The sequence below is a fragment of the Empedobacter sp. UBA2044 genome (assembly GCF_002333005.1).
GTDB lineage: Bacteria > Bacteroidota > Bacteroidia > Flavobacteriales > Weeksellaceae > Empedobacter > Empedobacter falsenii_B.
On record NZ_DDBA01000032.1, the window covers coordinates 1 to 44,961 of the forward strand.

Here is a 44,961-nt window from a genome sequence, read left to right on the forward strand (position 1 = left end):
CAGTTTTTTGGATATTGCCTATAAAAAGGATTTTGTTTTAAAAATCCTTTTTTTATATCTATCAAATTGATAAAATTAGTTTATTAATCGACCCTATTACGTGTTGAATAAAAGTATTGGCAACTGTGTTCGTTTGTCAATTCATTCTTCTTCCATCATTTGTTTCATCTTGATTTGGAAATCCTAAAAAAAATACAGTATAAGAAAAGGTATAAGACTTATTTATCTTAACATGATGAAAGGAATAAGAAATCATTTTTCAAATAGAAAATAAACAATATTTACATTATTAAGGTCTATTAAACATAATCATTATTATACACCAAAGATTTTTAGGTTAAAACACTGATTGCGTGAGAGTGCAGTTTTGAATAAACAAATTTGTAATTTAAAATGCTCTGAAAGACGCATTTTATCGTTGAGTGAAGGTATTCATATCAGACAAAATTATTTTTCTTTCGTACTAATTTTTTACTGCAACATTATTATTTTTTTTTATAAATCTCTACAGAGTTTATTCGTGTTTTCTTCGACCGTTCTTCGACCATTGTCCTCGCAAAGGTGCATTTTTCCGCAAGTTTGTCGAACGATGGTCGAACAAGAGTAAAATGAGCTATTTTTCGAGATGATGTGAAACATAGATATACAGAGGTTTGTATAGGAGTTTCAATTAACTAAAACATATTGTTGATAAAAATACTGGAGGACAGAAGTGGACAAAACCGGACATTTGTGGTCACTTTTTGTAAAAAATGTAATTTGTATTGTTTAAATGATTAAATTACAAATATTTGATTAATTTAAGTATTTTTTTTTGAATAAAAAATATTTTTGATAAGAATGATGAAATACGATTATCTGTAAATTGTTTAAAATATAAAATAGTGAAGAGTTTTTCGTTTATATGAACGATTATAATGGATTATTCGAGGAAATGTGTTATTTGAGAAAATAGAATTGTTTATATTTGATTGTTTGAACTCACATGATTAGAAAATTAATATGAAAAAATTTATTTTAAGTTTGGCTGTCCTTGCGATGGGCGCTTATTCTTATGCACAACAAATAACCATTGAAGGGATATATGGCGGAAAATACCGCGAAAATTCATTGTACGGTGTGAACTCATTGAACGATGGAGAAAATTATACTATTCTGACAAAAGACGGATTGGTAAAACGTTCGTACGAATCGACATTGAAAAAAGGTCAGACTTCTGATATTGTTGTCGTTCCAGGAAAGTTTGAAGGTTATGAATTTAGTTCTGATGAGCGTTACGTTTTATTGCAAACTAATCCGCACCAAATTTATCGTCATTCGTTTACAGCAAAGTTTGAGGTGTATGATACGCAAACAAAATCGAAAGTATTGTTATTTGATGGAAAAGGAATTCAAGAGCCTTTGTTTTCGCCAGATGCTTCTAAGGTAGCTTTTGCTTTTGAGAATAATTTATACATTCAAGACTTAAAATCGAACAAGGTAACGCAAGTTACGACTGATGGTAAAAAGAATAATATTATCAACGGGATTAATGATTGGGTTTATGAAGAAGAATTTGGTTTCGTAAGAAATTTTGATTGGAATGCTGATGGAACATCTTTGGCTTATGTTCGTTTTGACGAATCGAAAGTGAAAGAAATTAATATTCCGATTTACCACAACAATCTTTATCCACAAGAATTACGTTACAAATATCCAAAGGCAGGGCAAGATAATTCGGAAGTTTCGTTACATGTTTTTGATACGAAGAATAACTCAACTGCAAATGTTAATTTAGGCGGAGTTCAGAATTATTATATTCCTAAAATTAAGTTCTCTACAAAAGCGAATTTATTAACGGTTGTAACGTCTAACCGTCATCAAAATAATGTAGATGTTTCGTTTTATGATATCAACACGAAAAAAGTAAATAAATTATTTACTGAAACAAATAAAGCGTGGATAGAAACGGATAATTTAACGTTAGAGTTTTTAGCAGATAATTCGTTCTTATGGACTTCTGAGCGCGATGGAAATAACCATATTTACCATTATGCAGATAACGGAAAGCTAATTAACCAAGTGACGAAAGGAGATTGGGAGGTAACGAATTACTATGGGTATAATCCTGGTAATAAAACACTTTATTATCAATCTAACTCGAATAATGGAAAACGTATTTCGACAGAAAGACAAATTTCTTCGGTTAGTTTAGATGGTAAGAAAACTACAATGTTGACGAAAAATAATGGAACAAATTCGGCTGCTTTCAGTAAGAATTTTACTTATTTCATTAATACTTTTTCGAATACAACGACTCCAAAAACAATTAGTTTAGTAGAATCTAAATCTGGTAAAGATTTGGGTGTTATTGTTGAGAATACTTCTTTAAAAGATAAATTGAATACAGATAATATTGGAACAAAAGAATTATTTGTGTTGAAAACTGCGGCTGGAAATGAGTTGAATGCTTATGTAATCAAACCAAAGAACTTTGATCCAACTAAAAAATACCCAGTTTTGATGTATCAATATTCTGGACCGGGTTCTCAGAATGTAAACAATGCGTATTTCAACTCGAATGATTATTGGCACATGATGTTGGCACAAGAAGGTTACATCGTTTTCTGTGTTGACGGTCGAGGAACGGGATATAAAGGAGAAGCTTTCAAGAAACAAACGTATTTGCAATTAGGGAAATATGAGGTAGAAGATCAAATTGCAGCAGCAAAAGAGATTGGTAATTTACCTTATGTGGACAAATCTCGTATCGGAATTTGGGGTTGGTCTTATGGAGGATTCATGGCTTCGAATGTATTATTCAAAGGGAATGATGTGTTCAAAGCGGCAATTGCAGTTGCTCCTGTAACGAATTGGCGTTATTATGATTCTGTTTATACAGAGCGTTTTATGCGTACACCAGAAGAGAATGCTGCTGGTTATGACGATAATTCACCGATTAATTATGCAAACGACTTGAAAGGTAATTTCTTATTAATTTCTGGTTCTGCTGATGATAATGTACATCCACAAAACACATTCGAATTGTCGGAAGCGTTGGTACAAGCGAACAAAGATTTTGATATGGCAATCTATACCGATAAAGATCACGGGATTTATGGTGGAAACACAAGAATTCAGTTATATCGTAAAATGACAAATTTTATCAAGAAGAATTTGTAAGAAAAAAGCTGTATTTATTAGAATACGCCAATGAATAAGATGAAACATTATTCAAATTGACAAAAATCATACATTAAACAAAAAAAACCTCTGCATTGTCGGAGGTTTTTTTTATTTTCGTTGATTGCTAATAAAATCTAAATGATATATTAGCGCTTAGTTAAAGAAATTATGAGTCAAAAATTAACTTTAGAGCAAATTCAAAACTTTGAAGGGAAATACCCAAAACAGCTTTGGCATTTGTTTATGGTAGAAATGTGGGAGCGTTTCTGCTTCTATGGAATGAGAGGAGTTCTTGCCATTTTTATGGTAGATATGTTGGGATTAACGGATGCAGAATCAAATTTAAAATATGGAGCAATCCAAGCTTTTGTTTATGCATTTACTTTTATTGGAGGTATTTTTGCAGATAGAATCTTAGGATTCAAAAAATCATTAATCTTCGGAGGGTTGGTAATGGTTGCAGGAAACTTATTAATTGCAACAGATCCTCATCAATTTTTCTATTACGGAATTACATTAAGTATTATTGGAACAGGTTTTTTCAAACCAAATATTTCTTCGATGGTTGGAGAACTGTACAAAGCAGATGATCCAAGACGTGATGCCGGATTCGGTTTATTTTATTCAGGGATTAATATAGGTGCATTTTTAGGAGGTATAGTTTGTGTTTATTTAGGTAAACAAGTTGGTTGGAATTATGCTTTCTTAGCGGCTGGTATCGTAATGATAATTGGAGTTGTTTTATTCTTATTTATCCGTAACGAGCTGGGACCAATTGGAGATTCTCCACTTGAAAAAATGGATCCTAAGATAAGATTAATTAGAGAAGTAGCCGTATATGTAGGAGCATTGGTTTGTATTCCTTTAATTTTTATCATGATTCATAATACAGCATACACAGATATGTTTATGTTTATTGTAGGACCATTGGCAATTATTTATTATTTAATTCAATTATATAAAATACCAAGTTCTAAAGAAAAAAGTAAGTTTATCGCTGCTTTTATCATGATTACGTTCTCTATTTTATTCTTTGCAATTTTTGAGCAAGCAGGAGGTTCTTTAGCTTTGTTTGCTAACAAAAACTTACATTCAACTTTATTTAGCGTTCCATTAGATCCAAACATTGTAAATAATAGTGCAAATTCATTGTATGTTATTATTTTCTCACCTTTATTAGGATTAGTTTGGTTATGGATGGCGAAAAAGAAAATTGAGCCAAACACAGTTGTAAAATTTGGTTTAGCCTTCTTGATGTTAGCAGGGGCTTATTATATCTTCTATTCATTAAGATTTTTTGCTGACGAAAATGGATTATCATCATTAGAAATATTTGCATTAGCATATTTTGCAGTTACAATTGCAGAGTTGTGTTTATCACCAATTGGATTATCAATGGTAACAAAATTATCTCCAAAACACTTAGGAGGAATGATGATGGGATTATGGTTCTTAGCATCTGCTTACGGGCAATATTTAGCAGGAATCTTAGGAGCTGGAATGTCAGATCCAAGTCCAACAGCATCTTTAACAGATAAATTAATGGCTTATACAGATGGTTATCAACAATTGGCAATTTACTCTTTAGTTGCAGGTGTTGTTGTCATCGTATTGTCTCCATTTATTCGTAAATTAATGCAAGACGTAAAATAACTTTTAAGATATACTTTTAACAAACAAACATGAGTTCAAAATCAGAAAATTTCTTTGATTCAAAAGTACTTGGGCATCCGTCAGGGTTGTTCGTGCTTTTCTTTACAGAGATGTGGGAGCGTTTTTCATTCTACGGAATGCGCGTTTTATTAATTCAGTTTTTAACAGCTGCAGTTATTGGGTTAAATCCAGGTTGGGAATGGTCTATAGAAAAAGCAACTGCTTTATATGGAACATACGCAATGTTATTATACATTACGCCCATCTTTGGAGGTATTATTGCCGATAAATACATAGGTTATAGATGGGCAGTTGTAATTGGTGCGATTATTATGACTCTTGGTCATGCATTCATGGCTTTTGATACACCTATCTTTTTATATTTAGGATTGGCGTGTTTGGTTATTGGAACAGGATTCTTTAAACCAAATATGACATCTATCTTATCAGAAATGTACAAAGACTTTCCTGAGAAAAAGGATGGTGCTTATACAATTTTCTACATGGGAGTTAACGCTGGTGCATTCTTCGGAATGATGTTGTGTGGATTCTTAGCAGAAAAAGTAGGATGGCACTGGGGATTTGGTTTAGCTGGAATCTTCATGTTATTAGGAACATTACAGTTCTGGTTAGCAAAACCATTATTTGGGTATATCGGTGAGGTTCCTTCAAAAACAGGAAATCAAATTACTGCTGATGATGATACACCAAAATACGAACCAGGAGAAAAACCAAATCCTTTTACAGTATTAGATCAAGTATTGATCGTTATTATGACGCTTTTAGGATTAGGATATGCGTTCAATGATCCGTTAAATGCAATTGGTGGAATTAACTTATTCCCATTCTCTATCGGAGGATTATCAGGACAAAATGTCGTTATTTTAGTAGCATTATTCTTGTTCTTCTTTGTGGTAATTCGTCGTTTGGCAAATTATACAAAAGTGGTTCGTGATCGTATGATTGCGGTAATTATTTTTGCTTTCTTCGTTATCTTCTTCTGGATGTCTTTCGAACAAGGAGCTACATCATTAGTAATCTTTGCGCGTGATAATACAGAACGTAACTTAATTGGAGGTGCTGCAATGGCATTCAACGTTTTCAATACATTATTAACAGTTGTTCCATTATTGTTCATCTCGTATGTATTGATTTTATTAGCAAAACAAACATTTAAAAAAGCGGCTTTATCTAATGTTGTTTTAGCGTTTACTTTCTTAGGAATTTGGGCTGCTGCAATTTGGATGTTAAACTATAACTGGACTTCTCACTCTTACGATGTTTCTTACCAAGCAATTGAAACGGCTAAATTAGACGACGCTGGTAAACAAGTGATGAACGAAGAAGGACAACCTGTTTTTGATAAAACACCAGTTACGGCTTCTTATGTGGCAAACTCTACAGATAAAATTGTAACTGAAACAATTAATTTAGCTTCTCAAGACGCTTTAACAAAAGGATCTGATATTAATATTCACAAAGAAGGAGATAAATTTGTATTAGTTTCTCCAGAAAGTTTAGTGAAATTAGATACTGAATATAAAAATCAAAACAAACCATCTGAAGTTGTTCCTGCGAAAGTAGCAGAGATTAAAGATTCTCAAGTAGAAATTACCGTTTCTTGGTTCTCTACATTAAACTCTTTCTTCATCATTGCATTAGCTTCATTAGTTTCTCGTGTTTGGGATTCTAAATACAACCCATCAGCTTCTGTAAAATATGGTTTAGGATTAATCATTATGGCAATCGGATTCGGATTCTTAGCTTTCGGTTCTTACGGAATTTCAGAAGGCGTTCGCGTTTCTATCATCTGGTTAGTATTAGCTTATTTGTTCCATACATTGGGCGAGCTCTGTTTATCTCCAGTTGGACTTTCGTACGTATCAAAATTAGTTCCAGCACGTATGATTGCATTTATGTTCGGAATGTGGTACCTTGCAATTGCAATTGGTAACAAATTGGCAGCCATTTTAGGAGGTCAAATCGAAAATATTACAAAAGAATATTCGTTATCAACTTTCTTCTTAATTTTTACAATTGTACCAATTGTAGCAGGTTTAATCGTTATCGCATTAAATCCAGTTATGAAGAAATTGATGCACGGAGTTAAATAATAAAGATTGAAATTTATGAAATCAAGCTTAGCAATCGCTGCCCTAATTTTATCATCATTTCTTTTCGGACAAGAAATTAAATGGTTATCATTAGACGAAGCAACAAAGGAAATAAAAGCACATCCAGAAAAACCTGTATTGATTAATTTTTATACAACTTGGTGTGGATTCTGTAAGCGTTTGGACAAAGAAACTTTTACAGATAATAAAGTCGCAGATTATGTAAACAAAAATTACATTGCGGTAAAATTTGATGCAGAAACAAAGGATATGGTAAAATTTATGGGAATTCAGTACACATATATTGCGCCTGCTAAAGCGAATTATATGGCATATGCCTTTACAAACGGACAATTGAGTTATCCTGCAACTGTTTTGATGAACGGAAAAGGAGATATCAACAAAGTCGTTTTGGGTTATCGTAGTTCAACAGATTTCATAAACGATATTAAAATTTAATCGAGAAATAACCTTGTTGAGAGGTTTTCCATAAAACAGAATCAGAAGTTTTTTCGAGTTCTGTAACAATAGAAGGGTAGTTGCTGGCATCAGCAATTACCCTTTTTAAATTTTCATTATTTTCGAAAGGATAAAGATTTGATTGATGAATTAACACATAAAAAGGAATATCAGAATGTTCTTCATTTAATAAGAGCTTAAATGACTTCGTTTCAATAGAATTTGGATGTTTGATAAAATGTTGATGTTTAAAGTCTGAATCATAAGTGTAGAAACTAACATCTTTTATTCTTTCGTGGATTTTATATGGTTTAATCGTAAAATTATATGTTTTTTCATCTAAAGGATTTTCACTTAAAATGCTTAAACTTCGTTGATTTCTTATGCCGATAATACTATTCTTGTATTGATTAAAAACGATTAATTCATTCGAATGATTGAGTTGATTAATTTGGTGAAATCGTTCCACTTGAATTAGAAATAAAGAAATTAAACAAACAAATAATGCTAGTTTAGATTTTTTTAGGAACAATGGTTTTGATGCATATAAAATAACGCCAATCAAAATTGCGGTAAATAAACTGATGTAAACATCTTTTGCAATAAACTTGAAGTTCGCTAACCAATAAATATATTGATTTGAATAATAAATAAAATGATTGAAAATCCACGTATAGATTGGAATATTAAGATCAAAAATGATGAGAAGAATGCTAATTATACCGCCACAAATCATAAAAAAGGAAGCAGGAATCAAGACTAAATTTCCAAATAAAAACAATCCTGAAAATTGATTAAAATACAAGACCGAAATTGGTAAAGTTCCTAATTGAGCAGATAAACTTGTTTCAATCATAATCTTGATTTTCTTCAGGAAACTATTTTTAACTTTCCAATAATACTCAAAAATTGGATTGAGCCAAACAATGAAAAAGACCGCTGAAAAACTCAATTGAAAGCCAACATCAAACAAATAATTAGGTTGAAAAACTAGAATGATAAAAGCAGAAAGTGAAAGTGTGTGAAAAATATTTTTTGGTCGGTTGAGTAATTCGCTAATATAATAAATGGTAATCATCAACGCAGAACGAAAAACTGGCGGTTGTAATTCGACATAAAAAGCAAAGATCCAGATAAATATTAAGCTAATAATTATTCTAATTTTTCGACCTTGTTTTAGCTTTAATAATGGTTGTAAAACGAATTGTAAAATCATGTAAATCATCATCACATGTAAACCAGAAATGGATAAAATATGCACAACTCCTGTTGCTACATAACTTTGATTGAGTTCTTGCGAAAGCTCTGTTCTATCACCCAAAAGCATAGACGAAATAATCGCTCTACTTTCAAGGGAATAACCTTGTTCTGTTAGTTCTTTTCGAATCTTGACTTTCGATTTGGCAACCCAATTTCGAAATCCATTTCCTTCTTTGTGAATAGAAATAATTTCATTTGTAAAGATTTGAGAATAAATTCGTTTTCTGTTTAAGAAACGTTTATAATCAAATTGATATGGATTTAACGGTTCTTGGATTTCTCTTTTTTCTCCTAAAATTATGATTTCATCATTGGGATATAAAATTTGTTGTTGAGGTTTGATATGAAGTAAAATTTGCTCATTCGTTTCAATATCTTTTACAACGTAATTGGTATATTTTTCGGTAGAATTAGAACTATAAACGACTTTTAGTAAATGAATTCTCGAAACAGATTCGAAATCAATTTTTGAATGTCTATTATAATTTTGATGAATATAATAGCCTAAAATCATCGAAATGCCTAAAAAAGTGATTATATTTTGACGATTATTATTTTTTAACAAAGAGATAAAAAGTAGAATAATTAATGAAAAAAATATAATTCGTAAATTTGTAGCAGGAATTAATAATTCGGATAAAATTATTCCGATTGAGAAACAAATTGTTAGGGTAAAAAAGAGATACTTTTTCATCCTAATAATTTATAAATTTTTTTACAAATAGTAGGTTTTAATTATTTGTAAATGAATTGATTAAAAAAATAAAAAAATGAAGAAGATTCTTATATTAATTGTGTTATTTTTTACTCAAATGGCAATGGCTCAAATTGATGTAAAACTATCAATCACAAACCTTAAGAAAATGAAAGGAAATTTGGCTATAGAGTTTTATAGAAATGTAGAAAATTATACAAAAGGTCAAAATGCATTCAAAAAATTGTACGTTCCAGTTGCTGATATAGACAAGTATGAAACGGTTTTTAAAGATATTGAGCCAACATTTTATGCGGTAAAAGTGTATTTGGATACGAACAATAATAAACAGCTTGATAAAAGTTTTTTGGGTGTGCGTAAAGAACCGTATGGTTTTTCTAAGAATTTAGATCCTATTTTGCGTGAGCCAACTTTTGAGGAAGCCAAAGTGGATATGACTGAAGAAAATAATACAATTGTAATCAAATTAAACAATAACAAAGGCGAAGAATAATCTTCGTCTTTTTTTGTTAAAATTTAATTGAAAAACCTATATTCAATCCTAATAAAGAAGGATTTTTAGCATCTACATTTTTCAATGGATTTAGCATATATCTATAATTTGGTTCCAAATTTATACTTGATTTATTTGATAAATTATACTCTAACTTAACTCCAGCGTTAGCGCTATAACTCGAATTATTTAAGTTATTTGCTTCGCCTAATTTATAATTTGATCTTGTATTAGTATCAGCTAATGAAATAGAATTTTTCGTTACAGCAAAATAACTTCCTCCCGCTATTGCTATAATATTGAATTTATCAAAACTTGCCAATTTATATTCAACTTCTAATGGAACTTCGATGTAATGAACTTTTTGTTCCATAGTATTGGTTTCAGAAGACAACATGGTCATTGTTGTATGTGATATATTATCACCTACAACTCGAATATTCGAATGATATGTGATATTGTTAGATGATTTTGGCATGCTTGCAGAAAGTGCATAAACACCTGTATTGATTCCCGAATTTATATTGGTTGTATTTTGTTCCAACTCAACTTTTGCAATTCCCGAACGAACATTTATCTTATCATTTAATCGAACAGAAACTTTTGCGCCATAAGCAACTGTAATGTTATTTTTGATGTTGTAATCATTAAATTCATTTGCTAAAATAGATTTTGATTCTAACACTTTTGTTGGATTGATGTACGAAGAAATCGTCAGAAGTGGAGATTTCTGTTTGATTTCTACTTTCTCTTTCTTTTTTTCCTCTTCTTGAAGAACTAATTCTAATGGTTTTTCTTCTAAAATTTTAGGATTAGTTTCTTTTTCAGAAACTTCATTTTTTGGATTGATTGAAGAATTATTTTGTACAAAATTATCTTTTTGAGTTGAATTCTTTTGAGATAATTCTAGTGTTTTATCTTCTTTTTGATTTGGAATTGTATTCGAAAATAAAGTTGATTCTCCAATTATATTTTCAAAATATGAACTTGAACTTTGAATTGTTTTTTGATTTGATTTAGAAGATTTTTTTACAGAAGAAACAATCTTATTATCAAAAGACTTTTCATTTGTATGTTCAATATTATTCCAATCTTTTTTGATAGATTCTTTAGAAGTCGATTTTGTTTTTACAACTTCATTAGTCGGCATATGATTAACGTTAATTGTATCATTTTGATTAAAATAATAGATAGAAATTCCCACAACTAAACATGCCGCAGTAGAACCAATCCAATAAAATAAAGGAATGATTCGTTTTTTCTTTTCTTTCTCGTCTAATTTCTCCTGAATATTTTTCCAAGCATCCAAAGGAGGAAGTTGTGGTTGCGAGAGTTTATCTTTAATATGTTGATCAAATTTGTTCATCTTCTGTGACAGTTTTTAATTGATTGAGTTTTTGTTTTAATAAATTTCGTGCTCTTGATAAGTTTGATTTTGAAGTTCCAACCGAAATGGTCAGCATTTCTGCAATTTCTTGGTGCGAATATTCTTCAAAAACGTAGAGGTTAAAAACTTGCCTATATTGTGGTGGAAGATTATGAACGGCTTCTAACAACTGTTGATAATCAAAATCTTCTTCAACTTCGTCGTCATCTTCCTGTGTGATAATGAGATTTTCGAAATCTTCAAAAGGTAAATTATTCTTCTTTTTTAGTTTTTCTAAATTAAGATTTACCATTATCCGTTTCATCCAACCTTCAAAAGATCCTTCGAATTTGAATTGATTTATTTTATTGAAGATATGAATAAAACCCTCTTGAAAAATATCTTGCGCATCTTCATAATTTTCGGCATAACGAAGACAGATCGAGAACAAAACAGGTGAAAACTCAACATAAATTTCTTCTTGAGCTTTTCTATTTTGTTCTTGACATTGCTTGATTAAAATTTCAAGAGAGTCACTATTCAAAACTTATTGGACTTTATTTTTCTTTGATATTTAACACAATTGAGTCATAAATTGGTTCAGTTGAATTTGGTTTATTTCCCGTCCAAAATCTTAATGTGTACTCACCAGCTTCTTTAGGTGTAAACTTCAAAGTTTTTGTTTCGTACGAAGTATTTTGCGTGCAGTTTCCATTACTTTGACTTGCATAAACACCAATGTTGTGTTTAAAAGTTGTACTTCCTTGTAAAGAGCTAAATTGAATAAAATTTTGACAAGAATTTGTTTTTTCGTACGTTACTCGAATATTTGTAGTTTTTCCTACTGGCTGAATAGAGTCTTCATGAACATTAATTGCCGTTGTTGCTAAAAAACCATAATTCATATAATCTGAGTCATCATTATTTAAACAACTAAATGTTGATAAACCTAAAATACCTACCAAAGCAAACATGCTTAATCTTTTCATTAATTTCATTGTATGAGTTTTAATCGTTATAAAAATAAGATATAGATTTTAGAAAAGGTTGCGTGAAAGAATAAGAAATTAATATATAGAATAAGAAAACCCCTTGAAAATCAAGAGGATTACTTTGTTAGAATAGGTGTAAACTTTAATTAAGTCAATCCTGAAACATTTTAATAATTAGATCTGAATGACATCTATAGCTTACAAGATTAAAAAAACAATAAAAGGTTGCGTCAAACTTTTACTTTTTTTTAATTATTTTTTTAAGTCCTCAGTAATTAGTGAAGCGGTTCTTTCTGAAGCGCCAATTCCACCAAGTTTATGATACAATTCTTCGTAGCTTTTCATGATTTTTTCACGTTTAGGAGAATTTAAAATTAAATCTAATTCTCGTTTGATATTTTCGTAAGTTAAATCATATTGAATTAACTCTTTCACTACTTCTTCGTCCATAATCAAGTTTACCAACGAAATAAAACGAATGTTTTTTACAACACGTTTTCCGATTTCGTACGAAATAGCATTTCCTTTGTAACAAACAACTTCTGGAACTTTCAGTAAAGCAGTTTCTAATGTTGCTGTTCCTGATGTAACCAAGGCTGCATGAGAAACTCGTAATAAATCATAGGTTCTATTCTCAACAATTTTCAAGTTGTTGCCTGCAATTTTTTTATAATTTTCGATTGGTTGAGATGGTGCACCAGCCACAACAAATTGATAATCGGGAAAATCTTTTTCCACTGAAAGCATCAAAGGTAATTTGACTTTAATTTCTTGTGTTCGACTTCCAGGAAGTAAAGCAATAATTGGTCTTTCGTCTAAATTATGATCTTTTCTAAATTGTTGTTCATCAATTGGCGGAAGATTATTCAACGAATCTAATAATGGATTTCCGACAAAATCTACTTTGTAATTGTAACGTTGATAAAATTCTTCTTCGAACGGAAGAATCACAAACATTTTGTCGACAACTTTTTTGATTTTATGAACTCGACCAGTTTTCCAAGCCCAAATTTGTGGCGAAATATAATAGTAAATTTTAATTCCAAGACTTTTTACAAATTCAGCAATTCTGAGATTAAAACCAGGATAATCAACTAAAATAACTGCATCTGGCTGATAAGCTTCGATGTCTTTTTTAGCAACCGAAATATTTCCTAAAATCGTTCTCAAATTCATTACAACTTCAGCAAAACCCATAAACGCCAAATCTCTGTAATGTTTGACTAAAGTTCCGCCTTGCGTTTGCATCAAATCTCCTCCCCAAAATCTGAATTCAGCTTGTGGATCTTTTAATTTTAATTCTTTCATTAAGTTCGATGCGTGCAAATCGCCCGAAGCTTCACCTGCAATGATATAGTATTTCAATGGAAATCATTTTTCTTCTTACAAAGATAGGAGAAATCTATAAGTGGAGTAGATTTCAATGTTTTTTATTGCGTAAATTTACTCTTTCAAACAAAGAAAAATGTCAGACGAAATTATAAATAAAGTTGCCAATAGTAGTTTAGTAACAATTGATTTACAGGATTATTATCCTGATGGAGATCGTGTTGTTTTTGACTTGAAAGATTGGTTATATGAAGAATTGATTCTTAGAGAAAAGGATTTTAGAGAAAATCTTAAAAATCATGATTGGACACAATATCAAGATAAATATGTAGCGTTAACGTGTACTGCGGATGCGATTGTTCCGTCTTGGGCTTATTTGTTGGTTGCAACCTATTTGTCGCCAATTGCGAAACGAATTGTACATGGAAGTTTGCAAGATTTGGATACGATTTTGTACACAGAAATTGTAGATCATTTGCCTTATGAAGATTATGTTGATGGAAAAATAATAGTGAAAGGTTGCTCTCACAAACCTGTGCCAGAATCGGCTTATATTCAGTTAATTGAACGTTTACAACCAATTGTAAGCTCGTTAATGTTTGGTGAAGCGTGTAGCACTGTTCCGCTTTATAAAAAGAAGAAATAAAAAAATCCGCTCAACGAGCGGATTTTTTACACATGAATAAAATCGTAAAATACTTATTGATTAGTTCTGAAAACTAATTTATTATCTCCAGGTTTTTCTTCGAAATAATCGATTAAAACCGCATCATTATCATTTATTGTTCCTTTTAAAATTTCTTTTGAAAGTTCATTTAATACATCTTGTTGAATAACTCGTTTCAATGGTCTTGCTCCGAATTGAGGATCGTAGCCTTTTCTTGCTAAATAATCGACAGCTTCTGGCGTAATATCTAATGTAATATCGCGTTGTGCTAATTTCTTCGCAACTCCGCTTAAATAGATATTCACGATTCCAGAAATTTGATTTTCACTCAATGGACGGAACAAAATAATTTCATCAATACGATTCAAAAATTCTGGTCTAAAGTTTTGTTTCAATTCCTCAAAAACGACATCTTTTGTTTCATCATAAACTTGTGCCACATTATTTTCGTCAATGTTTGAGAATTTATCCAAAATCGTATGAGAACCAAAATTCGATGTCATAATGATAATCGTATTTTTAAAGTTAACCACACGACCTTTGTTGTCTGTCAAACGTCCGTCATCCAAAACTTGTAACAAAATATTGAAAACATCTGGATGTGCCTTCTCAATTTCGTCCAACAAAATAACTGAATAAGGACGGCGACGAACCGCTTCTGTTAACTGACCACCTTCGTCGTAACCAACGTAACCCGGAGGTGCCCCAACCAAGCGAGAAACTGCATGACGCTCCTGATATTCGGACATGTCGATACGAGTCATTGCATTTTCATCATCGAATAAGAACTCGGCTAAGGCTTTTGCCAACTCAGTTTTCCCAACACCAGTTGAACCTAAGAATAAGAACGAACCGATTGGTTTTCCTTCGTCACTAAGACCTGCACGAGAACGACGAATGGCATCAGAAACTGCTATAATTGCTTCTTCTTGACCTAAAACACGTTTGTGTAATTCGTTTTCTAAATTCAATAATTTTTCGCGATCAGATTGCATCATTTTCTGAGCCGGAACTCCTGTCCATTTCGATACAACTTCTGCAATATCATCCGCATCAACAAACTCTTTTACCAGTTTATTTTGTTTATTTTCTTCTAGATTATGTTCAGCTTCTTCTAAATTATTTTTTGCATTAACTAAATCTTCAAACTCTAATTTGGAAGCTTTTGCATAGTCGTAATCTCGTTTTGCACGCTCAATTTCGAATTTGATATTTTCGATAGATTTTCTTAAATCTTGAACTTCATCGGCACGATTTCTTTCCGCTTCCCATTTCGAATTCAAATGATTTCTTTCATCTTGAAGATTAGATAATTCTTCTTTTAAAAGATTCAATTTTTTCTCGTCATTTTCGCGTTTTATCGCTTCAATTTCGATTTCTAATTGAATAATTCTACGATCTAATTTATCTAAATCTTCTGGTTTAGAATTCATTTCCATTCTCAACTTAGAAGCTGCTTCGTCCATCAAATCGATGGCTTTATCTGGTAAAAAACGATCTGTAATATAACGTGTTGATAATTTTACAGCCGCAATAATTGCTTCGTCTTTAATTCCAATTTTATGGTGTTGCTCGTATTTATCTTTGATTCCACGCAAAATAGAAATAGCCGATTCTTCATCTGGTTCTTCTACCATTACTTTCTGGAAACGACGTTCTAAAGCTTTATCTTTTTCAAAATATTTTTGATATTCATTCAAAGTTGTAGCACCAATCGAACGTAATTCGCCACGAGCCAAAGCAGGTTTCAAGATATTTGCAGCATCCATTGCACCTTCTCCGCCGCCGCCAGCACCAACAAGCGTGTGAATCTCATCGATGAACAAAATTATTTCTCCATTCGAAGCGGTTACTTCTTTCACAACGGCTTTCAAACGCTCTTCGAACTCACCTTTGTATTTTGCACCAGCAACCAAAGCTCCCATATCCAATGAAAAAATTTGTTTATTCAAAAGATTTTCAGGAACATCTCCATTGATGATACGATGTGCTAAACCTTCTGCTATAGCGGTTTTACCAACACCTGGTTCACCAATAAGGATTGGGTTATTTTTTGTACGACGTGATAGAATTTGTAAAACACGACGAATTTCTTCATCACGTCCAATTACAGGATCTAATTTTCCTTCTTTTGCTAAATCTGTTAAGTTTTTAGCGTATTTGTTTAATGAATTATATGTTCCTTCCGCGTTTTCAGAAGTTACTCTTTCTCCGTTTCTCAATTCTGTTACTAATTTTTTTGTGTTGTCGAATGTTACACCTCTATTTTTTAATAATTGACTTACAGGCGATACATTCTTGATTATACCTAATAATAAATGCTCTAAGGTGATAAAATCATCGTTCATCTCTTTTGCAATTTCTTGTGCAGATTGCAAAATTTGGTTAGATGAATTGGAAAGATGATTTCCTTGTTGACCTTCTATTTTTGGATATTTATTGATTTCTAAATCCAACTCAGGTTTCAACATATCCATTTTTACACCTTGTTTTTCTAAGATTAATGATAACACGTTTTCATCAACATCTATCATTCCACCTAAAATATGAGCTGGTTCTATTGCTTGATTTTTTTGTGCAACTGCAATTTGCTGCGCTGCTTGAATCGCTTCACGACCCTTTATTGTAAATTGATTAAAATCCATTGGTTTTTAGTTTTTTATATTGGTTTTGTTTGGTGTATTTCATCAAAAAAAATTCCAAAGTAGAAATAAAACCTAAAAACTGACTTTTTGACTTTGTTGAATAAAAAAAGGAGACATTTTGTCAATATCTCCTTTCGTTTAAAAATTTTTATAGTATTTAAAATAAACCTTCTACTGATAAATAGCGTTCGCCAGTATCGTAGTTGACAGTTAATATTTTCGTGTTTTTGTCTACTTCATTCAAAGTTTTAGCAACTGCAGCCAATGAAGCACCTGTAGAAATTCCGACAAATATACCTTCTACTTTAGCCACTTTTTTTGCAAATTCAAATGCTTCTTCTTTTGTAATCTGAGTAGAAGAATCAACGATTGAAGTATCTAAATTAGTAGGAATAAATCCTGCTCCAATTCCTTGAATCGCGTGTGGACCAGGATTTCCTCCTGAAATGACAGGAGAATCTGTTGGTTCTACAGCGATAACTTTTGTTGAAGAGTTAACTTCTTTTAATGCTTTTCCAATTCCAGAAAGATGTCCGCCTGTTCCAACTCCTGTAATTAAATAATCAACTCCTTGTGGAAAATCTTCAAGGATTTCTTTTGCTGTTGTATTGTAATGGACTGTCGGATTCGAATTATTCTCAAATTGTTGCGGAACCCAAGCGCCTTCTATTGTTTCGGCTAATTCTTGTGCTTTTGCAATAGCGCCTTTCATTCCTAATTCTTTTGGAGTTAAAACAAATTCAGCACCATAAGCTTCCATAATTTTACGACGTTCAATTGACATCGATTCTGGCATTGTGATAATCATTTTGTAACCTTTTACAGCCGCAACAAATGATAAGCCAATTCCTGTATTACCCGAAGTAGGTTCTATAATTGTTCCTCCAGGTTTTAAAATTCCAGCTTTTTCAGCATCTTCAATCATTGCCAAAGCAATACGATCTTTTATTGATCCACCCGGATTTTGTTTTTCTACTTTAATATAAACGTTATGGTTAGGAAATAATTTATTCAGTTTAATAATTGGTGTATTTCCTATGGTTTCTAATACATTATTGTAAATCATTGTTGTAAGGTTTTAGATGATATAATTGATATGTTGTTCTTTTTTTTGTTTTTTTATTTGTGGTTGATTCTCTTGATAGACAACAGAATCTTCTTCTATACTTTCTGTAATCCAAACATTTCCGCCGACTACAGAATTTTTTCCAATAATTGTTGTTCCTCCCAAAATAGTTGCTCCAGCATAAATTGTGACATTATTTTCTATTGTTGGATGACGTTTTTTATTAGCCAAATTCTTCGAAACATAAAACGCTCCTAATGTTACGCCTTGGTAAATTTTCACATTATCACCAATCAATGTTGTTTCTCCAATGACAATTCCTGTACCATGATCGATATAAAAGTTTTTTCCAATTGAAGCACCAGGATGAATATCAATTCCAGTTTTAGAATGTGCATATTCGGAAAAAAAACGAGGAAGAATAGGCGTATTTAAATTGTAGAGAATATGTGCTAAACGATGAATTGCAATTGCAAAAAAACCAGGATAGGCTAAAATGATTTCAATTTCCGATTTAGATGCAGGATCATTTGCATAAAAAACAAAAATTAGTTCCTCTAATTCTTGTCTAAGTTGTGCAAATTGTTCAAAAAAATATAAACTAATTTGATTCGATTTCTCCTCAGGAACAATTTTTAACAAAATAGAATTGAATTGATTGAGTAAATCTTCTTTCTTGTACAAAGGATTTGGTTGTTGAAAAATCTCATCATAAATAATGGATTCTATCAAAGGTTCTACTTCTTGTTTTCTAAATGGTAAACTGTATTTCGTAAGCTGATTCATTCTTCAATCTATAAACTCTATAAAAATAGTAGACAAATGTATTCATTTTTTTATTCTTGAAGAAGAAATTGTCATAAAAATGACAAAAACCATAAAAATGCCTTCGTTTTTATTATTGCTATGTAAGCATAATAATACACTATTTTGACTTTTATGAATAAAATTTATAATTATTTATTTAAAAATATTTATTGAATTAAATGATTGATAATTAATGTTATAAATGAATTTTTATGTTTAAAAGAGATTATTTTTATAAAAAATAAAGCGTAGTGTTTTATTTACACTAAAAAATAGTTATTTTAGTGAAATAAATTTTAAAGGATAAAAATATGAAAAAATCAATTTTATTCGGATTATTCTTTATGTTGACATCTTTAATGTATGCGCAATCACCAATAGGAACTTGGAAAACAATTGATGATGAGACAAAACAGGCGAAGTCTTACGTAGAGATTTTCGAGAAAGATGGAAAACTTTATGGTAAAGTCACTAAGATTTTAACGAAAGGAAAAGAAGATGCAAAATGTACAGATTGTTCAGGAGCATTAAAAAATAAACCAATTTTAGGAATGCAAATTCTTTCTGGTCTTAAAAAAGATGGAAAAGAATGGAATGGTGGAAAAATCATTGATCCTAATAGTGGAAAGGAATACAAAGCAAAAATGTCTCTTAACGGAAATGATAAATTAGACGTAAGAGGTTTTATCGGGATTTCTCTTGTAGGAAGAACGCAAACTTGGCAACGAGTTAAATAAAAATCAAAACAAAAACGAAAAGGTTACTCTGAGTAATCAAACCCACAAAATTTTACTCTATAATGACTATTTCTAAAAGAATAGTCATTATTTTTTTTACGTAAATTTGTAACTTCAAAACTAAGGTTTTGATTTTCTAAAATACATCAATGAGTTTAATTAAAAGAGCGTTCTCATACGCAAAACCATATAGAACTTCGTTTGTTACAGCGATTATATTCAATTTACTCTATGCACTTTTCAATGTAATTGCATTGGCTTTTATGATGCCAATTTTGAGTGTTTTGTTTGGTGAAAAAACAACTGGAGTTATCGCAAAACCTATTTATTCTGGTGATTTGGGTAATCTGAAACAATTTTTTTCAGATTATTCAGCTTATTATATGAATGAGCTTTCTCAAACTCAAGGACCAGTTTATGTGTTAGCGATTTCGTGTGTGATATTTATTATTGCATTTTTATTTCGAAATATTTTCAGTTTTCTTTCAGAAACTTGTTTGGTAGATTTACGTTCGGGTGTGACACGTGATTTACGTGTTGATATTCATAACAAAATTATTGATTTGCCAGTTGCTTATTTTACTGAAAAACGAAAAGGAGATATGTTAAATCGTATTTCTAGTGATGTAAATGAGGTTGAATCTAATATTTTAAATTCAGTCGTAGAAATCATACGTTCACCAATTATGATTATCTTTTTCGTTGTAGTATTATTTACAGTTAGCTATCAATTAACAATTTTCGCTATTTTGGTTTTTCCGATTATGGGAACAATTATTTCGTTGATTGGAAAAAGTCTGAAAAAAGCTGCTGCTCATGCGCAAGACGAATTATCTAACATTATTACTTATGTAGACGAAACACTTTCTTCGCTTAAGATTATCAAAATTTTTAACGCAGAAGATCAAGTAAAAGGTCGTTTTGATGAATCGATTAATCGTTATCGAAAATATCTTCAAAAAGTAATGAAAAAACGTGCTTTGGCTTCACCAACAAGTGAATTTTTAGGTGCTGTTACAATTGGATTAATTGTTTTTTTTGGTGGTAAATTATCGTTAGAAGGAAATGGTTTAACAGGATCACAATTTATTTTTTATATCGCAACATTTTATACATTATTAGATCCGATTAAACGCTTTTCGAAAGCATTATCAGATGTACAAAAAGGAGAGGTTTCTGCAAAGAGAATTTTTGAGGTTTTGGATGCTGATGTTTCGATAAAAGATGTTCCAGATGCAAAAGGAATTGAAGCTTTTGAAGATAAAATTGAGTTTAGAAATGTGACATTTGCTTATGGTAAACATAATGTAATTGAGAATTTTAATTTAACAATTAACAAAGGAGAAACCGTTGCTTTTGTTGGGCAATCTGGTTCTGGAAAATCGACTTTGGCGAATTTAATTACTCGTTTTTGGGATGTGAAATCAGGTCAAATTTTGATTGATGGAATTGATATTAAACATATAAAATTAAATGATTATCGCTTGTTATTTGGTTTGGTTACGCAAGATTCTATTTTGTTTAATGATACAATTTTTAATAATATTTCATTAGGTGATAAATGTCCAAATTTGGAAAAAGTAGAATATGCTGCGCAAATTGCAAATGCGGAAGAGTTTATTGTAAAAATGCCAGAAAAGTATCAAGAGTCAGTAGGAGAGGGAGGTAGCAAGCTTTCTGGTGGACAAAAACAACGTTTAAGTATTGCGCGTGCGGTTTATAAAAATCCACCGATTATGGTTTTGGATGAAGCGACTTCTGCTTTGGATACGAAATCTGAAAAATTGGTACAAGTTGCCTTGAATAATATGATGCAAAATCGTACTTCTTTGGTTATTGCGCACCGTTTATCAACAATTCAGAATGCGGATAAAATTGTAGTAATGGAAGCAGGTAAAATTATTGAACAAGGAAATCATCATTCACTTATTGAGAAAAAAGGCGTTTATGCCAATTTGGTAAATATGCAGAATTTTGAATAAATGAAGTATATACAAACTAAAAAAATCCGCTTATTAAGCGGATTTTTTTGTTATATTTTAAATCGATTTAATTTCAAAACCTAATTGTTTCCAGTCTTCCCAAAATGTTGGGTAAGATTTTTCTACGACCATTTCATTCTCAATTCGAATTGGGTAAATTTGTGCTAAAGGCGCCATACACATTGCCATTCTGTGGTCGTTATATGTTGCTAAAGTTGGCGTTTTTTCAAAATTATTATAACCTTCTATCGTTAATGAATCGTTTGTAATTGTTATAATTGCTCCAAATTTTTCCAACTCATTTTTAAGTGCGACTAAACGGTCTGTTTCCTTGATTTTTAGTGTTTCTAAACCAGTTAAATGACATTTTGTTTTCAATCCCACACAAGTTGCAGAAATCGTCTGTGCAATATCTGGAGTATTGATTAAATTTAATTCGATGATAGATTTTGGTATGAAATTATCTTCATTTTTTAATGTTAAAACTCCATTTTCAAAAGTTGAAATTACACCAAAATTTTCTGCATAAATATGTTTTAAAGCTGAATCTCCTTGTAAAGAATCTTCGAAATAAGTTGAGATTTTAATTTCAGAATTCTGCGATAAAGCAATCAAACTATAATAATATGAAGCTGAACTCCAATCAGATTCTACTTGTAATGTTTGAGCTTTGATGTTTTCAGTAAAAGGAATTTTGATTGTATTTCCTTCGAAAATTGCATTAATTCCAACTTTATTCAATAATTGAATTGTCATTTGAATATAAGGAACAGAAATAATTTTTCCATCCAACTTTATCGTTAATCCATTTTCTAATTTCGTTCCGATCAAACATAAAGCCGAGATATATTGAGAACTAATGTTAGAAGGGATTGTAATAGAATCTTTCGTTATTTTTTTTCCAACAATCGATAAAGGCGGATAACCTTCGTTTTCTTGATACGAAATTTCTGCACCCAACTCATTCAAGGAGTCAACTAAAACTTTTATTGGACGTTGTTTCATTCTTTCAGAACCTGTCAACGTTATTTTTCGTCCATCTTGAATAGAAAAATAAGCCGTTAAAAATCGCATGGCAGTTCCCGCGTGGTGAATATCAACTAAATCACTTTTGTTCGCTAACGCTTTTTGCATTAATTGAGAATCTTCTGAATTTGAAACATTTTCTAATGTCAAAACATTCTCAAATAATTGACTTAATAACAACAAACGATTGCTTTCGCTTTTAGAACCTGTGATGGCTAATTGATTGTTTATCGGAGATTTTAGAGCAGAAATTTCAATCATATTTATTTTAATTTATCATTATTTTGATGACGATCGTGGTCACGTTTTGTTTTATAATCTAATTTTTTGTAAAAAGCTGATTCTAAATCAACACCTGTTTGATTTGCCAAACAAAGCGCTACAAAAATAACATCTGCCAATTCTTCGCCAAGATCTTTGTTTTTATCAGATTCTTTCTCCGATTGTTCACCGTAACGACGTGCAATAATACGTGCAACTTCTCCTACCTCTTCAGTTAATTGTGCCATATTTGTTAATTCGTTAAAATAACGAACACCATGTTCTTTTATCCAATTATCAACGTCTGTTTGTGCTTGTTTAAGGCTCATCTTATTTTAAATTTTAAAAGTTAAAGGTACAAAAATAAAAAGCCAACTCGTATTTGGAGTTGGCTTTATTCGATGTTTAGAATATTTTTTATTATTTTACCAAAATCACTTGCTGACTTTCTGCATTAATGATATTTGTTAAAAATTCTTTCAATGGTTTATAGTATTGTGCAGGTAAAATACTGTATGGAATAACTTTTTGGGCTTGAGCGATAATAAAACCATCTTTTTCAATTACTTTATATGCATATCCACCAGCTTGATCAGGCATTGTAAATTGCTTTTCAGTTGGTAAAGATTCGACTTTGTAACCTTCTGGAATTTTAATTTTAACTGTATTTGTATTCGTAGTTGGTGCACCAAACTCAATATTGTAATTACGTTGATCTAGATTTAAATTATGTTTTGTATTCGCAACAAATAAAAATGGATAGAATAATATTTTATTTCCAGCCACATCTACTTTTACATCATCAAATTTGAATTGATGACGAATTACATTTTGTTTATTATCTTGTGTTTTAAATTCTGAAATTTCAAAATTGTAATCTTCTACAAATTCTTTTTCAAACGCTTTTGGATCATCTGCGATTTCACTTTTATCAAACATATAAAAATAATTATCACGAACATTAGAAAATAAACCTTTCAAATTTCCATCAGCTTTTAAATCTGCCGTAATTGATATTTTATCATTGGTCATAACCGAATTACGAAGAGGAACTTCTTTTATTCCTTTGTCATTTACCATAAACCCACGATCGTTAATTGCCCGAATTGGTAATAAATTAATTTGAGCATTTTTATCAGTTGCATCCATTAAATAAAACTCATTATCTATTGTTGCTCCAACAATCACATAATTCAATTTACTACGAGAAGGAAACGAATAATTGATTAAACCATTTTGCAACGTACTCAAAACAATTGGATTTGCGTCTAATCCAGCTTTACGCAACATAGCTGTTAGCATAAGATTGATATCCGCTGAATTTCCTGATTTTTCGTTAAATGCTTTTCGAATTCCTTTATCTGTATATTGACCTAAATAATCATTCCAAGCCATGTTGTTTTTTACATAATTGTAAATTGCTTGAGCTTTTTCAATATTTGTAGATTTTCCAACAATTGTAGCGTTTACAGTTTCATCTAAAAAATTATTCCCATTTAATTGTCGACCAAATTCTTCGTGATCCATCAAATCTTTTCCAATACGTTCCCAAGTTGTAGAGAAACTTTCTGAAGTTCTACCTGGAGCAACAAAAGAAGCTAACTCAAACTGAATACTTGCTAACATATTTCTCGGATTAAGCACATAAGCTTCGCGAGAATAAGAAGGTAAATTAACTAATGAATAAGTTTGTGTATTGATTTTCATTTTAGCATTATCAATACTTGAATTTTGAGTTGTCCTTCCGTAGATATCACTTTCTCTTTTATTGTGAATTGTATAATTATCTTCTTTAGAATTTGTAGAAATTTTTGGAGCGAAACCGCCTCTCAAATCTTGTTGATAATTAAAATATTCTTGATTTTGCATCGTGAAATTACTTGCAACCACAGGAATCGATTGTTGAAAATACCACGTATCAGTATTTCCATAGAAAGGGGAAATAATTTCGTATGTATATTCTAAGATTGATCCATTTTTTACATTAGGAAATGTAAACGTTTGTTTATCCATAAAACGATGGACTTTATCTAAGAAAATATCTTTTTTCTCAACTTTTTGTTCAACAATTTTTCCATTTTCAAGGTTATAGGTAACCGCTTTTAAAGTAATCAATTTATCTTGATCTGATCCTGAGCTTTTGTAAAGAGGAATTTCTATTTTCAAAACATCATCAGGTGTTTTATCCTTATCAAAAACAATTACTCTATAAAAAACTTTTTTTGTTTGCTCAACACCTCCTTGATTGGTATTAAAACTAACTTTATAATTTCCGTCAGCATATAAAACTTCTGCAGGAGCGTCAGCTTGAATTGTACTTTTTGTTTTCTCGAAATCTTGTTTAGATAGTTTTCCAAATTTTACATCTTGTGCAAAACTCGAAACAGTTGCAACTGTCGCAACAATCGTAAATATTGTTTTCATATTAGTGTTATAATTTTTCTAAAAGTAGTTTTGTGTTGTCGTAACCCGAAATTTGTCTTCTAAATTCTACATATTCGTTGTATTTTTCTTTCGAAAAAGTTCCAGAAAATTGTTTGTAAATACGTTTTATTTCGAATGCATTATTTTCTTTTGGATTGATTTCTAATTGATATTCTCCAAAAGCAGATTTCACAGTTATAGCATCAAATTTTTGTGGTAATTTATAACCAGAAGGAAGTGTCAATGTATACGAAACTTCGTCAACATATCCTGTCTCGATGTTGAAATCAAACTTTCTATCTTTCATTTTTTTGACAGAAGTCTCTTCTTTATTCACTGGAATAATATTCAGAATGATGTTATTTCCTTGAATTTTAGCATAATTTGGTGCTGAAAACTCGAAATTTGAAGTAAAAACAGCATTTTTCCAATCATTATTAAATTCTTTCTTTTTGAATGATATTCCTTGTAAGTAAGAAAATCGATTTTTTAAACGAACATCAAGATCTTTCTCGCTTAATTGATTAAATCTTGCAAAATTCTCATAAATCAAACCTTTGGAAGTTTCAGAAAAATCAAAATTTAATGTTCCATCTGCTAAAAGTGTTGCATTTCCATTGACGAATAATTGATTATCTTCTGTATTGAATTGTTGCGAAGGAATAATTTTTCCGCCTTTTTCATCAACAATTAATACTTTTCTATTTCCTGCAAAATCACCTAAATAATTATAAGGAGCTGTTTGACTTGTTGCTTCTAACCAAATATCTTTTCCATTTAGAGGTATATAAACAATCATGTGATTCCCTTGTTGATACATCATTTGTTCATCAATATCAATTGGATTTCCAGCAAATAATATGGTGTGATACGATTTGATATTCACTGCATCTAACATTCCAATCATATAATTAGATAAGGCTTTGCAATCGCCATAACTTTTGCTCTCAACATAAGAATTCGGAAAAGGCGAAAGTCCTCCAATTCCCAGTTGTACACCAATATATCGAACTTTATTTTGCAAATGTTTGTACAAAATCTGTACTTTTTCTTCATCCGACTTTGCATCTTTTACCATGTTTTGAAAAGTTGATTTTTGAGCTGGAGTAAAATCTAATTTTGTACGAATTAAATTATCAAAAGTCCATTTTCCGTAATCATTCCAATTGTCAAAATTTCCTTTAACACCATCGATATTGATCTGATTTGAAGCTAAAATAGCGCGAGGAAATATTTTTTGACTTCCAACCATTTGATCTTCTTCATTAAATGCCAAAACATTGTTTAATGAATAGCTCAAATTATTGTTATCTCCTGTTTTTGCAATGTCAAAATCTTTAAAATTATCTTCTTTCAATCGAATAGTTGAAGATGTTTTATTTACAAATTGATAAGACGATTTTTCGATTGATAAATTTGCTGCTCGTATAGGTGACCAACGCGGAATCCAAAGTGTATTTTTGTTCGTTGTAACAATTTTATAATGTATCGTGTAAGGATAATTTGTTGGAGTATAATTCAAATATTTTATGCGATCATCCGTGTACATTTGTCCACCTGTAACATAACTTTGGTCACCAAAATCTTTGGTCTTGAATTTTTTAATTTCTTTTCCATTTGCATCATACAAAGTTGCCTCGAATAAGTCAATTTTCGTATTTGCATCATAATTCGCTTGCGCACCAACATAATTATCGCCTGCTTTACTCAAAACTGTTACGACAACGTCTTCCGTATATTTTAATTCATCAACTTTTAGAAGTTCTATTTTTTCTTCATTTTTTCGTACAACAGCATAAGCATCTTTTATCAAATCGGCTGGAATTTGATCGACTGCATAGTTTTGCGCAAAAGAAAATGAACTAATCAAAAAAGTTGAAAAAAGTAGAGTTTGTTTCATTCAATATCTGTTAATCAAGTTATTCTTTATTTTTTGAATCGATAAAAATGGTTACAGGACCATCATTCAATAATTCGACTTTCATATCTGCACCAAAAATTCCTCTTTGTACAGGCTTGAAATTTGATTCTAAAACGTTCAAAAATGTTTCATATTGTACGTTTGCTATGTCCGGTTTTGACGCTTTGATATATGACGGACGATTTCCTTTTTTCGTAGACGCATGCAACGTAAATTGAGACACAACCAAAATATCTCCATTTGTTTGCTGTACATCCAAATTCATCACATCATTTTCATCATTGAAAATTCGGAGTTTAATTATTTTTTTCGAAATCCATTCAAAATCTTCCTTCGTATCATCAGGTTCAAAACCAACCAAGGCCAAAATTCCGCTTTCAATTTTTCCTGTTATTTCTCCATCTACCATTACAGAAGCATGTTGCACACGCTGTAAAATCACTCGCATAATTCTAGTTTTATTGATTTAAAATCGATTTGAATTTAAGAAATTATTAACAAATAAAAAAACGTTACAACTCATCTTTTAAATGTGTTATAACGTTTGTTGTAATTTAAGTTTAGAAAGCAATCGCTATAGGTTTAAGTTAGTTGGTTAAAATAGATTTCCTCATCTGCAATTATCGCATAATATAACTCATAGAGCTTTGACATTTTTTTTGCATTGATGATTTCTTGTTCTATATTTTTTATTCTGTTTTCTTTATTTTCAGAATTATCAAATTCAGCAATCCACAATTTATTTGGATTTAATGGTTTCCAATTTAAATCTTCTAAATGCAATAAAAATCTTTCTTTTTGTTCCTTTGTACATTCCTCAAAATCTAAAGCGATTTTTACGGATAAATTGCTCATTCAATTAATTTTAACAAAAATAAAATGAGAAATTGAATTATTTTTACGTGAAACCGTAATTTGAGAAAATAAAAAAGCCATTTCATAAGAAACGGCTTTTTTATTATTTTTCGGTATAAATATCTTCTTCTAAAAAAGTGAGATAATTTTCGTAGCGAGAAACTGCGATTTCACCAATTTCTACTGCATAACGTACAGCACATTTTGGCTCGTTAACGTGAATACAATTATCAAATTTACAATTGTGTTTCAGTTCTAAAATTTCAGGAAAATAACCTTGTAATTCGGTTTTGTCGATATGAACCAAACCAAATTCCTTAATTCCAGGCGTATCGATAATGAAACCTCCAAAAGGCCATTCGTACATCTGTGCAAAAGTTGTGGTATGTTGTCCTTTGCTATTAAAATCAGAAACTTCGTGCGTTTTTAGGTTCAAATCAGGGTTTAAAGTATTCAACAACGTTGATTTTCCAACGCCAGAATGTCCCGAAACCAAACTCACTTTATCTTTCATTCGATTTTTTACAAGATCTAAATTTAGACCAGTTTCAGCAGAAATATCAAGACTTTCGTAACCGATAGAATTGTAAATTGATTTATAAATTTCTAACTCAGCCATTTCATCTTCCGTGTATGAATCCATTTTGTTGAATAAAATTACAACAGGAATATGATAAGCTTCGGCAGTAATCAAAAAACGGTCAATAAAACCAAACGAAGTTTTGGGATTAGAAAGCGTTACAACCAAAAAAGCAACATCAATGTTAGAGGCAATAATATGCGTTTTTTTGGATAGATTAACAGATTTTCGTATGATGTAATTTTTGCGATCATGAATTTTTGTAATGACTGCAATATCATCTTTGTCAATCTCAAACTCAACCTCATCTCCAACAGCAATTGGATTGGTATGTTTGATATTGGCTATTCTAAATTTTCCCCTAATTCTTGCCTGATAGGTTGCACCATCTTCGGTTAAAAGATGATACCAACTACCAGTAGATTTTATGACAATTCCTTTCAATATTGTTTAAATTTTTTCTTCTTTTTTTACCATAATTTGGTTTTGTTGCGCAACAGATTCTTGGTGAATTGCTTGCAATAATTTGTCAACAAAATCTTCAGATAAACCTAAAGAAACTCCTGCTTTTACAGAATTATCTTTGATTTGTTTCCAACGATCTGGCTGAAAAACTGCCACATTATGTTCTTTTTTCAATTCTCCGATAGAGTTTGCAACTTTCATACGTTGAGCAATTGCATCTAAAATAGAGTTATCTAATTCATCAATTTGATGACGTAAATTCTGAATTCCAGTTTTGTAAATTGCATCTGGATCATCAGAAACACGAATTTCTAAATCTTTTAAGATTTCTAATAAACGAGCTGGTGTTACTTGTTGAGCTGCATCAGACCAAGCTTCATCAGGATTATTGTGTGTTTCGATCATCAATCCATTGTATTCAAAGTTGAAAGCTTGCTGTGCAACATCAAATAATCCTGTTCTGTTTCCGCAAATGTGTGATGGGTCACAAATAATTGGCACGTTTGGTAATTTGTTTTTGAAATCTAATGCAATTTGCCATTGTGGATTGTTACGGTATTTTGTCTTTTTGTACGTTGAAAAACCACGGTGAATAGCACCTAAGTTTTTGATTCCTTGACCTTCTAAACGCTCCAAAGCACCAATCCATAAATCTAAATCTGGATTTACAGGATTTTTAACCAAAACTGTTTTGTCTGTATCACGTAAAGCTTCAGCAATTTCTTGTACTGTAAAAGGGTTTACCGTAGAACGAGCACCAATCCATAAAACGTCAACATCATATTCTAACGCTAATTTTGCGTGATTTGCATTGGCGATTTCAGTTGCGATTTTCATTCCGAATTCGTCTTTTACTTTTTTCAACCAGTTTAATCCGATTGCACCAACTCCTTCGAAACAATTTGGTTTAGTACGAGGCTTCCAAATTCCCGCACGGAAAACTTGCACATAATCTTTGTCCAAATCTTCAGCGATTGTCATCATTTGTTTTTCACTTTCTGCACTACAAGGTCCAGCGATGATCATTGGTTTATCGTATTCTTTTATCCAGTTATTGTTTTCCATAACATTTACAAATTTAAGATTTAATATTTATTTTATTTGAGAGTAATTATTTATTTAATATTCGACGTATGTCGTTTGTGTTTTTTAAATATTGATGAATATCTTCGGCGTCTTTTTCTTCGATCATTTTTCTGATTTTAGAAATTTGAGTTTGATAAGCATCAATAGCATTGAGTAAATTTTCTCGATTCTGAATCAAAATTGGTGTCCACATATCTGGTGAACTTTTTGCTAAACGAACCGTAGATTCGAAACCAGATCCAGCCATGTCAAAAATTGCATCTTCATTCTTTTCTTCTTCCAAAACTGTTTGTCCTAAAGCGAAAGATGTAATGTGCGAAAGATGAGAAACGTACGCAATGTGCGCATCATGCGCTTCCGAAGTCATTGTTTTAACATTCATCCAGAGCGATTGATAAATTTTTCTTACTTTTTTTACTGCTTCTTTTTCGCTTTCTTCAATATCACACAAAATCGCAACTTTGTTTAAAAACAACTCAGGAAAAGCAGCTTTTGGTCCAGAATTTTCCGTTCCTGCGATTGGGTGTGTGGCAACAAATTGTTTTCTTTTGGGATGACTTAAAACTTTTTTACAAATTCCAGCTTTTGTTGATCCCATGTCCATTACAATCGTTTTATCATTAATTTGATCTAAAATCTCTGGTAAAACTTTTTGAATTGAATTAATTGGAACCGCAATCACTACTAAATCTGATTGAGAAAGTGCTTCATTCAAAGGAGCGATTTCATCCACAATTCCTAATTCTAAAGCTTGAATTTGATGTTCAATATTTTGATCAACACCGATTATTTTTTCGGCAACACCAACTTTTTTTAATGCTAAAGCAAAAGAACCTCCGATTAATCCTAAACCGATTACTGAAATTATTTTCATGCTTCTAATCTTCTCTTTACTTCAATCAACTTCTCGACAGGTGCGCAAAGTGAAAATCTTATAAATCCTTCACCATTGCTTCCGAAAATACTTCCTGGTGTAATAAATACTTTTTTATTGTATAAAATTTCATCAATAAATTTTTTATCATCTTTTCCTTCTGGAAGCTTCGCCCAAATAAACATTCCTGCTGCATTGGGATTATATTTTACATTTAAAATATCAGCGATTTCCCAAATGATTCTTCGTCTTTCTGCGTAAATTTTTGTTAATTCATCGTACCAAGAATCATCAACTAAAAGAGCTTTTGTCGCGGCTTTTTGTATCGCAAAATTCATTCCCGAATCCATATTTGACTTTACTTTTAGAATAGAATTAATAAAACTTTCTTTTCCAATCACCATTCCTACTCGCCAACCTGCAATGTTAAAGGTTTTGCTTAATGAATTCAGTTCGATACAAACATCTTTTGCACCTTCAATTCCTAAGATGCTTGTCGGTTCATCGTTCAAAATAAAACTATACGGATTATCATTTACGATTAAGATATTGTGACGAGTTGCAAACTCTACTAATTTTCTAAGAACGTCTTTTGGGGCTTTGGCTCCGGTTGGCATATGTGGATAATTGAGCCACATAATTTTTGGTTTTTGCTCGGCTAATTTTTCTAACTGATCAAAATCTGGAAGCCAATCATTTTCATTTTTCAAATCGTAGAATAAAGGTTCTGCTTGCACTAATTCTGTAACAGATGAATAAGTTGGATATCCAGGATTTGGAATTAAAACTTTATCACCTTCATTCAAAAATGCCATCGAAATGTGCATAATTCCTTCTTTAGAGCCCATAAGTGGCAAAATTTCTGTTGAAGGATTGGCGTCTACATCAAATTTGTTTTTGTAAAAACTTGCCATTGCTTCGCGCATTTCTGGAATTCCGCGATAACTTTGATAGCCATTGATTCCGTTTCGTGAACTTTTGATTAATTCCTCGATCACATCTGGATGAGGTTGTAAATCTGGACTTCCAATTCCTAATGAAATGATTGGAATGTCGGTTTTCATGTTCGCTATTTCTTGTAATTTTTTCGAGAAATAATATTCTTGAACACTTTGTAATCGTTGGGCTTCTGCTATCATTTTTTCCCCAGTTTATATTCGCCTAATATTTCTAAATCCGTTAACTTTCTTGCAATTTTTCCAAGCAATTCATAATATTGTTCTTTTTGCTCGAACGTAATGTCAATATGGAAAGAGTATTCCCAAGGTTTTTCAATAATCGGAACAGATTGTATTTTGTCCATATTTATTCCACATTCTGCAATTTGATTTAATACATCTACTAAAGCACCAGCTTTATGTGGAACAGAAAAACGCATCGAAACTTTATTGAAATCTTCGTAATCGTTGTGCTCGCGTTGCAATACAAAAAAGCGAGTAAAATTATCTTGAAACGTCTGAATACTTGAAGCTAAAATGTCTAATCCATATACTTCTGCCGCTTTTCTTGAGGCAATTGCAGCAACATCATTCAAATCTTGCTCAATAATATCTTTGGCTGTTAATGCAGTGTCGATATCATTTACAACGCGCCATGTTGGATGTTTTTCAAGGAACTTATCACATTGTAACAATGCCATTTGGTGCGAACGAACTTCTTTTATATCATCTAAAGTTTGTCCTTTTTTTACCATCAATTGATGTTGAATTGATAAATAAATTTCTCCAACAACTTTCAAATTATATTTCGTTAGCAATGCATAGTTTGGTAAAATTGCCCCAGCAATTGTGTTTTCAATTGCCATGATTGCTTTTTCAACTTTTCCCTTTTCAAGCGACTTTGCTAAAGTTTTGAATGTGTCGCATTCTACAATTTCGATGTCATTTCCTAAATAATTATTGGCAGCTTCGTGATGATATGAACCAATGTAACCTTGTATTGCAACTCTTTCTTTCATTTTTTTCCACAAAAAAAGTCCCACAAATTGCGGGACTTTATATTATCTTATTATGAATGTTAACAATCAATTTTGACAACGCAGTCCCTGCTCTCCTGGATAATATCCAAAAAAGTAAAAAAAGAATGCGTTAAAATAATTGAATGTTGCCATTTCGTTTTTCTAATTGTTCTACAAATCTAAAAAATAATTTTTCAGTTATCCAAATCTTTTTTGCTAATTTTATCGAAAATTTTTCATCAAATGGGAATAATCATTACAGATTTAGTAAAAAAATACGGTGAACAGATGGCTTTAGACAAAGTTTCGTTTTCTATAAATAATGGCGAAGTTGTTGGTTTACTTGGACCAAATGGAGCAGGAAAATCGACATTGATGAAAAGTATTACCAATGCAATAAATGCAGATTCTGGTGAAATTTCTGTGAATGATTTTAATGTTTCGACGCAACCAATTGAATCGAAAAAGTTGATTGGATTTTTGCAAGAAAATAATCCATTGTACATGGATATGTATGTAAGAGAGTATTTGGAATTTGTAACAAATATTCGAAATGTGCCTAAATCAAAAATTGATGAAGTCATTGAAAAAGTAGGTTTATCACCAGAAAAACATAAGAAAATTCATCAATTATCTAAAGGATATAAACAGCGTGTTGGATTGGCGCAAGCGATTATTTCTAGCCCAGAAATTTTAATTTTAGATGAGCCTACAAATGGTTTGGATCCAAATCAAATTATTGAAATTAGAGAGGTAATTAAAGAAATTGGAAAAGAAAAAACGGTGATACTTTCGACACATATTATGCAAGAAGTAGAAGCGCTTTGTTCGCGTGTAATCCTCTTGAATAAAGGAAAAATTGTAGCCGATCAAGCGATAGAAGAATTTAAAGGACAATATAAAAACTTGGAAGAAGCTTTTCATGTTTTAACACAATAAAAAAAAATCCGTCCATTGAGCGGATTTTTTTGTGAATTATTTCTTTTTCAAGATAAAAACTTCTTTGATTTTTTCTGGATCAACTTTATCGTTTTTCGTTGTTTTTTCAAGTTTTGCAATCAAGTGATTTACTTCTTCTTCAGAAGCTGGACCACCAAGATTTTCTCCATTTACGCGAGAATCTTCTAAAACTTTTCCAGTCGAATCTAAAATTACCCAAAAAGGCAAACCTTGATTTTTTCCTCCTAATTTCTCATTGATAGCATCTCCACCAGGAGTTTCTAAATTTTTCTTCTCTGCACGTTCTTGTACAGTAATAAATGTTTTGACATAATTCGCATCAAAATATGGTTTCACAGCTGGATCGTCCATATTTTTTTCCATCTTTTTACACCATCCGCACCAAGAAGCATGAAAAATTAAAAAGACATTTTTATTTTCAACCTTCGCTTGATTTTGAGCTTTTGTTAATATTTCTGTTGCTGTTTGCGCGTTTACGATTCCTGCGAAAGCAATCATAAAACTTACGATTAAGGCTTTTAATTTCATTGTAATAAGTATTTAAGTAAATGTAAATAAATAATTGTATTTTCAATAAAAAATTAACACTTATGAAACATTTTTTAGGATTTATCTTTTTGCTATTTCTTGTGAGTTGCGCATCCAATAATATAAAAACAATTGAAGGAAAATGGAAACAAGATTTTTTGGATTATAAATCGAAAGTGGTAGAAGTTCCTTTGACAAAGAGTGATGCGGTTATGGATGTTTCAAGAAATAAATCAAAATTAAAAATAGAATTTGATTTTCAAGATGGTTATGAAAAAGATGTGACAGATTCTGTTGTGTTTAATTTTCCTCAACTCAAATTCAGAAAAATAAATCTTGATAAAACTTCTAATTATTATGATTTAACTTATAATGCGACTTGCGATTGTTTTTATGGTGAAATGAAATCATATTCTGGAAATGTATTAAATATAAAATTGAACAGAGTTTCTTCGGTTAAATAAATTTAATGGAAATCATTATCTTTGCACAAAATTATTAGAACATCGTTCTAATATTCAATCATTAAAAAAAGAGACAACATATATGAAATGTGGAATTGTTGGATTGCCTAATGTTGGTAAATCTACTTTATTTAACTGTTTGTCGAATGCAAAGGCGCAATCGGCGAATTATCCTTTCTGTACAATTGAACCAAATGTAGGAACAGTTTCTGTACCAGATACTCGTCTAAATCAGTTAGAAGCAATTGTAAATCCAGAGCGCGTTGTGCCTGCGGTTGTAGAAATTGTAGATATTGCTGGTTTAGTAAAAGGAGCAAGTAAGGGAGAAGGTTTAGGAAATCAATTTTTAGGAAATATCCGCGAGTGTAATGCAATTATTCACGTTTTACGTTGTTTCGAAAACGAAAATATTACACATGTTGATGGTTCTATTAATCCATTGCGTGATAAAGAAACAATTGATATTGAGTTGCAATTGAAAGATTTGGATACAGTTACAAAACGTATCGATAAATCTAAAAAAGCAGCAAAAGCGGGAAATAAAGACGAACAAAAAGTTGTAGAAGTTTTAACAGCTGTAATCGCTCATTTAGAAGAGTTGAAAAATGTTCGTGAGATGGATTTGGACGAAAAAGAGCAAGAAATTGTAGATTCGTTACAATTAATTACTTCTAAACCAGTTTTGTACTTATGTAATGTAGACGAATCTGCTGCAAAAGACGGAAACGAGTGGGTAGAAAAAGTAAAAGAAGCTGTAAAAGATGAGCATGCTGAAGTGTTGATTTTAGCGGCACAAATTGAAGCTGATATCAATGAATTAGAAACGTTTGATGAACGTCAAATTTTCTTAGAAGAATTAGGATTAGAAGAGCCAGGCGTTAATCGTTTGATTCGTTCTGCTTACACACTGTTAGATTTAGAAACTTATTTCACAGCAGGTGTAAAAGAAGTTCGTGCCTGGACAATCAAAAAAGGTTCTACAGGACCACAAGCGGCTGGAGTTATTCATACAGATTTCGAAAAAGGATTTATTCGTGCAGAGGTAATCAAATTTGAGGATTTTATTACATACGGATCAGAATCTAAATGTCGTGAAGCAGGAAAATTAAACGTAGAAGGAAAAGCGTACATCGTACAAGATGGTGATATCATGCATTTCTTGTTTAATGTTTAAGATTTAAATTATATCTATATAAAAAGCTCAATCGAAAGATTGAGCTTTTATTTTTCTACAAACTTTTCAAATTTTCTAAAGCCATTAAAAGTGTTTCATCCTTTTTAGCAAAACAAAATCGAATTACTTTGTTATCTGTTTTATCATGGTAAAATGCTGAAATTGGTATCGTCGCAACTTTATTTTTGATGGTTAACTGTTTTGCAAACTCATCATCAGATAAATCACTTATTTTAGCATAATTTGCACTTACAAAATAAGTTCCTTCGCAAGGCAAAACTTCAAAATTTGTTGAAGCTAAACCTTTAACAAATAAATCTCTTTTTTGTTGAAAAAAATCATTCAAATGCAAGTAATGATCAGGTTTTTCTAAATAATCTGCAATTGCATATTGTGATGGTGTATGCGTAGAAAAAGTATTGAATTGGTGACATTTTCTAAACTCTTTCATCAATTCTTTTTCGGCTAAAATATAACCGATTTTCCAACCAGTTATGTGAAATAATTTTCCGAAAGAACCTACGATGAAAATCTTGTCTTTTACTGATTTTAATTTTGCAAAACTTTGATGCGATTTTCCATCAAATGTAATGTGCTCATAAACTTCATCTGCAAGCAAATAACAATTTGAATCTTTTAGGATTTGTTCAAATTGTTTTAAATCATTTTCGGATAAAATTTTTCCAGTTGGATTATTCGGATTATTAACGATAATCAATTTCGTTTTATCATTAATTTTTTTCTTCAATTCTTCAAAATCGATAGAATATTCAGGATATTTTAGCTGAATTGGAACAATTTTTCCTCCAAATAATTCAACCGTTGGTTGATATAAATCGTAAGCAGGTTCAAAAATAATTACTTCATCATTTGGATGAATTAATGTAGAAACAACATTAAAAATCGCTTGACTTGCACCACTCGTAATGTTAATTTCATTCTGAAAATCGTAATCAGATTGATAAAGATTAGAATATTTTTCTGAAAGTAATACACGCAATTTTTCGACGCCAGTCATTGGCGCGTACTGATTGTAATTTTGTGTTGAATAATAATTTAAACGACTAATTAATTCAGAATCTGCATTAAAGTCAGGAAAACCTTGCGCTAAATTAATCGCTTGATGTTCATTTGCCAATTGACTCATTACCGAAAAAATGGTTGTCGAAACATTGGGTAGTTTAGATTTTATCATATTGGTAAATTAGGTCGTTTTTGCTCAAAATCAAAACAATGAACCTTAATATTTTTAGGAAATTTTTTCTTATTTTTGTAAAACTCGTTTAACACTCAACAACTCAAATGTCAGAATTAGATCAACAAGTAAATTATACGGAAGACAATATCAAAACCCTTGATTGGCGCGAACATATTCGCATGCGACCTGGGATGTATATTGGGAAGCTGGGAGATGGTTCGTCTCAAGATGATGGAATTTATATTTTGTTGAAGGAGATTGTAGATAACTGTATCGATGAATTTGTGATGGGTGCAGGAAAAACAATCGAAATTAATCTGCGCGAAGATGAGGTAACGGTTCGTGATTATGGACGTGGAATTCCGCTTGGAAAAATGGTTGACGCCGTTTCTAAGATGAATACAGGTGGTAAATATGATTCACAAGCTTTCAAAAAATCGGTTGGTTTAAATGGTGTTGGTACAAAAGCTGTAAATGCGTTGTCAACATCGTTTCGAGTGCAATCTATTCGAGATGGAAAAACACGTATTGCAGAGTTTGAGCAAGGGATTTTAGCAAATCAAGAAGATGAAAAAGAAACATCTTTACGAAAAGGAACTAAAATTACATTTATCCCAGATAAATCGATTTTCTTGAATTTTAAATTCAGAAAAGAATATGTAGACAAAATGTTGAAAAACTATGTTTACTTAAATCCAGGATTGAAAATTATTTTCAATGGAGAAGAATTCTTTTCGAAAGACGGATTGAAAGATTTATTGAATGATAATATCGAGGAAGAAACAATTTATGATATCATCCATTTGAAAGGAGAAGATATCGAAATTGCGATGACGCACAGCTCGAAATCATATTCGGAAACGTATTATTCTTTTGTGAATGGTCAAAATACAACGCAAGGAGGAACACATTTAACAGCTTTTAAAGAGGCTGTTGTGAAAACTGTTCGCGAATTTTATAATAAAAATTATGATCCTGCGGATATTAGAAAATCAATTATTGGAGCAATTTCGATCAAAGTAATTGAGCCAGTTTTTGAATCGCAAACAAAAACTAAACTTGGTTCGAATGAAATTGGACCAGGAATGACAACGGTTCGCACGTTTGTAAATGATTTTATCAAAACGAATCTTGACAACTTTTTACATAAAAATACAGAAGTTGCGCAAGCATTAGAACGCAAGATTAAACAATCAGAAACGGAACGAAAAGAGCTTTCTGGAATTCGAAAATTAGCGCGTGATCGCGCCAAAAAAGTTAGTTTACATAACAAGAAATTGCGCGATTGTCGTCAACATTATAATGATCCGAAAGCTGAATTACGTTTAGATACAACTATTTTTATTACCGAGGGAGATTCGGCAAGTGGATCGATTACCAAAAGTAGAAGTGTAGAAACGCAAGCGGTTTTTAGTTTGAGAGGAAAACCGTTGAATTCATACGGTTTGACAAAGAAAATTGTTTATGAAAACGAAGAATTTAATCTTTTACAAGCGGCATTAAACATCGAAGAAGGATTAGAAGATTTACGTTACAATAATGTTGTAATTGCAACTGATGCTGACGTCGATGGAATGCACATTCGTTTGTTGATTATTACATTTTTCTTACAATTTTTCCCAGAATTGATCAAAGAGGGACATTTGTATATTTTGCAAACACCACTTTTTCGTGTGAGAAACAAGAAGGAAACACGTTATTGTTATTCTGAACCAGAACGTATAAAAGCGTTGGAAGAAGTTAAAAATCCAGAGATTACACGATTCAAAGGATTAGGTGAAATTTCGCCAGATGAGTTCAAACATTTTATCGGAAAAGATATTCGTTTAGAACCAGTAATGATTGGAAAAGATCAAACCATCGAAAGTCTTTTAGAATTTTACATGGGAAAAAATACACCAACAAGACAAGAATTTATTATTAACAATTTGGCTGTAGAAGCTATTAAAAATTAGAATATTTTATAAAAAACTTACTTTCTATCTAACCTAAACACCTATTTTATAAATATGAAGAAGAATAATAAAAATGTGATACAGCTCTTTAAAATGCTAAATTTCACCATCGTTATTTTAATCATTCTAAACCTTATTATGTATGCTGGTATTTTACCTTACAAGTATCACATAATACCACCTTATGTTGTTGCAATTTTTATAGCGTTGTTTATTTATGTAAGCTATAAAAGTGGAAATCAATTTTTTGCGATAGACACAAAAGGTGAAACCATAACTTTTGAAACGAAGAATGTTGGATTTTTATCCTTCTTAGATTCAAAAACGAACAAAATCGATTTACCGAAGTATAAATTGATCAAATACGATTTTCAGAAAGGAATTCTTTCAAAAAACGTTGTCTTTTATATTAACAGTAAAAAGAATCCTACCAATTTAACAAAAGTCAAATTTCGTTTAGCATTCATTTCTAACCGAAATATTAATATTATTTTGACTGAATTAGACAAAATTGTGGAGTCTAATTGTATGGTCAAAAACAATGTAGAAGTAGCTATTTAACATGATGCAAGACAATCAAGAGAGCATCAAGAAGGTTTCTGGTATGTACCAAGAATGGTTTCTTGACTATGCCTCTTATGTAATTTTAGAACGAGCAATTCCATCTATTTATGATGGGTTGAAACCAGTTCAGCGTAGAATTTTACATTCAATGCGCGAGTTGGAAGACGGACGATATAACAAAGTTGCGAACATTGTAGGAAATACGATGAAATATCACCCGCATGGTGATATGGCGATTTCTGATGCAATGGTTCAAATTGGTCAAAAAGAATTGTTGATCGATATGCAAGGAAACTGGGGAAATATTTACACTGGTGACCGAGCAGCTGCGTCGCGTTATATCGAAGCTCGATTAACTAAATTTGCGTTAGAAGTTGTCTATAATCCAAAAACTACAAAATGGCAACCATCTTATGATGGTCGAAATAAAGAACCAATTGATCTTCCAATCAAATTTCCTTTGCTTTTGGCACAAGGAGTAGAAGGAATTGCAGTTGGTTTGTCAACAAAGATTTTGCCACACAATTTCAATGAGTTAATTGATGCGTCAATTTTACATTTAAAAGGAAAGAAATTTCAAATTTTCCCAGATTTTTTAACTTCTGGATTGGTTGATGTTTCCGATTATAATGATGGATTGCGTGGTGGTAAAGTGCGTATTCGTGCAAAGATTTTGCAAGAAGATAAAACAACGTTAAAAATTACGGAAATTCCTTACGGCACAACGACAGGATCTTTGATTGATTCAGTTTTAAAAGCCAATGATAAAGGTAAAATCAAGATCAAAAAGATTGAAGATAATACAGCGGCTGAAGTTGAGATTTTAATTCATCTTGTTCCAGGAAGTAGTCCAGACAAAACAATTGATGCATTGTATGCATTCACGGATTGCGAGATTTCTATTTCGCCAAATGCGTGTGTGATTAATGAACAAACACCAGAATTTTTAACAGTTTCTGAAATTTTAATTCACAATACAAACAATACAGTTGAATTGTTGAAAAAAGAGTTAGAAATTGAGTTAGATGAACTGCAAGAACAATGGCATTTTTCTTCGTTGGAACGAATTTTTATCGAGAATAGAATTTATCACGATATCGAAGAAGAAGAAACATGGGAAGGTGTAATTTCTGCGATTGATAAAGGGCTGAAGCCACATATTGCGCATTTAATTCGTCCAGTTACGGAAGAAGATATTACGCGTTTAACAGAAATTCGAATCAAACGTATTTCAAAATTTGATTTAGATAAAGCACAACAATTTATTGAATCATTAGAAGATAAAATCGAGAATGTAAAACATCATTTAGCAAATTTGATTGATTATGCGATCGATTATTTCAAAAACCTAAAGACAAAATACGGAAAAGGAAAAGAACGTAAAACAGAAATTAGAACATTTGATACGATTGATGCGACAAAAGTTGCCGTTGCAAATACACGTTTTTATGTGGATAGAAACGAAGGTTTTATCGGAACTTCATTGAAAAAAGACGAGTATTTATTCGAGTGTTCTGATATTGATGATATTGTGGTTTTCAAACATGATGGTTCGATGATTGTGACAAAAGTTGATGCAAAAACTTTTGTTGGAAAAGGAATTATTCATGTTGGAATTTGGCATAAAAATGATAAACGTACCATTTATAACTTGATTTATCGCGATGGTAAAAATGGTCCGGCTTATCAAAAACGTTTTGCTGTAACGGGAATTACTCGCGATAAAGAATATGATTTAACGGCTGGTAATAAAGGTTCGGAAGTGTTGTATTTTTCAGCAAATCCAAATGGAGAAGCCGAAGTTGTATCAATTATTTTAAAAACTCATCAACGAATCAAAAAATTAAAATTTGATATTAATTTTGCTGATTTAGCGATTAAAGGTCGTGCATCAAAAGGAAATTTAGTAACAAAATATCCAATCAAAAAAGTAGAATTGAAAGAGGAAGGAGTTTCGACTTTAGCACCTCGTCAAATTTGGTTTGATACGGATACAAAACGCCTAAATGCAGATGGATTGGGGATTTTATTAGGTTCTTTTAAGGGTGATGATAAAATTTTAACGATTAATAAAAAAGGTGAAGCAAAATTGGTTTCGTTTGATTTGAGTAATCGTTTTGACGAAGATTTAGAAATTATCGAGAAATGGAAACCTTCAAAACCGATTTCTTGCGTGTATTATGATGCAGAAAAAGATCGTTATTTTGTGAAACGTTTCCTTTTAGAAGATACATTTTCTCCACAAACTTTTTATACGTTAGAAGATGGTAAATCATCAATAAAAGTTGTTTCGACAGATTATTTACCAGTTATTGAGTTGATTTTCCCGAAAGTAAAAGGTTTAGAAAAAGAACCAGAAGTGATAAATTTAGAAGAATTTATTACAGTTAAAGGAATTAAAGCGCAAGGAAATCAATTGACGACATATAAATTAAAACAGATTAATGTGTTAGAACCGCTTCCATTCGAAGAACCAGAAGAAGAGGAGGAGTCAGAAGAAGAGCCGCAGCCGACGCTATTTGATGCGATTGAGGAGGATAATAATGAAGAAGAAAATATAGAAGAATAATGGGAGACATCTCTATTGTGGCATTAGTCGTTATTGGATTGAATGTTTTGGTAAGTTGGAAAGGTTTTAACGATTTAGCTTTTTTTGAAAAATATAAATTCCAAGTAGGGTCGATATTATATAATAAGGAATACTATAGAATTTTAAGTTCAGGATTTTTACATGTTGATTTTACTCATTTGTTATTCAATATGTTAACTCTTTACTTTTTTGCGAATCCTGTTATCGGTTTTTTTGCAAGTCCAGAAGGATTTTTATTAGGAGACTTTTCGAATGCTAAACTAAATGTAGGTTACGGAATGTTTCTTTTAGTTTTTTTTGCAGCGGTTATTGGCGGAAATCTTTTGTCTTTGTTGATTCACAAGAAAGAAACTTTTTATTCGGCAGTAGGAGCTTCTGGAGGAGTCACAGGGATTTTATTCGCTGCAATTGCAGCTTTTCCTGAAATGGAATTAAGATTATTTTTTGCTTTACCAATTCCAGCCTGGATTTTCGGAATTTTATATTTAGGATATTCAGTTTATGGAATGAAAACTAATTTAGGGAACATCGGGCATTCAGCGCATTTAGGTGGAGCAATTGTGGGATTATTATCTGCAATATTATTTTATCCAACAATTTTACAAATCAATACATATTATATTTTAGGAATGATTGTTCCATTAATTGTATTGCTTGTGATGATTTTGAGAGAACATCGAAAATAAAAAAATAAGACAAAAAAAAAGCATCAAAATTACTTGATGCTTTTTTTATGATAATGTTATAATATTCTTTTTACGTATAAGAATTTTGGTCCCCAATATCTATCATTTAAAGAAGATACCATAACACCTTGAGAAGTAGATGAATGAATAAATTCTAAAACTCCATCTTTATTTCTTCCATGAACAATTCCTACATGCGAAACTCTACCACGACCTCTTGTTGCAAAGAAAACTAAATCTCCTTCCTTTGCTTCGTCTGTACTAACTGTAAAACCTTCTCTTGCCTGATCTGCAGATACACGAGGTAAATTTTTATTGAAAGTTTCGAAAACGTTTCTAACAAAGGCAGAACAATCAATACCACTTCTTGTTGTGCCTCCGTATCGGTAAGGTGTACCAATATACGTTTCTGCTTCTTTTAATAAAAACCCTGCAAACAATTCATTCGTTTCTTCTAAAACGCTGTTTAACACAACCATAGATTTCGCTTCATCGTTAATTTCTATTGGTGTAACATCTAAATTGGCATGTTTATTGATTATTTTAGCTTGAGCTTCAATAGCTCTTGGTTTCGGTACGAAACTTCTCGAAGAATATTCTGTAGCTTCACTAACTGGGGTTAAAGATGAACATGATGTAATAAACATCGTGCAAACCACTGCAGCTACACCTAATATCGATGCTTTCATATATTGAGTATTCGTTTGTATAAATTTTAATAGCACCGCTAAAGTAATTGTTAAAATTATAACTCATTATATATAAGAGTTGTTTTGACAAAATATTAACTTCCTTAACATTTTTTAACAAAAGCATATTCAAAAAAACTTTTAAATATATTTGGAAGTCCAAAAAATTGTTCTACATTTGCACTCGCTTTTCACAACAAGTGGTTAAGCCGTCATGCGGCCCATTCGTCTAGTGGTTAGGACATCAGGTTTTCATCCTGGAAACAGGAGTTCGATTCTCCTATGGGCTACATAAAAGTGTTTTAGAAAATTATTAAATTAATTTGGCGAGATAAAATATTTGTTTATATCTTTGCCGAACTAAAATAGAAAGAGATTTAAGTTATGGCAAATCATAAGTCAGCATTAAAAAGAATTAGACAGTCAGCGGTAAGACGCGATCGTAATAAATATTATCACAAATCAGCTCGTACAGCTATTAAAGCTTTAAGATCTGAGTCTGATAAAAATGAAGCAGAAACAGTTTTTCCGAAAGTTTCTTCAATGATTGATAAGTTAGCAAAAAGAAACATTATTCACAAGAATAAAGCTTCAAACTTAAAATCAAAGTTAGCGAAACATATTGCGGGATTAGCTTAATAAAATAAAAGTGGTCCCTTCGTCTATCGGTTAGGACACTAGATTTTCATTCTAGAAAGAGGGGTTCGATTCCCCTAGGGACTACAAATTAATAGATGGATTGCATTATTGCAATCTTTTTTTTCCTTGTTCATAGTTGTTGATTTTTTAAACAACCAGTAGAATACTGTGTAAAGGAAATTGTTTTTTGTGTTTTGTTTGTAAAGGTTAATCATAATGTTTAGATGATTAATCGGGAATGAAAATGTCGCTGTATAATTCAACTTGGTTCAAATTATTAGAATTATACATCGACTTTTCTACAACTCCCAACACAAAATGACGTTCATTCAAAATAAATAATATTCGAATTAATTAATTCATATTAAGTGGTCCCTTCGTCTATCGGTTAGGACACTAGATTTTCATTCTAGAAAGAGGGGTTCGATTCCCCTAGGGACTACAATTTGACTTGATTAAAAAAAATAGTATAAATTTTTCGAAAATTGTTTGGTAATAAAAAATAAACGTTTATTTTTGCACCACAATAATACGAAAGGAGGTCCCTTCGTCTATCGGTTAGGACACTAGATTTTCATTCTAGAAAGAGGGGTTCGATTCCCCTAGGGACTACAA

38 protein-coding genes and 4 tRNA genes are annotated in these 44,961 nt (G+C 31.3%); 20 read left to right on the plus strand and 22 right to left on the minus strand.

The window, feature by feature from the left end; all coding sequences use genetic code 11:
* The first annotated feature begins 1,002 nt into the window (after positions 1–1,002).
* The 4 genes from B4E59_RS05260 (at position 1,003) to B4E59_RS05275 (ending at position 7,391) form a co-directional block, all read left to right on the plus strand.
* Positions 1,003–3,162: a S9 family peptidase gene (locus B4E59_RS05260; RefSeq protein WP_291048051.1), complete on the plus strand. Its 2,160-nt coding sequence runs from the start codon at positions 1,003–1,005 to the stop codon at positions 3,160–3,162.
* Between the two features lie 171 nt (positions 3,163–3,333).
* A complete protein-coding gene (locus B4E59_RS05265; protein ID WP_291051846.1) occupies positions 3,334–4,818 on the plus strand; it encodes a peptide MFS transporter in 1,485 nt (494 codons plus the stop codon).
* A 29-nt stretch (positions 4,819–4,847) separates the two neighbouring features.
* On the plus strand, positions 4,848–6,932 hold the full coding sequence (locus B4E59_RS05270; RefSeq protein ID WP_291051849.1) for a peptide MFS transporter: 2,085 nt from the start codon (positions 4,848–4,850) through the stop codon (positions 6,930–6,932).
* 15 nt (positions 6,933–6,947) lie between these two features.
* Positions 6,948–7,391 (plus strand): thioredoxin family protein, encoded by a 444-nt coding sequence (locus tag B4E59_RS05275; RefSeq protein WP_125348917.1) that lies wholly within the window; start codon positions 6,948–6,950, stop codon positions 7,389–7,391.
* Here the strand turns inward: B4E59_RS05275 and B4E59_RS05280 are convergent.
* Positions 7,381–9,345 carry a ComEC/Rec2 family competence protein gene (locus B4E59_RS05280; protein WP_291051852.1) on the minus strand — a complete coding sequence of 655 codons (1,965 nt, stop codon included), beginning with the start codon at positions 9,343–9,345 and terminating at the stop codon, positions 7,381–7,383. The genes B4E59_RS05275 and B4E59_RS05280 overlap by 11 nt on opposite strands.
* 76 nt (positions 9,346–9,421) lie before the next feature.
* On the opposite strand from B4E59_RS05280, the gene B4E59_RS05285 reads away from it, so the two are divergent.
* On the plus strand, positions 9,422–9,859 hold the full coding sequence (locus B4E59_RS05285; RefSeq protein ID WP_260391932.1) for a DUF2141 domain-containing protein: 438 nt from the start codon (positions 9,422–9,424) through the stop codon (positions 9,857–9,859).
* 16 nt (positions 9,860–9,875) lie between these two features.
* On the opposite strand, the gene B4E59_RS05290 is transcribed toward B4E59_RS05285, so the two are convergent.
* The 4 genes from B4E59_RS05290 to lpxB form a co-directional block, all read right to left on the minus strand.
* Positions 9,876–11,225: a porin family protein gene (locus B4E59_RS05290; RefSeq protein ID WP_038333276.1), complete on the minus strand. Its 1,350-nt coding sequence runs from the start codon at positions 11,223–11,225 to the stop codon at positions 9,876–9,878.
* Positions 11,212–11,769 (minus strand): RNA polymerase sigma factor, encoded by a 558-nt coding sequence (locus B4E59_RS05295; protein WP_038333274.1) that lies wholly within the window; start codon positions 11,767–11,769, stop codon positions 11,212–11,214. The genes B4E59_RS05290 and B4E59_RS05295 overlap by 14 nt, the downstream gene beginning before the upstream one ends.
* 13 nt (positions 11,770–11,782) lie before the next feature.
* Positions 11,783–12,223 (minus strand): hypothetical protein, encoded by a 441-nt coding sequence (locus tag B4E59_RS05300; RefSeq protein ID WP_180905443.1) that lies wholly within the window; start codon positions 12,221–12,223, stop codon positions 11,783–11,785.
* Between the two features lie 246 nt (positions 12,224–12,469).
* Positions 12,470–13,582, minus strand: a complete 1,113-nt coding sequence (gene lpxB / locus B4E59_RS05305; RefSeq protein ID WP_286494960.1) for a lipid-A-disaccharide synthase — start codon at positions 13,580–13,582, stop codon at positions 12,470–12,472.
* A 100-nt stretch (positions 13,583–13,682) separates the two neighbouring features.
* Between lpxB and B4E59_RS05310 the strand changes: the two genes are divergently transcribed.
* Positions 13,683–14,192 (plus strand): DUF2480 family protein, encoded by a 510-nt coding sequence (locus B4E59_RS05310; RefSeq protein ID WP_221855726.1) that lies wholly within the window; start codon positions 13,683–13,685, stop codon positions 14,190–14,192.
* A gap of 53 nt (positions 14,193–14,245) precedes the next feature.
* Here the strand turns inward: B4E59_RS05310 and clpB are convergent, their stop codons facing one another.
* The 3 genes from clpB to epsC all read right to left on the minus strand — a co-directional run bounded on the left by clpB (position 14,246) and on the right by epsC (position 18,710).
* Entirely contained in the window at positions 14,246–16,858 is a 2,613-nt protein-coding gene (gene clpB / locus B4E59_RS05315; RefSeq protein WP_291051857.1) for an ATP-dependent chaperone ClpB, read from the minus strand.
* Positions 16,859–17,015: 157 nt separating this feature from the next.
* On the minus strand, positions 17,016–17,924 hold the full coding sequence (cysK, locus tag B4E59_RS05320; RefSeq protein ID WP_038333247.1) for a cysteine synthase A: 909 nt from the start codon (positions 17,922–17,924) through the stop codon (positions 17,016–17,018).
* Positions 17,925–17,936: 12 nt separating this feature from the next.
* A complete protein-coding gene (gene epsC / locus B4E59_RS05325) occupies positions 17,937–18,710 on the minus strand; it encodes a serine O-acetyltransferase EpsC (RefSeq protein WP_125348924.1) in 774 nt (257 codons plus the stop codon).
* 332 nt (positions 18,711–19,042) lie between these two features.
* Between epsC and B4E59_RS05330 the strand changes: the two genes are divergently transcribed.
* Positions 19,043–19,468, plus strand: coding sequence for a DUF2147 domain-containing protein (locus B4E59_RS05330; protein ID WP_038333244.1), 426 nt, complete (start codon positions 19,043–19,045; stop codon positions 19,466–19,468).
* Between the two features lie 149 nt (positions 19,469–19,617).
* Entirely contained in the window at positions 19,618–21,450 is a 1,833-nt protein-coding gene (locus B4E59_RS05335; RefSeq protein WP_286494956.1) for an ABC transporter ATP-binding protein, read from the plus strand.
* A 57-nt stretch (positions 21,451–21,507) separates the two neighbouring features.
* Here the strand turns inward: B4E59_RS05335 and B4E59_RS05340 are convergent, their stop codons facing one another.
* The 11 genes from B4E59_RS05340 to B4E59_RS05390 form a co-directional block, all read right to left on the minus strand.
* Entirely contained in the window at positions 21,508–22,737 is a 1,230-nt protein-coding gene (locus tag B4E59_RS05340) for a 3-phosphoshikimate 1-carboxyvinyltransferase (RefSeq protein ID WP_291048024.1), read from the minus strand.
* Positions 22,738–22,739: 2 nt separating this feature from the next.
* Complete coding sequence (locus B4E59_RS05345; RefSeq protein ID WP_038333238.1) at positions 22,740–23,066, minus strand: nucleotide pyrophosphohydrolase; 327 nt, start codon at positions 23,064–23,066, stop codon at positions 22,740–22,742.
* A 91-nt stretch (positions 23,067–23,157) separates the two neighbouring features.
* Positions 23,158–25,161 (minus strand): transglutaminase family protein, encoded by a 2,004-nt coding sequence (locus B4E59_RS05350; RefSeq protein WP_291051862.1) that lies wholly within the window; start codon positions 25,159–25,161, stop codon positions 23,158–23,160.
* A gap of 7 nt (positions 25,162–25,168) precedes the next feature.
* A complete protein-coding gene (locus B4E59_RS05355; RefSeq protein WP_291048016.1) occupies positions 25,169–27,061 on the minus strand; it encodes a DUF3857 domain-containing protein in 1,893 nt (630 codons plus the stop codon).
* 19 nt (positions 27,062–27,080) lie between these two features.
* A complete protein-coding gene (gene dtd, locus B4E59_RS05360; RefSeq protein WP_115002146.1) occupies positions 27,081–27,530 on the minus strand; it encodes a D-aminoacyl-tRNA deacylase in 450 nt (149 codons plus the stop codon).
* 134 nt (positions 27,531–27,664) lie between these two features.
* Positions 27,665–27,937, minus strand: coding sequence for a hypothetical protein (locus B4E59_RS05365; protein WP_221854400.1), 273 nt, complete (start codon positions 27,935–27,937; stop codon positions 27,665–27,667).
* A 103-nt stretch (positions 27,938–28,040) separates the two neighbouring features.
* Positions 28,041–28,961 (minus strand): ribosome small subunit-dependent GTPase A, encoded by a 921-nt coding sequence (gene rsgA, locus B4E59_RS05370; RefSeq protein WP_291048011.1) that lies wholly within the window; start codon positions 28,959–28,961, stop codon positions 28,041–28,043.
* A gap of 6 nt (positions 28,962–28,967) precedes the next feature.
* Complete coding sequence (locus B4E59_RS05375) at positions 28,968–30,047, minus strand: bifunctional 3-deoxy-7-phosphoheptulonate synthase/chorismate mutase type II (RefSeq protein WP_115002148.1); 1,080 nt, start codon at positions 30,045–30,047, stop codon at positions 28,968–28,970.
* Between the two features lie 46 nt (positions 30,048–30,093).
* Positions 30,094–30,942 carry a prephenate dehydrogenase gene (locus B4E59_RS05380; protein ID WP_286494950.1) on the minus strand — a complete coding sequence of 283 codons (849 nt, stop codon included), beginning with the start codon at positions 30,940–30,942 and terminating at the stop codon, positions 30,094–30,096.
* Positions 30,939–32,081 carry a pyridoxal phosphate-dependent aminotransferase gene (locus B4E59_RS05385; RefSeq protein ID WP_286494949.1) on the minus strand — a complete coding sequence of 381 codons (1,143 nt, stop codon included), beginning with the start codon at positions 32,079–32,081 and terminating at the stop codon, positions 30,939–30,941. The genes B4E59_RS05380 and B4E59_RS05385 overlap by 4 nt, the downstream gene beginning before the upstream one ends.
* Positions 32,078–32,899, minus strand: a complete 822-nt coding sequence (locus B4E59_RS05390) for a prephenate dehydratase (RefSeq protein WP_291051867.1) — start codon at positions 32,897–32,899, stop codon at positions 32,078–32,080. Before B4E59_RS05390 ends, B4E59_RS05385 begins: the two co-directional genes overlap by 4 nt.
* A gap of 243 nt (positions 32,900–33,142) precedes the next feature.
* On the opposite strand from B4E59_RS05390, the gene B4E59_RS05395 reads away from it, so the two are divergent.
* Positions 33,143–33,838: an ATP-binding cassette domain-containing protein gene (locus tag B4E59_RS05395; protein WP_219034021.1), complete on the plus strand. Its 696-nt coding sequence runs from the start codon at positions 33,143–33,145 to the stop codon at positions 33,836–33,838.
* 36 nt (positions 33,839–33,874) lie between these two features.
* Here B4E59_RS05395 and B4E59_RS05400 read toward each other — a convergent pair whose 3' ends face one another.
* Positions 33,875–34,387, minus strand: a complete 513-nt coding sequence (locus B4E59_RS05400) for a thioredoxin family protein (RefSeq protein ID WP_286494948.1) — start codon at positions 34,385–34,387, stop codon at positions 33,875–33,877.
* A 62-nt stretch (positions 34,388–34,449) separates the two neighbouring features.
* On the opposite strand from B4E59_RS05400, the gene B4E59_RS05405 reads away from it, so the two are divergent.
* Together B4E59_RS05405 and ychF are read left to right on the plus strand one after the other, a co-directional pair.
* Positions 34,450–34,851, plus strand: a complete 402-nt coding sequence (locus B4E59_RS05405) for a hypothetical protein (RefSeq protein ID WP_219034023.1) — start codon at positions 34,450–34,452, stop codon at positions 34,849–34,851.
* Positions 34,852–34,933: 82 nt separating this feature from the next.
* The gene (gene ychF / locus B4E59_RS05410; protein WP_125348936.1) at positions 34,934–36,025 is read left to right on the plus strand and encodes a redox-regulated ATPase YchF; all 1,092 of its coding nucleotides are present in this window, start codon (positions 34,934–34,936) and stop codon (positions 36,023–36,025) included.
* Between the two features lie 55 nt (positions 36,026–36,080).
* On the opposite strand, the gene B4E59_RS05415 is transcribed toward ychF, so the two are convergent.
* Entirely contained in the window at positions 36,081–37,220 is a 1,140-nt protein-coding gene (locus B4E59_RS05415; RefSeq protein ID WP_114998290.1) for a methionine aminotransferase, read from the minus strand.
* 107 nt (positions 37,221–37,327) lie between these two features.
* On the opposite strand from B4E59_RS05415, the gene B4E59_RS05420 reads away from it, so the two are divergent.
* From B4E59_RS05420 to B4E59_RS05435, 4 genes are all read left to right on the plus strand, one after another.
* Complete coding sequence (locus B4E59_RS05420; RefSeq protein ID WP_125348938.1) at positions 37,328–39,178, plus strand: DNA topoisomerase IV subunit B; 1,851 nt, start codon at positions 37,328–37,330, stop codon at positions 39,176–39,178.
* A 93-nt stretch (positions 39,179–39,271) separates the two neighbouring features.
* Positions 39,272–39,739 carry a hypothetical protein gene (locus B4E59_RS05425; protein ID WP_221854409.1) on the plus strand — a complete coding sequence of 156 codons (468 nt, stop codon included), beginning with the start codon at positions 39,272–39,274 and terminating at the stop codon, positions 39,737–39,739.
* A gap of 4 nt (positions 39,740–39,743) precedes the next feature.
* Positions 39,744–42,311: a DNA gyrase/topoisomerase IV subunit A gene (locus B4E59_RS05430; RefSeq protein ID WP_219034066.1), complete on the plus strand. Its 2,568-nt coding sequence runs from the start codon at positions 39,744–39,746 to the stop codon at positions 42,309–42,311.
* On the plus strand, positions 42,311–43,018 hold the full coding sequence (locus B4E59_RS05435; protein WP_286494940.1) for a rhomboid family intramembrane serine protease: 708 nt from the start codon (positions 42,311–42,313) through the stop codon (positions 43,016–43,018). The genes B4E59_RS05430 and B4E59_RS05435 overlap by 1 nt, the downstream gene beginning before the upstream one ends.
* Before the next feature lie 56 nt (positions 43,019–43,074).
* On the opposite strand, the gene B4E59_RS05440 is transcribed toward B4E59_RS05435, so the two are convergent.
* Entirely contained in the window at positions 43,075–43,707 is a 633-nt protein-coding gene (locus tag B4E59_RS05440; RefSeq protein ID WP_038334971.1) for a C40 family peptidase, read from the minus strand.
* 218 nt (positions 43,708–43,925) lie between these two features.
* On the opposite strand from B4E59_RS05440, the gene B4E59_RS05445 reads away from it, so the two are divergent.
* The 5 genes from B4E59_RS05445 to B4E59_RS05465 all read left to right on the plus strand — a co-directional run bounded on the left by B4E59_RS05445 (position 43,926) and on the right by B4E59_RS05465 (position 44,958).
* Positions 43,926–43,997: transfer RNA gene (locus B4E59_RS05445), tRNA-Glu, on the plus strand.
* A 94-nt stretch (positions 43,998–44,091) separates the two neighbouring features.
* A complete protein-coding gene (gene rpsT / locus B4E59_RS05450) occupies positions 44,092–44,346 on the plus strand; it encodes a 30S ribosomal protein S20 (protein ID WP_038334974.1) in 255 nt (84 codons plus the stop codon).
* 12 nt (positions 44,347–44,358) lie between these two features.
* Positions 44,359–44,430, plus strand: a tRNA-Glu gene (locus B4E59_RS05455).
* A gap of 286 nt (positions 44,431–44,716) precedes the next feature.
* Positions 44,717–44,788 (plus strand) — tRNA-Glu (locus tag B4E59_RS05460).
* A 98-nt stretch (positions 44,789–44,886) separates the two neighbouring features.
* Positions 44,887–44,958: transfer RNA gene (locus B4E59_RS05465), tRNA-Glu, on the plus strand.
* Positions 44,959–44,961: the final 3 nt, after the last annotated feature.

Bases quoted from the DNA above. Each gene is read 5' to 3' on its own strand.
- B4E59_RS05260 (WP_291048051.1), top strand. From the start codon at position 1,003: ATGAAAAAATTTATTTTAAGTTTGGCTGTCCTTGCGATGGGCGCTTAT.
- B4E59_RS05265 (WP_291051846.1), top strand. From the start codon at position 3,334: ATGAGTCAAAAATTAACTTTAGAGCAAATTCAAAACTTTGAAGGGAAA.
- B4E59_RS05270 (WP_291051849.1), top strand. From the start codon at position 4,848: ATGAGTTCAAAATCAGAAAATTTCTTTGATTCAAAAGTACTTGGGCAT.
- B4E59_RS05275 (WP_125348917.1), top strand. From the start codon at position 6,948: ATGAAATCAAGCTTAGCAATCGCTGCCCTAATTTTATCATCATTTCTT.
- B4E59_RS05280 (WP_291051852.1), bottom strand. From the start codon at position 9,345: ATGAAAAAGTATCTCTTTTTTACCCTAACAATTTGTTTCTCAATCGGA.
- B4E59_RS05285 (WP_260391932.1), top strand. From the start codon at position 9,422: ATGAAGAAGATTCTTATATTAATTGTGTTATTTTTTACTCAAATGGCA.
- B4E59_RS05290 (WP_038333276.1), bottom strand. From the start codon at position 11,225: ATGAACAAATTTGATCAACATATTAAAGATAAACTCTCGCAACCACAA.
- B4E59_RS05300 (WP_180905443.1), bottom strand. From the start codon at position 12,223: ATGAAATTAATGAAAAGATTAAGCATGTTTGCTTTGGTAGGTATTTTA.
- B4E59_RS05310 (WP_221855726.1), top strand. From the start codon at position 13,683: ATGTCAGACGAAATTATAAATAAAGTTGCCAATAGTAGTTTAGTAACA.
- clpB (WP_291051857.1), bottom strand. From the start codon at position 16,858: ATGGATTTTAATCAATTTACAATAAAGGGTCGTGAAGCGATTCAAGCA.
- cysK (WP_038333247.1), bottom strand. From the start codon at position 17,924: ATGATTTACAATAATGTATTAGAAACCATAGGAAATACACCAATTATT.
- epsC (WP_125348924.1), bottom strand. From the start codon at position 18,710: ATGAATCAGCTTACGAAATACAGTTTACCATTTAGAAAACAAGAAGTA.
- B4E59_RS05330 (WP_038333244.1), top strand. From the start codon at position 19,043: ATGAAAAAATCAATTTTATTCGGATTATTCTTTATGTTGACATCTTTA.
- B4E59_RS05335 (WP_286494956.1), top strand. From the start codon at position 19,618: ATGAGTTTAATTAAAAGAGCGTTCTCATACGCAAAACCATATAGAACT.
- B4E59_RS05340 (WP_291048024.1), bottom strand. From the start codon at position 22,737: ATGATTGAAATTTCTGCTCTAAAATCTCCGATAAACAATCAATTAGCC.
- B4E59_RS05345 (WP_038333238.1), bottom strand. From the start codon at position 23,066: ATGAGCCTTAAACAAGCACAAACAGACGTTGATAATTGGATAAAAGAA.
- B4E59_RS05350 (WP_291051862.1), bottom strand. From the start codon at position 25,161: ATGAAAACAATATTTACGATTGTTGCGACAGTTGCAACTGTTTCGAGT.
- B4E59_RS05355 (WP_291048016.1), bottom strand. From the start codon at position 27,061: ATGAAACAAACTCTACTTTTTTCAACTTTTTTGATTAGTTCATTTTCT.
- dtd (WP_115002146.1), bottom strand. From the start codon at position 27,530: ATGCGAGTGATTTTACAGCGTGTGCAACATGCTTCTGTAATGGTAGAT.
- B4E59_RS05365 (WP_221854400.1), bottom strand. From the start codon at position 27,937: ATGAGCAATTTATCCGTAAAAATCGCTTTAGATTTTGAGGAATGTACA.
- B4E59_RS05375 (WP_115002148.1), bottom strand. From the start codon at position 30,047: ATGGAAAACAATAACTGGATAAAAGAATACGATAAACCAATGATCATC.
- B4E59_RS05380 (WP_286494950.1), bottom strand. From the start codon at position 30,942: ATGAAAATAATTTCAGTAATCGGTTTAGGATTAATCGGAGGTTCTTTT.
- B4E59_RS05385 (WP_286494949.1), bottom strand. From the start codon at position 32,081: ATGATAGCAGAAGCCCAACGATTACAAAGTGTTCAAGAATATTATTTC.
- B4E59_RS05390 (WP_291051867.1), bottom strand. From the start codon at position 32,899: ATGAAAGAAAGAGTTGCAATACAAGGTTACATTGGTTCATATCATCAC.
- B4E59_RS05395 (WP_219034021.1), top strand. From the start codon at position 33,143: ATGGGAATAATCATTACAGATTTAGTAAAAAAATACGGTGAACAGATG.
- B4E59_RS05400 (WP_286494948.1), bottom strand. From the start codon at position 34,387: ATGAAATTAAAAGCCTTAATCGTAAGTTTTATGATTGCTTTCGCAGGA.
- B4E59_RS05405 (WP_219034023.1), top strand. From the start codon at position 34,450: ATGAAACATTTTTTAGGATTTATCTTTTTGCTATTTCTTGTGAGTTGC.
- ychF (WP_125348936.1), top strand. From the start codon at position 34,934: ATGAAATGTGGAATTGTTGGATTGCCTAATGTTGGTAAATCTACTTTA.
- B4E59_RS05415 (WP_114998290.1), bottom strand. From the start codon at position 37,220: ATGATAAAATCTAAACTACCCAATGTTTCGACAACCATTTTTTCGGTA.
- B4E59_RS05420 (WP_125348938.1), top strand. From the start codon at position 37,328: ATGTCAGAATTAGATCAACAAGTAAATTATACGGAAGACAATATCAAA.
- B4E59_RS05425 (WP_221854409.1), top strand. From the start codon at position 39,272: ATGCTAAATTTCACCATCGTTATTTTAATCATTCTAAACCTTATTATG.
- B4E59_RS05430 (WP_219034066.1), top strand. From the start codon at position 39,744: ATGCAAGACAATCAAGAGAGCATCAAGAAGGTTTCTGGTATGTACCAA.
- B4E59_RS05435 (WP_286494940.1), top strand. From the start codon at position 42,311: ATGGGAGACATCTCTATTGTGGCATTAGTCGTTATTGGATTGAATGTT.
- B4E59_RS05440 (WP_038334971.1), bottom strand. From the start codon at position 43,707: ATGAAAGCATCGATATTAGGTGTAGCTGCAGTGGTTTGCACGATGTTT.
- rpsT (WP_038334974.1), top strand. From the start codon at position 44,092: ATGGCAAATCATAAGTCAGCATTAAAAAGAATTAGACAGTCAGCGGTA.